This window comes from Cupriavidus sp. 01L45 (assembly GCF_056399885.1).
This window is the reverse complement of sequence record NZ_JBFTSG010000055.1, coordinates 1-57,671: the sequence shown is the minus strand read 5'-3', so window position 1 is coordinate 57,671 and position 57,671 is coordinate 1. Positions and strand designations below refer to the sequence as shown.

Genomic DNA, 57,671 nt, shown 5'->3' with positions numbered 1-57,671 from the left:
CGGCGGCCTCGCGCTGGAAGAACCGCCGGTTGAACACCCCGGTCAGCGCGTCGCGGTACAGGTCGGCCTCGATGCGCGAGAGCTTTTCCTCGGTTTCGCCCAGCCGCACCGCCAGCGTGGAGTTTTCCGAAGTCAGTGCCTGTTCGCGCGAGCGGAAACGGGTGACGTCGCGGAGGAACACAATGCGCCCTACCGGCTGCCGGTTGAGGTTGCGTACCGGGTCCACGGTGAGCTCGTAGTCGACCCGCTCCTCCGAAATCAGGTGGGATGCGCCGCTACCGGGCATCCCCGAGCGGCTGGCGGCGATTGCGTCATTCCAGGCTGCCGGGTATGGGCTGCCGCGTTCCACGGCTTCCAGCAGCCGGCGGGCGGCGGGATTGAAATCGACAATGATGTCGTCCGCATTCACGATTACGCAACCCTCTTGCAAGGCATCGAACACCCGCAGCCTGGCATAGTGCCCGACGTCATCCAGGTGCCCGCGCAGCGCGCATATCCACACCAGCACCGTCATCACGGAGAGGGTGGCCGGGGTCAGGTCGCCCCCGAGCGGCCCTGTCCATCCACGCAGGTATGCGATATTGGCCACCAGCGGCAGCGCCAGTCCGCCCGCCAGCACGGCGCGCCCGCCCCGCGTCAGGCTGCTGCTGGGCACGCGGGCCGTCAGCAGGAAGTAAAGGCTGATCAGTAACAGCAGGTAGGAATAGGCAGCCACCACCGCGTACGCCGGACCATGGGTGAAGACCGCGCCGGGTGGCCGGCCACCAGGTACCATCGCGATCGAATCCCAGATCAGGTGGTGCCGTTCGTTGGTGAAGACGAGGCCCAGCGTCACGATATTGATCACGATGGGCATAGAGAGCAATGACCAGGGAATGACGAACCTGGGCCGGCTGAGCTGGATCATGGCGCAGAGCCAGGCGATCGGTACCGCGACGATGCCGAAGTACTGCAGCCTGGCCCACATCACGCGGGTTTCCAGGTCGAAGGAACTCAGTTCCAGCAGGCGGCCGCCGCTCCATATCACGCAGCCGAAGGCCAGCATCAGGAAGGCCTTGACGGTGGGGTCGTCCCGCCTGGTCCACGCGGCCACGGCAACCGTGAGGCTGCCAACGACGGCAAAGGTGAGACAAAGGATGAGGGGGTACGAAGGCATTCGGCCGGTTCCAGGACGCGCTCGCCCGCCGGCGGGGCCCGGCGGCTGATTTTCCGGACGGATTATAAGGCGGGTCTGCGGGCGGCATGGAAGCCGATGCCACCCGGGCCCCTCCCCTCAAAAGCCCAGCTGCCGCGCGGCCAGGTCTTTCATGATTTCCTCGGATCCACCACCGATCATCATGACCTTGACCTCCCGGTATACACGTTCGCTCAGCGTGCCGCGCATGAAACCCATCCCGCCCAGGATCTGCACGGCCTGGTCGGCGCAGAACTGCATCGCCTGCGTGGCCTGGATCTTGGCCATGCAGGTGCGCGCCACCAGTTGCGCGGGGTCTCCCGCCTGGTGCTGGACGCGGTAAGCCAGGTCATAGACGAGATTGCGCGCTGCCTCGATGCGCAGCGCCATGTCGACCAGCTTGTGGCGGATCACCTGCCGCTCCACCAGCGGCTGGCCGAATGTGTTGCGCTGGCGCGCCCAGTCCAGCGCTTCCTGCAGGCAGGCCTCGGCATAGCCATAGGCGCTTGCGCTCATCCCCAGCCGCTCGGAATTGAAGTTGCGCATGATGATCTGGAATCCGCGGTTTTCCTCGCCGATCAGGTTGGCGGCGGGGATGCGGCAGTTGTCGAAATGCAGGTGGGCGGTGTCGGAGGCGAGCCAACCCATCTTCTTCAGTCCGGTGCGGGTCAGGCCGGGCGGGTTGCCTTCGATCAGCAGCAGGGAGATGCCGCCCGCGCCCTTGTTGGCAGGGTCGGTGCGCACCGCCGTGGTGATGAAATCGGCGCGCATGCCGGAGGTAATGAAGGTCTTCTCGCCGTTGACGACGTAGTGGTCGCCGTCGCGCACGGCCGTGGTCCTGAGGCTCGCCACATCGGAGCCGCCGCCCGGTTCCGTGATGGCCAGCGCGGCGATCTTGTCGCCGGCGATGACCGCGGGCAGCACGCGCTGCTGCAGCGCCTCGCTGCCTGCCGCGACGATCGGCGGCACACCGATGGAGTGGGAGTGGAGCGACGCATTGACGCCGCCCGAGCCGCTGCGGGCGAATTCCTCGGCCTGGATCAGGTGGTAGAAGATGTCGCCGGGCGTGCCGCCGAAGCGCTCCGGGTACCCCAGCCCGAGCAAGCCGATCTCGGCAGCGCGCCGGTACAGCGAGCGGGGAAAGGTCCCGGCTTCATCCCATTCGTTCACAAACGGCGAGATCTCGCGGGCGACGAATTCGCGCAGGGTGYTGCGAAACTGTTCGTGCTCGGCCGTGAAATAGTGTGCGAGCGGCGGCAGGGTCTGGAGGCTCATCGTGGGTCCTGTCAGTCGGCAGGCAGCCGGCGTGGCTGCCGTTTGGGGTCGGGGGCATGTGGCATGGGAACCGGCCACAAACCGGCAGGCGATTCCATGCGGCACTGCCGGCATGCCTCGACCATAGGCTGCGCCGCGCACTTCGTCTTGCGCAAAGTGGTCGGCGCGCCGGTGCCCGGCCCCGCCGCTATCCAGGTGGCATTGCCTCGAGCTGTCTGGCGGAAGCTTCCAGCCCCTGGAGGATGCTGTCCGCCACCTTCTGCGGGAAACCAGCCGGCAAGGCCGCGCCGACCTTTCCGATGACCGCCGGCGTTTGCGCGATGAGCCGCTGGATCATGCCCTCGGCATCCGGGCCGTGGAAACACTTGGGCGCCATCGCGTTGAAATGCCGGCGCTGCACGTCCTTGAACAGGTAGTGCCGGTTCTTGCCGGCCACCGCCATGGCCAGCTTGGCCTTGTGCCACGACCACTGGTTCGCCCCGTTGCCGACCACCGGCCAGATCGACATCACGTCATAGAGCGGTGTCATCCGGTAACGCCCCCCGGGCAGCAACCGGATGCTGAAATTCTTGGCATGCCCGTCGGGTGCCGCCAGCATCCAGAACAGGATCTGCGTGGCGAGGAAGGACTCGAGGTCTTCGTCGGCGTGGGTCGATTGCCGCAGGATCTGCGCGATATCGCGCATGCCCGGGCCGCCGTCCGCTTCGTATTTCAGGTGAGGAGCGACACCCAGCGCCTGGCAGAAGTCCTCCTGCGGCAGCCGCAGGATCCAGTTGCCCGACGAGTGCGGTTGCCGGTCGAAGCGTTGCACGCTCAGGACCTTCTGGCTGGCGAAGGTCTTGATTTCACTGTGCGCGACCGGCAGGCCATAGGCGGCGAGGATGGTCAGGCAGAGCCACTCGTTCTCGACCGAGGTGCTGAGGTCGGCCCGCTTGTTGCCCACCAGCCCGAGCGGCAGCTTGAGGATGTGGGTGGTGGGCGTGGCGCCGTGGGGCTTCATCCACTGGTTGCCGTGCCACAGCAGCGCAGTCTTCTCCTGCGCGCCGGCCAGGGAGATGCGGAAGTCGTCGTCATCGCCCTGTGCGCCCAGGGCGGCCGAGCCGACCATTTGCCGCAGCAGTCTTTCGATATCGGCATCAGACTGCGGCGTGCCGTCGATGCGGTCATGGCCCACCGGCTGCTCGCTTTCGCCGAGCAACTGCACCGCGCCGACGCAGTCGCGGCCGATGGCTTCCAGCAGATCGAAGGCCTCCGTGGTCGCTGTCTTGAAGCGGGTGGCGAGGCGCTTGCGGATGGCGTCGCTGTCGGGCAGCAGGTTATCGAAGTAGTTGCGCACCCTGTCGCCCTTCAGCGGTGAAGCATCGACGCCGAAGGGGAGCGACAGGGACAAGGGCCGGCCGGCGGGCGAGGCGATCCAGCCGGGGTCGTACTGCAATTCCATATCGCCCCGCGTGGGGATGCGCCACGTCCCTACCCGCTCGCCATTGGCCCACACCGAAAGCGCCCGCGCATGCGATTTGCGGCCCATGCCTACCACTCCACCGTCGGGGAATCGGCGCCGGCCGGGCGCTTGTCCTGGACGACCAGCTCAAGGCCCAGGCTGCCGACCAGCGCCAGCAACTGATCCGCGCTGATGCTGCCGGGGTTCAGCTCCATATGGGAGACGCGGCTTTGGCTGATGCCCAGGCGCGAGGCGAGGTCCGTCTGGGACAGCTTCGCCGCACGCCGTGCGGATTGCAGCACTTGCCCTAGCTGGCCGGCGGTGGAGAGCAGTTGTTTCATCTTGGTGGTCCGGGCGTACCCGTTATGTGCGTAAAATCATTTTATGAGTAGTGTGGGTATTCTGCAAATACCAATTTAATGGGTATTTGCATTTTACCAATTTAGTGGGTAGGAAGGGGCGAGATCGACCGCTGTCAAGCCGTGCCAAAGCCCGGTTGCCAGGTGTTACGGAGCAGGAAATCCGAGCTTGTTGCGGGAGCAGCCTAGCCAGGCATACCCCCGCCCACCGCCACCCGCTCGCCGATCAGCGCGAGCTTGCGCGAGCCGGCAAAGATGTCGCTGGGCTTGAGCCCGTAGACCTGGCGGATGGAGTGGCTGAAGTGCGTGGAGTCGGGATAGCCGGTATCCAGCGCCACATGCGCCAGATTGGAGTCCTGGGTGACATAGTGCAGCAGGCTGCGGGCGCGTTTCCAGGTACGAAAGCTGCGGAACGGCGTGCCGACCTCTTCCTTGAACAAATGCAGGAAGCGCGAAAACGAAAGATGGGCCGATGCGGCGCAGGACCCGGCCGTGGCGGTGGCCGAGGGCGCGTTGCGGATGCGCTGCACCACGGCTTCGATGCGTGGGTCCAGCCGGCGTGGCGCCAGCGCATGGCCGAAGAAGATCTGGTCGAAGCTGTCCGCCTGCAGGTCCAGTTCCCGTCCGCGCTCGCTCAGGTAGGCGTGGGCCTGGCGCACGTGGCGCACGAATGCCGCATCGTCCACCGGCCCCACCCGGCCGCGGATCACAGACGGCAGGCGGGCGAGGTCGATGCTCTCGGCCTCTAGCCCGAGGTCGCAGATCATGCGGTCATCGCAGGCCACCGAGTGCGGCATATAGGCTGGCACCACCGCCAGTTCCGTGGACGCCCAGGGCCCGCCGTCGAAACGGATGCGAATGGGTGCGCGCAAAGCCACATAAATCAGCAAGCCGCCCATGGTGCGGACCGAGGGCGAGCCCAGCAGGCCGGCGTAGAAGAGCCGCTCCGGCGTGAGCCACATTACCCTGCCGGTCCCTGCCCTGGCGCCGGGCGCCAAGGTCATGGCTGGCGGGCACGCAATGCCTTGTGCTTGCATCTGCATGTCCTTTGTCTCCTGCCGGGCGCTGTCCGCGCGCCGGTTGGTGCGTCGTCAGGCCTGCTGGTTGTGCGGTCTGGGTGCTTCGGACGACGCTGGCCGGGCGGTGCTGCCGTGCCGCGGCGCAAAAAGCAGCGTAGCCGGAGCAGCCGGCTGCGTCTTGCGTCAGGTGGCTATGACCAGGCGTTCCGGCCCGGTGGCGCCAGGGGCCGGACCGTGCGCTGGTCAGCCCGGCGCTCCCGCCACATCGTAGTGTTCCCGATAACGCTGGCGCAACTCGAACTTCTGGATCTTTCCCGTGGAAGTCGCCGGCAGCGCGGCCAGCAGCACCACGTCCTTGGGCACCTCGAAGCCGCCGAGATGCGCCTTGCAGTGGGCGCCCAGCTCTTCCTGCTCCACCGCCGCGCCTGGCTTGAGCGTGACGAACGCCGTCACCGCCTCGCCCCAGCGTGCATGCGGCAGGCCTACCACCGCCGCGTTGGCTACGGCGGCATGGCGCAGCAGCACTTCTTCGACCTTGATCGAAGGTACGTTTTCCCCACCGGTCTTGATCATGTCCTTGATGCGGTCGAGGAACAGCAGTTGCCCGTCCTCGTCCAGCACGCCCAGGTCGCCGGAGTGATGCCAGCCAAAGCGCTGCACGCGGGCGGTGGCCTCCTGGTCCTTGTAATAGCCCAGCATCACGTTGGGCCCGCGAAACACGATCTCACCCGGCTCGCCGGGGCCGAGCAGCCTGCCGTCGTCGGCCATCACCGCCACCTCGTTGACCACCGTGCCGACGCCCCAGTACGCGCCGAAGCGCTTGCGCTGTTCCTCCGCCTCGAAGATGGTGGCCGCCGGGTACATCTCGGTCTGGCCCGAGCACAGGACGAAGTTGGGGCAGAACGCATCCAGCAGGCGCAGCAGCAGGTTCTTGGGCAACGGCGCCATGCCGTAGATGCACAGCCGCACGCTGGAAAGATCGGTGTTGGCGAACTGCGGGTGCTCCAGCATGGCCCGGTACATCATCGGCAGCGCCACCACGACGCTGACGCGGTGCCGGGCCAGGTCGGCCAGCACGCGGGCGGGATCGAAGCCGCGACCCACCACCACGGTGTGCCCGCCTAGCAGCGCACTCATGGTATTGCCGTGCTGGGCACAGTGGAACATCGGCAGCAGGCAGGTAAAGACCTCCCGCGCCGTGCCGCAGCCCGTATCGACCAGGTTGGCGGACAGCACCGAGTGCACCGAGGCGTGGGAATGCATCACGCCCTTCTGCGGGCCGGTGGTGCCGCTGGTGTACATGATCTGCGCCAGCTGGCCGCTGGCGATATCCACGTCGGGCAGCGCCTCCGGCTGGCCGGCCAGCGCGTCGGAGTACTTCGTCGCGGCCAAGCCCGCCAGGTCGCCTGCCACCTCGCCTGCGGGCTCCAGGAGCACAACGGGAATGCCCAGCGCCGCCACCAGTTCCGCGATGCCGGGCCGCGCCAGCACTGACGCGTCCGCCACCAGCCGCGTGACCTCGGCGTGTTCCAGGATGTATTGGATCGCGTCCGGCGCCAGGGCCGTATTGATCGGCACCCACACCATGCCCGCCTTCTGGATTCCCAGCAGCGCCACGATCATGCCGATGGAGTTGTTGCACAGCATGCCGACACGCTCGGCGCTGCGCATTCCCTGCGCCAGCAGGTAGTGGGCGAACTGGTTGGTGGCGGCGTTCAACGCCGCATAGCTCAGGCTATGGTCGCCCTCGATCAGCGCCGTCCGGGCGCCGAAGCGCCGGGCGGAGCGGTGGACCACATCGCCCAGGGCGATGCGGCCGATGCGCTCGCGCGCCTGTTCCGTTGCTGTGCTCATGTCTGTCTCCAATTGTCCGTTGCTCCAGACCCGCCGCCTGTCATGGCGGCGGGGATCGCCATCCCGTTGTGGCTCGCCGCGCTCAGTTCATCTTGGGCGGCGGCAGCAGATCGCTGGCGGGAATCCACTTGTCGCCAGCCACCTTCATGATGCGGATGCGGTCGTTGCTCAGGCGGTTGCTGGCGGAGACATTGAAGCCCGGGTTGCCCAGCGTGTCTTGCGGCAGCTTGGTCGACTCCATGGCGGCGTTGAAGGACTCGGCGGTCAGGTTGCGCCCGGCCTTGTCGGCGATGGTGGCGAAGGTGGTGTAGGCGTAGTAGCTGAACATCGAGTACACGCCCGGGTCTTCATTGAAGCGCTTCTTGTAGGCGGCAGCCCATTGCCGCACCGCCGGGTTTGCATCATCCGCATAGGGCAGCATGATGAAGGCCGCCGCATGCAGGCCTTCCATGGCCTTGCCGCCCAGCAATGGCACCTGGTGCGCGTAATTGGCCGAGGTGCCGGCGAAAACCGGGTTGAAGCCGATCTTGCGCGCTTCCTGGACCGAGGCGATGTACTCGCGCATCGTGGAGGCGTTGAACACCAGGTCGCAGTTGGCCGCCTTGAGCCGCGCCATCTGCGAGGAAAAATCGGTGGCGCCGCGCTTGTACGACACCTTCTCCACCAGGGTCATGTTCCTGGCCTTGAGATAGGCCTGCACGCCTTCCACCGACTCCCGCCCGTAGTCGTCGTCCTGGTACAGCGCGCCCACCCGCTGGTAGGGCTTCTGCTTGAAGAAGTAATCCATGATGGTGGTGGACATCAGGAAATTGGACGGCCCCAGCGCGATCTTGTACGGGCTGGCGGGCTCATACATGTCGCGCGCGGCGCTCTGCGGCATGAAGTTGAAGACCTTGCTTTGCACCAGGATCGGCAGCGTGGCCATATTGGGCGCGGTGCCCAGGTGGCCGATGATGGCGAACACGCCGTCCTGCGTGACCAGCTTCTGCGCCGCCAGCACGGCACGCTTGGGTTCGTAGCCGTTGTCTTCCACCACCACCCGCAGCTTGCGGCCCTGCACGCCGCCGCGGGCGTTGATTTCTTCCACGGCCATGGTCATGCCGTTGCGGGATTCCTTGCCGTAGTTGACGATCGGGCCGGACATATCGGTGATCAGGCCGAGCACGATTTCCTTGTCGGTGACGCCGCGGGTCTGCGCGCCCGCCCCGGCGCTTAGCGCCAGGGCAAGTGCGGCGATGGTGGTCTTCAGGATCATGGTTGTCTCCTTGTTTTATGGCGCTATGGATATAGGAACTGACGGACTGCCTTGGTCAATGCACGCTCTGCGGCGGCTTGGGTCCAGACTGGATCCGGCTTTGCCCGGCCAGCGGATCCGGCGATAACGAGATGGGCATGGCGGGACGGCCCTGCTCCGCCGTTGCAGGCGTATCGGCCGCGGCCGGCGGTGCCGACCAGCCGGACAAGTGCTGCCCGCCCCGCGCCAGTGCCGCCAGCAACGGCGAGATGTCCCAGTAGTCGTAAGGATTGCCGCGCAGCCGCGCATAGCGCTCCAGTCCCGCCACGATGCGCGGCAGGCCAATGCTGTCGGCCTGCCAGACCGGGCCGCCGAGGTAATCCGGAAAGCCATAGCCGGCGGTCCACACCATGTCGATGTCGCCGGGCCGGCACGCTACGCCCTCTTCCAGCAGCTTGGCGGCCTCGTTGATCAGGGGATAGAGCAGGCGCTCGACGATCTCGGCATCGGCGATATCCATGCGGCGGGCGATGCCGTGCGCGCGCCCCAGCGCGGCGCAGATGCGTTCCGCTTCGGGGTCGGGCACCGGTTGCCCATCCAGATACCGGTAATAGCCCGCGCCGCTCTTGCAGCCGAGCCGCCCCAGCATGAACAGCGTGCGCACCACCGCGCGGTAGGCGGGATCGGGCGGCAGCCCGCCGGCCTTGCCGTACTCCAGCACGATCTTGGCGCCCACGTCGATCCCGGCCAGGTCCAGCATGCGGCATGGGCCCATCGCCATGCCGTAGGCTTGCATCACGGCGTCGAGCCGCGCCGGGCTTACCCCTTCCATCAGCAGGAACTCGCTCTCGCGCAGGTAGGCTTCGGCCATGCGGTTGCCGATAAAGCCGAAGCACACGCCCGACACCACCGCCACCTTGCCGAGCCGCCGGGCCAGCTGCATGGCCGTCACCAGCACATCCGGCGCGGTGGCGCTGCCGCGCACCACCTCGATCAGCCGCCCGCCATTGGCCGGATTGCGGAAATGCACGCCGGCGAAATCGGCGGGCCGGCCGCTGGACTCGGCCAGCACTTCCACATCCAGCGTCGAGGTGTTGGTGGCGATGATCGCGCCGGGCTTGCAGATGCGCCCGAGCCGGGCGCACACATGCTGCTTGAGCGCCATGTCCTCGTCCACCGCCTCGATCACCAACTCGCAGCCGGCCAGCGCTGCATAGTCCAGGGTTCCCGCGATCAGGCCCATGCGCCTGGCGACCTGCTCCGGCTGTATCCGCCCCGCCGCCGCGCTGGCTTCGTACTGGGCGCGGACCGAGGCCAGGCCCCTCGCCAGCGCTGTGCCGCTGGCTTCCACCAGCGTCACCGGCAAGCCGGCATCCGCCAGGCTCATGGCGATGCGGCTGCCCATGGTGCCGGCGCCGACCACGCCTGCCGTGTGCAGCGCGCGCGGCGCCGCTCCCGCGGGCATGCCGGGCACGCGTGCCGCCTGCCGTTCGGCAAAGAACAGGTGCCGCAGCGCCCGCGATTCGGGCGAGGCCACGCAGGCGGTGAGCAAGGCTGCCTCCATCGCCTCGCCCTGCGCGAATGGCAGCGTCGCTGCCGCTTCCACCGCTTGCACGATGGCCGCGGCGGCGGGATAGTGCGCGCGCTGCTGCGTGGCATGTTGCATGGCTTGCGGGAAGAAGTCCTTGGACAGGCCAGCCACGGGTACGGATAGTGTGGACAGGCGTCGCGGCGGCGCCAGACGCTCAAGCAGGTCTTCCAGGAAGTTGAGGCCCGCGGCCAGCGGCTCCCCCTGCACCAGCGCGTCGACGATGCCGGCGGCCAGCGCCGCCTCGGCGTCGAGCAGGCGCCCGCTCAGCATCAGGTCCAGTGCCAGCGCTGCCCCGCAGGCGCGCGGCAGCCGCTGGGTACCGAGCGAGCCCGGCAGCAGCCCCAGCTTGATCTCCGGCAGCCCGATCCGCGTGCAGGGCAAGGCCACCCGGTAATGGCAGGCCAGCGCCAGTTCCAGCCCGCCGCCGAGCGCGGTGCCGTGCAGGGCCGCCACCACCAGCCGTTCGCTGGCTTCAATCCGCGCCAGGATGCGGTTGTAAGGCGCGGCGGAGAAATCCGGCGCGTCGAACTGGGCAATGTCGCCACCGGCCACGAAGGTCCGGCCCGCGCACCAGATCAGCAAGCCATCGAGGGAGGGATCGGCCTCGAAGGCGGCCACCCTGGCATCCAGCGCCGCTACCGTGGCCACCGAGAGCGCATTCACCGGCGGATGGTCGATGCACAGCAGGCCGATGCGGCCGTGCCGCACCAGGCTGACGGGAACCGCTTTGTCTGCATCGCTCATGGCGCCTCCTGTTGGGGCCGCTTGCGTTCAGGCCACCTTGGCCAGGTACATCGACTCGATCAGCGCGCTGTACTTGTCGTTGACCAGCTTGCGCTTGAGCTTCATGGTCGGGGTCAGTTCCTCGTCCTCGGCGCCGAGGCGGGTCTCGATGAGCCGGAACGCCTTGATCTGCTCGACCCGCGCAAACTGCTTGTTGACCTTGTCGATTTCCTGCCCCACCAGCGCGATCACTTCCTTGCTGCGGCACAGCGAGCCGTAGTCGGAGAAGTGCACGTCGTGCTCCTGCGCCCACTGTTCCACGTTGTCCTGGTCGATCATCACCAGGCAGCTCAGGTAGGGCCGGCGATCGCCGATGACGACGGCGTCGGTTACGTAAGGGCTGAACTTGAGCTGGTTCTCCCACTCGGACGGCGTGACGTTCTTGCCGCCGGCGGTGATGATCAGGTCCTTCATGCGGTCGGTGATATAGAAATAGCCCTGCCCGTCCACCCGGCCCACGTCGCCCGTGCGCAGCCAGCCGTCCACCATCGTTTCGGCGGTCTTGCCGGGCAGGTTCAGGTAGCCCATGAACACCTGCGGCCCGCGCACCAGCAACTCGCCCTCGTGGGAGATCTTCACCTCGGTATGCGGCAAGGCGATGCCGATGCTGCCCGGCCGCGTCCGTCCCGGCGGGTTGCAGGTGGCCGCGCCGGTGATCTCGGTCATGCCCCATAGCTCGTGCAGCACGATGCCCAGCGCCATATACCAGCGGATCAGGTCCGGCGAGATCGGCGCCGCGCCGGTCACGGCCAGTTGCACGCGGTTCAGCCCCATCATGCGGCGCACGTTACCCAGTACCAGCGTATCGGCGAGCCAGAGCTTCAGGCGCGCGCCGGGCGGCAGTGGCTTTGCCTGGCCGTCTTCGTGCACGCGGGCCCGTCCGGCGGCAATGGCCCAGTCATAGGCCCAGCGCTGCAGGCGGGTGGCCTCGCGTACCGCGATGGTGACGCTGGAATAGAGTTTCTCCCACACGCGCGGCACCGCCAGGAAAGCATCGGGCTGGATCTCGCGGATATTGTCGAAGATGGTGTCCGGGTTCTCGACGAAGTTGATGACGGCGCCGGACAGGATCGAGTAATACTCGCCGAAGATCCGCTCCGAGACGTGGCACAGCGGCAGGAAGGCCATGCGCTCGCCGATGGTGGTGGCGGGCAGGAACTCGCGCAGCGTCAGGCAGCTGCGCAGCGCATTGCGGTGCGACAGCATCGCGCCCTTGGGCCGTCCCGTGGTGCCCGATGTGTACACGAGCACCGCCAGCGCATCGGCACTGCCGGCGGACAGCCGTTGCGCCACCAGATCCGGCTCTCGCGCCCGCACCTGCCTGCCGAGTGCCAGCAGCGCGTCGAAGCTGAGCACGTCCGGGTCGTCGTAGCCGGCCAGCCCTTCCATGTCGTAGACCACCGCCTTGCGCAGCCGTGGCAGCCGCTCGCGCACTTCCAGGTATTTGTCGAGCTGCTCCTCGTTCTCCACGAAGAGCATCACGCTGCCGGAGTCGTGGCACAGGTATTCCACCTGCGCAGGCGAATCGGTGGGGTAGATGCCGCTTACCACGGCGCCGGCCGTCAAGGCGCCCAGGTCGCTCCACACCCATTCCCGGTTGGTGTTGGACAGCACCGACACCACCTCGCCCGGCTGCAGGCCCAGCTCGGCCAGGCCGGCGGCGACATCGGCCACGATCTCGCCCACTTCGCGCCAGCGGTAGCTGCGCCAGACGCCCAGATCCTTCTGCCGCATCATGACCGCGTCGCCGCGCTCGGCCACGCCATGCCAGAACATTTTCGGCAGGGTGTCGAATGCCGCTTCGGAAAGGGGCTTCATGGTGTGCGCTCTCGCCATTGCCATTGGTTGCTCTCGGAAAAACGGGTGATCGGTTTCGGTTGCAGAGGCCCTTGCCGCGTGCTAGCGCCAGGTCTTGCGCTTCTTCCAGCGGCGCTCGCCGCGCACGCCGCTGTCCTTCATGCCGAGGTAGAACTCCTTGATATCGTCCTTCTCGCGCAGCACGGCGCAGGTGTCCTCGGCCACGATACGGCCGTTCTCCAGCACGTAGCCGTAGTCCGCCGCGTTGAGCGCCATGTTGGCGTTCTGCTCCACCAGCAGAATGGTGGTGCCGCGCTCGCGGTTGATGCGCACCACGATGTCGAAGATGTCCTTGGTCAGCTTGGGCGACAGGCCAAGGCTCGGCTCGTCGAGCAGGATCAATTCGGGCGCCGCCATCAGCGCTCGCGAGATCGCCAGCATCTGCTGCTGGCCGCCCGACAGCAGGCCTGCGTCCTGGCCGGCGCGCTCGCGCAGCACCGGGAAGTAGCCGTAGACCGCCTCCATGTCGCGCGCCACGCCGTCGCGGTCGCGCCGCGTATAGGCGCCCATCAGCAGGTTGTCCCGTACCGACAGCAGCGGGAATACCTCGCGCCCCTCGGGCACATGGCTCAGACCGCGCCGCACGATCTGCGCCGGGTCCATCGCGGCAATGCTCTCGCCCTTGAAGGCGATGCTGCCGCGGGTCGGGTCGAGCACGCCGGAAATGGTCTTGAGGATGGTGGTCTTGCCGGCGCCGTTGGCGCCCAGCACGGTGGCGATGCTGCCGCGCTGCACCGCCAGGCTTACGCCGCGGATCGCCTTGACCGGCCCGTATGCGCTTTCCACGTTGGCCAGCGCCAGCACGGGGGCATCCTGGATCTTGCGCATCTTGTCCGWGCCTTCCATCAGGTTCATGCCGCCCTCCGCAGTGAGGCCACGTCGTCCACCGTGCCCAGGTAAGCCTCGATCACGCCGGGATGCGCCTGCACCTCGGCCGGCGTGCCCTGCGCCAGCACCTGGCCCTGGTTCATCGCCAGCACCCGGTCCGACACGCGTGATACCAGGCTCATGTCGTGCTCCACCATCAGCACGGTGATGCCCAGTTCGCTCTGGATGTCGCGGATCCACCAGGCCATGTCCTCGGTCTCTTCCACATTCAGTCCGGAGGACGGCTCGTCGAGCAGCAACAGGCGCGGGCCGCTGCACAGGGCGCGCGCCAGTTCCACCACCTTGCGCACGCCGTAAGGCAGGCCCGCCACCAGTGCATCGCGGTGTGCCTGCAGGTCCAGCAGCTCGATCATTTCTTCAGCCTTGTGGCGCGCGGCCAGTTCCGAACGGCGCGCTGCGGGCGTGAACAGCAGGTCGGCCCAGAACCCGGCGGCGCGATGCGTGTGATGGCCGATCAGCAGGTTCTGCAGCACCGTGGCGTGCTCGAACAGCTCGATATTCTGGAAAGTGCGCGCGATGCCCTGCGYGGCGATCGCGTGCGGCGGCAACTGTGTCAGCACCTCGCCTTGCCACAGGATCTCGCCGCTGGTGGGCGGATAGATGCGGCTGATCAGGTTGAACACCGTGGTCTTGCCGGCCCCGTTGGGGCCGATCAGTGTGAAGACCTCACCGCGCCGGACATCGAAGCTCACGCCGTTGAGCGCCAGCACGCCGCCAAAGCGGACCGACAGGTCGCGCACGCTGAGAAGAGTGTCTGTCATGGTGCCGGCCTCCTTATTTCAGGCGCTCGGAGCGCTGGAACGCCTTCTGGCGCCGGAACATGCCCTGGCGATAGAAGGGGAACAGTTCCAGGTAAGTACGGATCTTGCACCAGCGCCCATACAGCCCTAGCGGCTCGAACAGGACAAATGCCATCAGCACCGTCCCGTACACCAGCGCCTGCAGCCCGCTGGCCTGCGCGATGGCCGGCGGCAGGAAATCCTTGGCCAGCACGATCGTCTGCGGCATGACGATCAGGAAGATCGCACCGAGGAAGGCGCCGTGCACCGAGCCCAGGCCGCCCACCACCACCAGCAGCAACAGGTCGATCGACTGGGCGATGCCGAACTGCTCGGGCGAGATATAGCGCAGCTTGTGTGCGTAGAGCGCTCCCGCGATGCCGACCAGCGCGGCGGACAGCGCAAATGACAATGTCTTGTAGCGCGCCAGGTGAATACCCATGCTCTGCGCGGAGATCTCGGAATCGCGGATGGCGATGAACGCCCGCCCGGTGGCGCTGCGCAGCAGGTTGAGCACCGCCAGCGTAGCCAGCAGGCAAACCGCCAGCGCCAGGTAGTAGAACGCCACCGGCCCCTCCAGCACGTAGCTGAACAGTTGCGGCGCGGCCACCGGCAGCCCCGCATTGCCGCCGGTCACGCTGTCCCAGCGCGCCAGGACTTCCTCGACGATCAGCCCGAAGGCCAGCGTCGCGATGGCCAGGTAGATGCCCTTGACCCGCAGCGCCGGCAGCCCCACCACCACGCCCGCCAGCGCCGACAGCGCCCCCGCCGCCAGCAAGGCCGGCACGAAGGGCACGCCGTGGCTGGTCAGCCAGGCCTGCGCATATGCGCCAACGCCCAGGAATGCCGCATGCCCGATCGACAGCAGCCCGGTGTACCCGGACAGTACCATCAGGCCCAGCCCCGCAATGGCGTAGATCAGCACGAAGCCAAGCTGCGCGATCCAGTAGCTGCTGGCCCAGCCCGGCGCGATCAGCAGGCAAACCAGCAGCAAGCCATACCAGAACACGTGGCCGGAGTGCCTTGCCAGGCTGAGGTCCTGGCGATAGTCGGTCTTGAACAGGAATCGCATCGCGTTTCTACACCTTTTTACGCAGGTTCTCGCCGAACAGGCCGTTGGGCTTGATCACCAGCATGACCAGCACCACCACATAGGCCGCCACATCCTTGAAGCCTTCCGGCAGGTAGAAGCCCGCCAGCGACTCCACCACCCCAATCACCAGCCCACCCACGATCGCGCCCGGCAGGCTGCCGAAGCCACCAACCACCGCGGCGGGGAATGCCTTGAGGCCGAGCATGCCCATGCTGGCGTGGACAAAGGTGATGGGCGCCAGCAGCAGGCCGGCGATGGCCGCCACCGAAGCCGACAGCCCCCACACCAGCCCATTCAGCCGCCGTACCGGAATGCCCATGTAATAGGCGGCCAGCTGGTTCTGCGAGCTGGCCTGCATGGCCACGCCGATGCGGCTGTAGCGGAACACCAGGTACAGCACCACGCAGAGCGCGGCGGTGACGCCGATGACCGCCACCTGCTCCACGCTGAGCACCAGCCCGCCGGTGCGCCATACCATGCCCTGGTAAGGCACCGGCAGGGTATGCGTGCCGGCGCCGATGCCCGGCACCATGGTGATCAGGCCGCGCATCACGTAGCCCATGCCGATGGTGAGCATCACTACCGTGAACTGCGGCTGGCCGAGGATGGGGCGAATCGCCAGGCGTTCCACCAGCATGCCGAAGCCGGCCATGCCCGCCACCGTCAGCGGCACCGCCAGCAGCAGGGGCAGGCCGAGCATGGTCAGCACCACGCCGGCGAAGGCGCCGAGCATCATGAACTCGCCCTGGGCAAAGTTCACGGTCTCGGTGGCCTTGTAGATCAGCACAAAGCCCAGGGCGATCAGCGCGTAGATGCAGCCCAGCGCGATGCCCGAGATCGTCAATTGCAGGATCTCCAATCTTGTCTCCTGTGCCGGCCGCCCCTTGCCGCGCGCGGTGTGCGGGTGGCCGGGGTCGATCTCGGAATTGGGTGGGTCACGCGCGCCCGATGGCATCGGGCGCGGCACGTGCCGTCTTGCGCTTCGCCGTGTTGCGACTGATGCGACTGGTGCCACCGTAACAAAACTACCGGTGTGGCTCTTGTGTGGACTGGCTGTATATGGATTGGGGATTACCCATGGATAACGCGGCTGGCGCTGTGCGCCAGTTGCGGGCTGGCGGCTTCGCGTTCCCAAGGGGTTTGCCTGGATTCAAAGCGGGCTTGCCAGAAGTCGATGGTTGGTCCTGCCATTGGGTGCTCCTCTTCCTTTTGCGAGATATTCTCTCTGCGAAATTTCCTAGCCGAGTTCAGATGGTTCTGGTCTGGTGGGGCGAATGGGCCTTGTGCTTTGCGGGTTGGTCGTTGGTCGTTGATTCTTTGAGCGGCGTTGGTTTTTGGACCCAAGTGCGTACGACATCCCCCTGCGGGGGACGCCGGTCACTCTTCTTTGCTTCGGCAAAGAAGACTAACGAGAAGAAAGCCGACCCTGCCGGGGGCAGAGCAATCAGGCTATTGGGCGTCGGTGGTTTCGTCGTCAGGCCCAAGGTGCTGGCTGGCGGATCCCACCGGCCCAAAGGACGTCGCTTCTGCATGACCCATGGGTTACGTGGTACAGCCCCTGACCTCGTGTGCGGTGAGCGTTCGACCATCTGCCGTTACCGGTGCGCGCCATCACGACACATCGCCCGTCAATGGTTTCGTGGTGGGGCGGGCGCGGTGGTCACGGTCTTGGGCATATCAATCCGGTGCCACCGCGCCCACGACGGAACCGGTGCGCCTGCAACTTCGTGGCCGGCCACTACGCGAGCGACAGACGGCTTGAAGCAAGTGATGTCTGCTACCGGGGGCCGCACCACGAATCCCGGAAGCTGGCAGGATCGTGGCCAGTCAAGCCGGTACCGGCAGAAGCCCGCCGGCACTCCGGGCCGTACGACGAAATCATTGATATTCGAGAGCCTGATTGTTCTGCTCCCGGCAGGGTCGGCTTTCTTCTCGTTAGTCTTCTTTGCCGAAGCAAAGAAGAGTGACCGGCGTCCCCCGCAGGGGGATGTCGTACGCACTTGGGTCCAAAAACCAACGCCGCACAAAGAATCAGCGAAAGAAGCAGCAGACCCCCCCCACCATGGGCCACCCCCCCTACTCCAATCCCATCTCCCTCAACCGCACCTTCAACACCTTCCCCGTTGGATTACGCGGCAACGCCGCCACCACCCTCAACGCACGCGGCAGCTTGTAGCGCGCCAGCCGCGGCTCCGCGAAGGCCTGCAGTTCATCCAGCGTCAGGCTGGCCCCCGGCTTGAGCGCCGCCACGGCGACCACGTGCTCGCCCCAGCGCGGATCGGGCGCACCGATCACGGCGACTTCCGCAATGGCGGGATGCTCGTACAGCACGCTCTCCACCTCAGCCGGGTAGACGTTCTCGCCGCCGGTGATGACCATGTCCTTGAGGCGGTCGCAGACATAGTAGAAGCCTTCTTCGTCGGCATAGCCAACGTCGCCGGTACGGAACCAGCCGCCTTCGTAGAACGCTGCGGCGCTGGCGTCCGGGCGGTTCCAGTAGCCCTTCATGATATTGCCGCCACGCGCGCAGATCTCGCCGCGCGCGTGGGGTTCGGTCAACAGCCTGCCCTCGAAATCGCGGATGCTGACTTCAGTCAGCATGGCCGGCGTGCCACAGGAGCCGAGCTTGTCCTGCGCGCGCCCGGGGTCCAGGAAGGTGGTCGCGGCGGCGGTCTCGGTCAGCCCGTAGCCCTGGTTGACGGGGATGCCGCGCGCAACGAACAGCCGCAACAACGGCTCGGGCATGGGCGCGCCGCCCACCGAGATGCCCCGCAGGCTGGACAGATCGGCCCGTTCGAAATCCGGGTGCTGGCTGACAAACAGCAGCATGGCGGGCACGGCGAAGCTCACCGTCACGCGATGCTCGGCCACCGCCTGCATCACGCCGGCCGGATCGAAGCTGCGCTGCAGCACAAGGTGGCCGCCCGCCATCAGGATGGGCAAGCTCACGCAGCACATGCCGCCAACGTGAAACAGCGGAGCGAAGTTGAGCGCGACATCGCTGCTGGCGAGGTCGCTCATCATCATCACGTTCAGGTTATTGGCCCAGAAGTTGCCGTGCGTCAGCATGGCGCCCTTGGGATGGCCGGTGGTGCCCGAGGTGTACATCACCGCGGCCACTTCATCGGGGTGGGTGGAAGCCGGCGGCGGTGCGGCGTTGGCCTGCGTCATCAGCGGCACCAGTGCCTCCCAGCCCGGCGCCATGGTGCGCCGCAGGTAGCGCCGGCATTCCAGGCCCGCGCGCACCTCGTCGATCAGGCCGGCATGGTCTTCGTCGGCAAACAGCGTATGCACGCCGGCATCGTTGAGGATATACGCCAGTTCCGGGCCGGTCAGCCGGAAATTGAGCGGCACGAAGATGGCGCCCAGCCAGCCGCAGGCGAACTGCGTCACCAGGAACAGCGGATCGTTCAGGCCGAGGTAGCCCACGCGCTGGCCACGGCCTATGCCGCCGGCCGCCAGCACGGCAGCCATCCGTTCCACGTCCGCCACCAGTCCGGCGTAAGTCCAGGTCCGTCCCGCGCAGGTCAGCGCCGGGCGGTCCGGACTGCGCGCGGCGCGGCGGCGCAGCCATTCCGCCATGCCGGGCGCCAGCATGGCCGCGCTGTCGCTGTTGTCATGGATTGCGCCGGCAAGGGCCGGATGCAAGGACGATGCTGCGTTCATATTCGGCTCCCGTTCCTCAAATACCTGGCAACCGGCGCGCCCTTCCCTGCCCGGCGCCCGGATTACCCGTCGATTTGCCCGATCTGCTTCGCGGTCTACTTCCCCGTCCAGACCGGCTTGCGCTTCTCGTTGAAGGCGGCCAGCCCTTCGCGGGCATCTTCGGTCATGGCCAGCAGCGCGATCTGGCTTTCGGTATAGGCGATGCCCTCCGCGAAGCTCATCGACGCCATCGCCTGCATGGCGTACTTGCCGCGCCGTATCGCAGTGGGCGACTTGTCGGCCACGCGGGCGATCAGCCATTCGGTCCGGGCGTCCAGCTCGCCCGGCGCGGCCAGGTGGTTGACCAGCCCGGCGGCCTTGGCCTCGGCGGCGGAAAACGGCTCGCCGCTGATGCACCATTCGCGCACCAGCCGGGGTGGCGCCAGCGTCTGCAGCAGGCTCAGCACCTGCATCGGGAACACCCCTACCTTGACTTCGGGCAGGCCAAACAGCACGTTGTCGGCGGCCACCGCCATGTCCGTCATGCACAGCAGTCCCATGCCGCCTGCCATGCAGGTGCCGTTGATCCGCGCGATGCTGGGCAGCGTGGCCTGCTGCGCCTCGCGCAGCATGTCGGCGTAGTCCACATTAGGCCGCGACAGGTCGAAGGCAAAGCCCTTGCCCGGTTGCAGGTCGCCACCGGCGCAAAAGGCCTTGTCGCCGGCGCCGGTGAGTACGATGGCGCGGATGGCCGGATCGGCGTGAGCCGCCCGGTAGCCGGCGCGGATGCCATCCACCACTTCCTTGTTGATGGCGTTGCGCTTGTCGGGCCGGTTGATGGTGATCCAGAACGCGGCGCCGCGTTTTTCATGCAGGACGGCTGGGGTTTCCGATTCGCTCATGGTGCTCCGCCGGATAGGCTGTGTCTGTGTTCGGGAAAAGGAGAAGGAAGAGGCAGAGGCGGTTCAAGCGGCTGCCTTCACCGGCTCAGCCGGCGTCGCCGCGAACTCGATCTCCGCGATCACGCGCATGGCCGCGGCCTGGTCGCCGATCTGCACATGCACGGCGCCGACCCGCCCGGCAGCGGGCGCCACGTGGATATGCTCCATCTTCATGGCTTCCAGCGTCACCATGGGCTGGCCGGCTTCGACCTGGTCGCCGGCGGCAACCATGACATTGACCACCCGGCCGTTCATCGAGGCGCGCAGCTTGCCATCGCCGGCGGCTTCGCCGGCCCGCGCGGCCGCCGCCCGCGTATGGTCCTCGACGCGCAGCGGCGCGCCCTGGTATTGCAGCAGCAGCGTGTTGCCGTCGCGATGGAAGTCCGCGCTCTCGACCACGCCGTCGCAGCGGAACCGCACGGCATGCTCGCCCAGCGCAAGGGTCTCGAAGGCGAAACGTGTTTCGCCCATGGCGACTTCAAAGCGATTGCCGCCGCCGAACGCCAGCGTGGCCTGATGCTCCGCCCCGTCGAGCCGGTAGCGCAGGCCGATCGGCAGCGTCGGCGCCAGGCTGGCGGCGGGCGCTCCGGGCTGACGCTCGGGGGAAGTCTCGTACAGCAGCAGCGCGGCCAGCGCGGCCGCACGCCGGCGCAGCGGCGCGTCGGGCCGCAACAGCGCATCCTGGTGCTGGCCGATGAAGGCCGTGGTGGCTTCGCCCGCGGCAAAGGCCGGATGCGCCAGGCAGCGGCCCAGGAATACCTGGTTGGTGGTCACGCCGAGCGCCACCAGGTCTTCCAGTCCGCGGGACAGCTTGCGGCAGGCTTCGTCGCGCGTGCCGCCGTGGCTGACCAGCTTGGCGATCATGGAGTCGTAGTAAGGCGGAATCGCCGCGCCACTGCCCAGCGCATGCTCCACCCGCAAGGCGGCCGGCGCCTGCCACAACGCAATGGCGCCGCTTTGCGGCATGAAGCCCCGGTCGGCGTCTTCGGCGCACAGCCGCACTTCGATGGCGTGGCCGGAGAAGGTGACGTCTTCCTGCGCCAGCGGCAGCGGCTCGCCGGCGGCGATCCGCAATTGCAGCGCCACCAGGTCCAGGCCGGTGATCGCCTCCGTCACGGGATGCTCCACCTGCAGCCGCGTGTTCATTTCCATGAAGTAGTAATTACCGTCGCGGTCCAGCAGGAACTCCAGCGTGCCGGCGCCTTCATAGCCGATCGCCTTGACGGCGGCCACGGCGGTGGCGCCCATGCGGGCCCGCAACTCGGGGCTCACCGCCGGCGATGGCGCTTCCTCGATCAGCTTCTGGTGGCGCCGCTGCACCGAGCAGTCGCGCTCGCCCAGGTGGATGGCGTTGCCATAACGGTCGGCCAGGATCTGGATCTCGATATGGCGTGGTTCGATCACGGCCCGCTCCAGAATCACCTCCGGATCGCCGAAGGCGCCCTGCGCCTCCGAGCGCGCGCTACGCAGCAGTTCGGGGAACGACCGCGCATCGGGCACCAGCCGCATGCCGCGCCCGCCTCCGCCCGCCGTGGCCTTGATCATCACCGGAAAGCCGATGCGTCCGGCTTCGGCGCACAGGCGCGCTTCATCCTGGTCTTCGCCCTGGTAGCCGGGGATGCAGGGCACGCCGGCCGCCATCATCAGGCGCTTGGCGCCGGCCTTGTTGCCCATCGCCACGATGGACTCGGCGGACGGGCCGATAAACACCAGCCCCGCCTCGCGGCAGGCCCGCGCGAAGGCGGCGTTCTCGGCCAGGAAGCCGTAGCCGGGATGCACCGCATCGGCGCCGCAACGCCTGGCGGCCTCGATGATGGCGTCGATGCGCAGGTAGGATTGCGCCGGCTGCGCCTCGCCGATATGCACCGCCTGGCCGGCCTCGTGGACATGCCGCGCATCGGCGTCGGCGCTGGAGTAGACCGCCACCGTGCGGTAGCCCAGCGCGGTGGCGCTGCGCATCACGCGCAGGGCGATTTCGCCGCGATTGGCGATCAGGATCTTGTGGAATGGCGTGGGCTGCTTCATGGTGGCCTGTTCTGGTCTTTAGCTTTGAACGCTTACTTCGCCTGGGGAAACGTCCCCATGAACTTGCACAGGATCTGCATCATGACCTCGTCGGCGCCGCCGCCGATGGAGGTGAGCCGCCCGTCCCGGAAGATGCGCGAGATCGGGCTTTCCAGCACATAGCCCATGCCGCCCCAGAACTGCAGGCAGCGATCCGCTACCTCGCGCGACAGCCGGCCCGCCTTGAGCTTGGCCATGGTGGCCAGGCGCGTGGCATCCTCGCCCCGCACCATCATCTCCACGGCGCGCCAGCACAGCGCGTGCAGCGCTTCCACCTCGGTCTGCAGTTCGGCCAGGGTGTAGTGCACCCACTGGTTGTCCAGGATGGAGCGGCCAAAGGCCTTGCGCTCGCGGGTGTACTCGATGGTGAGGTCGATGGCCTTGGCGCACCGGCTGCATGAGCTCAGGGCACCCCACAGCCGCTCCACCTGGAACTGCTCCATCTGGTAGGTAAAGCCCATGCCTTCCTGGCCGATGCGGTAGCGCTGCGGCACGCGCACATCGTCGAAGTAAAGCTGCGCGGTATCGGACGAGTCCATGCCGATCTTGCGGATCTTCTTGGCCACCGAGACGCCCCGGGTCTTCATTGGCACCACGATCAGCGTCTTGTTGCGGTGCGGGGCCCCGTCCGACGTATTGGCCAGCACGCAGCAGAAATCCGCCTGGGTGCCGTTGGTGGTCCACATCTTGCCGCCGTTGATGATATAGTCGTCGCCGTCGCGCCGCGCCGTGGTCTTGATCGAGGCCACGTCGGAGCCGCTGCCCACCTCCGAGACGCCCAGGCAGGCCACGTACTCGCCGCGGATCGCGGGTGCCAGGAATTCGCGGCGCAACTCCGCGCTGCCGTGGTGGGCCAGGGCCGGCGTGGCCATGTCGGTCTGCACGCCGATGGCCATCGGCACGCCGCCGCAGTTGATATCGGACAGCGTCTCAGCCAGCACCGCGCTGTAGGAGTAATCGAGGCCCATGCCGCCATCCTCCTCCGGCTTGGACAGGCCCAGCAGGCCAAGCTCGCCCATCTTGCGGAAGACTTCATGCGCCGGGAAGATCTCGGCCTCTTCCCAGGCATCCACGTACGGATTGATCTGCTCGGCGATAAAGCGCTTGATGGTGGCGCGCAGCGCCTCGTGTTCGGGGGTGAGTTGCATGTCTCGGGTCTCCGTTCTCTGTTCTCTGTGTTCTTGTCTTATGTTCCGGATGGGGCCGTGGCCTTCAGGTCAGGGCCGCGCCACGGCGAATTGCATGGGTTGCGGTGTCCTGGCGTCGCCCTCGCGGCAGACGGCCAGCACATTGGCCAGCACCGCACGCGTATTGCGCGGGTCGATCACGCCATCGTCCAGCACATGGGCGCTGGTGACGAACACGCTCATCTGGCGGTCGAAGCGCTCCACGATGCCCTTCTGCAACGCCTCAAGCTGGTCGGAGTCAGCCTCCCCGCCTTTGCGCTTCATGGCGGCCTCCGTGACGATGGCCATGGTGCGGGCCGCCTGTTCGCCGCCCATCACCGCGGTCTTGGCATTGGGCCAGGAGAAGCAGAAGCGCGGATGGAAGCCCCGCCCGCACATGCCATAGTTGCCCGCGCCGAACGAGGCGCCGCAGTAGATGGTGATCTGCGGCACGGTGGCGTTGCTCACCGCCTGGATCATCTTGGAGCCGTGCTTGATCATGCCGGCTTCCTCGTAGCTGCGGCCCACCATGAAGCCGGTGGTGTTGTTCAGGTAGAGGATGGGCGTGCGCGACTGGCAGCAGGCCTGGATAAAGTGGGTGGCCTTGGTCGCGCCGGCGGGATCGATGGGGCCGTTGTTGGTGATGATGCCCAGCGGCCAGCCTTCGATCTTGATATGGCCGCACACGGTGGCGCCGCCATAGTTCTCGCCGAATTCAAGGAAGTCGGAATCGTCCGCAATGCGCGCGATCACCTCCTTCATGTCGACGGGGCGCTTGTGGTCCATCGGCATCACGCCGAGCAGTTCCTCGGCGTCGTAGCGCGGCGGCTTGAACGCGCGCGGCGCGGCGGCGGGCTGGTCGCGGTTCCAGTCGATCTTGCCCAGGATCTCGCGCGCAATCCGCAGCGCATCGCGATCGTCTTCGGCCAGGTAGTCGCCCAGGCCGGAAACCGAGGTATGCATCACCGCGCCGCCCAGCTCCTCCTCGGTGGCTACCTCGCCGGTGGCCGCCATCAGCAGCGGCGGCCCGGCCAGGAACGCGCGCGAACGGCCCCGCACCATGATGATGTAGTCCGACAAACCGGTCTGGTAGGCCCCGCCGGCGGTGGAGGAGCCATGCGTCACGGTCACCACCGGCAGGCCGGCCGCCGACAGGCGCGCCAGATTGCGGAACAGGTTGCCGCCGCGCACGAAATCCTCGACCTTGTAGGTCATCAGGTTGGCGCCGGCGCTCTCTACCAGTTGCACGTACGGCAGCTTGTTTTCGAGCGCGAGTTCTTGCGCGCGCAGTTGCTTGTCCAGCCCCTTGGGCTGCAAGGCGCCGGCGTTGATGCCGGCGTCCGAGGCGCTGATCATGCAGCGCAGGCCCGATACAAAGCCGATGCCGGCGATCAGGCCGCCGCCGGGTACGCTCTTGTCCAGGTCGGGGTTGTCCAGCCCCAGCCCGGCCAGCGACGACAGTTCGATGAACGGTGCGCCCGGGTCAAGCAGCAGCGCCAGGCGCTCGCGCGGCAGCAACTGCCCGCGCTTCTCGAAGCGCGCGCGCGATGCGGCTGACGTATTGGCGGCACGCTGTTCGAAGGCGCGGATACGTTCCAGCAGGGCTAGCATGCCGGCGCGGTTGGCCTGGAATGCTTCGCTGCCGGCGGAGAGTCTGGATTCGATATTTGCCATGTGGGTTTCACGTTGCTCGAGGCGGCAGTGCGCCGGTGTGAAGTCATGGTAGGGGTGGGAGGCGGTACGGTCTTGCGAGAACTGGCTGTGCTGCTTCGGGCCTTTGGGGGTGCGGTTTCAGAACCAGCGCAAACCGGCCAGCGGCCGCCATTCAGTCCGCGCGCAGCCGCACCCGGTACTTCGGCAGCAAGGCGCCGGGCGCATACGAAAGCTTGGTCTGCCGGAAGTTTTCCAACCCCAAGTCCTGCTCGAAATTCAGCCATGCCACCGGGCGGGCGAAGGCCGTGCAGAAATGGTGGAACATGTACTGGTAGATGCCCTTGAAAGCCACCAGGCCCTTGGCAAAGCGCATGGCGAAGACCGCCGGGCGGATCTCCTGCGCCAGCAAGAAGCCCACCGGTTGCCCGGCCACTTCGTACAAGAAGCCTTCCAGCCCCAGCGCACCGGCGTGCAGCAAAGCCTCGCCGCACGGCGCGTCATCGGCCTCGCCCTGGGCCTTGTGCCTGGCGTGCATCCATCCTTCGTGCACGGAGAGGGCTTTCCGGGCGAGTCCGGCGTGGTAGGGCCGCGCGGTGACGGCATGCGCGGCCAGCAGTTGCTTCATGAGGTTGCGCTTCTTGGCCAGGGTGGTACCGCGATAGCCCGCAAAGTTGGCGGCCGGATAGAGATAGTCGGCGTCGGCACGCGCTTCGTTCCCGGTGAAGACGGCGGGATCGAGGCGCGCCATCTGGGCCGAGGAAAGCGGATAGAAACAATGGTGCTCGCAAAGCAGCGCCTGCAGGACGTGGCGCGGCGCCGTGGCGAGATCGAACAGCGGCAGCGCGTGGCGCGCGCCGTCATAGGTCAGGCCGCTGATATGCGGATAGCGGCCGCCAAAGTACCGGTAGGCGTGGGCTTGCCGGAACAGATACAGGTTGGCGAAGGCGTGTTCGGACAGGCAGGTTTCGGCCGGGTCCACGCTGAGGGCACGCAGGGCCGAATCGATCCCGGCGGCCAGTGCCAGCGTGAGCGGTTCGCCGGCCGCCACGCACTGCGGTAGTGCGAACCCGTTCACTCCGCGGGCGCCGTGCGCAATACACGCGTGCCGGCGGCCGGTCCGGTGGCGGGTGGCCCCGCGAAGCACTGTGCCTGCGCCAGCCATCGTTGCGCCGGGCCCGGGCTGTACCGCAGCCGGGTGTCGTCCAGGTGGCGGCGCTGAGTGACCAGCAGGCAGAAATCCTCCGCGCTGCCGCGTACGAAATTGTCCGGCTGGGGTTCGTTCCAGGTCCATTGCCCGCCATCGGGCGCGCTGAGTTCCACGTACGGCGCCGGCCCCGGCACCGGCTCGCCGCGATTGACGAAGGTCCACCCATAGGTGGTGGCGCCGATATGCGCGATATGCTTCAGGCGGGCCGTGGGCGCGCGCGCCCGGCCCGCCGTGTCCCAGACATCCTGGCCATGCGCCCAGGTCTCCATCAGCCGCGCAGTGGCAAAGCTGCGTGCGCTCATGGGCGGCCCGTACCAGGGCAGGCGCGCTTTGGGATCGAGCGCGGCAAGGGTCTGCACCAGCCGCTCGTACACGGGCTGCCAATACGCCAGAAGTGCCGGCCCGTCGAGGTGGCCGTAGACTTCCCGCGCCACAGCGCTGATATGCCCGCCCGCCGCCATCAGCGTGTTGAGCGCCTGCGCGTCACGCAGGAAGGCTTCCGGATCGGTGGCGGACTGCAGCGCGGTCTGGTCGAAATAGCACAGGTGGGCAATCTCGTCCCACGCGCTCCAGTCATGGAAGGCGCTGGGCTGGCGCCATTGCGCGGGGCTGAGCGAGGCGGCAAGCGCGTGCAACTCGTTGTATTCGGCCAGCAGGTCCTGGCAGGTCTCTTTCATGGGGTGGTATCCCGCTGCCCTTGACGGGCTGATTGTCGTTGGCCGCCATTGTGACGCAAGGCGCCCCGGCGATCTTGCGCCAACTGGTCGCCGCCGGCCTACAGCGGGCGGCAGGCTGTCAGCGGCGGCAGCCCATGCAGCGCCAGCTTGCGCGAACCGGCAAAGATGTCCCGCGGCTTGAGGCCGTAGACACGGCGGATGGAATGGCTGAAATGGGTGGAATCCGGATAGCCCGTATCCAGCGCGACTTCCGCCAGGTTGGCCTCCTGCGTGACGTAGTGCAGCAGGCTGCGGGCGCGTTTCCAGGTACGGAAGGTGCGGAACGGCGTACCGACTTCCTCCTTGAACAGGTGCAGGAAACGCGAGAACGACAGGTTGGCATCGCGCGCATGATCGGTGGCCGCGCTGCGGCTCCCCGGATCGCTCTTGATTTGCCGCACCGCCGCATCGATACGGGGGTCGAGTGCGCGCGGCGGCAGCGGCTCCCCCAGCAACAGCGTATCCAGCAGGCGGGGATCCAGTTCCGGCCGGTGCATGCCGCGCAACTGGGCGATCAGGTCGCGCGCATGCTGGGCCAGGCGGGGCGCGGCCAGCGCGCCGCCGGGGCCGCGCAGCAGCGCGGGCAAGCCTGACATATCGACGGTCTCGGGCTCGATCAGGAAGCCGCAGAGAGTGCGGCTGTCCGACGCGATGCGGTGCGGCACATAGGGCGGCACGAATGCAATTTCGGCCGTCTCCCACCCACCCTGCGCAACGCTCAGGCGAAACGGCGCGTCCAGCGCCACATACAGCAGGATGGCGCCGATGGAGCGCACCGACGGCGCGCCAAGCAGGCCGACGTAGAGCACGCGGTCGGGGTCGATCCACATGAAACTTCCGCTCGGCCGGTCGCAGGACCGGGCCGGGGTATCCCGCTTGCATTCCAAGACTGGCGGCATCTGGTCTCACTGTTCGCGGCGCCGCGAGTGACTGACGGCTGGCACCTGGTTCGGCAAGAAGGCGCGGGCTCCGGCAGCCGCACCGCGGCTTCCCGCACCTCCAGCATCATGCCAGCGAAGCCGGCCGAACAGCGCTCCGATGGGGTTTATCCCGATGCCCGCATGGCCCGCGGACTGGCTCATGCTCCCAGTGCCCTGGCCAGCCCGGGCGGGACCCGCACCGGCATCGCCAGCAAGACCTGCCCCATCCCCTTGCCCAGCGGGTCGTTGCGCAGCGAGGCCATGCCGCCCCCGCCGAGCGCCTGCTCGCAGAGGAAGTTGAAGGCGCCGATGCCGGGCAGGAAATAGCGCGTCACCCTGCCCTTCACGTTATGGGCGAGGAACGCGGCCACCGCGGCCTCGCTGAGTTGCCCCGCGATCAGCGGCAGATAGGCGGCATCGCGCGCGATGATGCCGATGTTGGAGAAATCGCCCTTGTCGCCGCTGCGGCCATAGGCCAGCCTGATCAACGGGACTTCGACCCAGTCTCCGCCGGGCTCCGCCGGGGCGAACGCGGAGGATGCGGTGGCAGCCCCGTTTCCGGAGGCCGGGCTGGCCTGGGCTTCGTCTCCGGGGACGAACGCCGCCGGCAACGGCAGCGGCTGTTCGTCCAGCCAGACGGCGGGCCGGACCATCGTCTTTGGCACCAGGAAGGGAAACTGCTTGATGGCCAGGCTGACGGAAGGCCGCCCGCCCACCCCGGTGGTGCCGGGCGACCACGACGTGCCAGCCGGCGCGATCTCGCGGGCGAACAGTTCCAGCGCGCGCTTGTCCGGGTGGGCCACCGCCAGCCACATCACGGCCTCGAACAACGGCGGCTGCGGCACGTGCGGGCCAAAGGACGCGGCGGTGCCCAGCACGTCCAGCCGGGTCTCGGTGAAGTCCGGCAGCCCGGCCCGGGCCAGCAAGGCGCGGCTGCGCTCCAGGAAAGCCTCGCCGCTGCGCCGCGCCTTGCGCACGGCGTCGAAGCCGACGATGGTCAGTTGCGCCGAACAGCGGTAGCCGTCCGCATATGTGGCCGACACCTTGTAGCTGGCGGTAGGCGCGCGGCCCCTGGCGCCTTGCACCTCCACCAGGTCCGGGCCGGCCTGGCGCAGCGTGACGCCCGTGAAGTCGCAGATCACGTCGGGCAACAGGTAGGCGGCCGGATCGCCGATCTCGTACAGCATCTGCTCGCCGACCGTGGCGGGATTCACCAACCCTCCGGTGCCGGGCGGCTTGCCGACCAGGAAGGTGCCGTCGGAACGGCAGGTCACCACCGGATAACCGATGTTGGCCCAGTCCGGCACCTGCTCCCAGTCGGTGTGCAGGCCGCCGGTGGCCTGGCAGCCGCACTCGATGATGTGTCCAGCCAGGCTGCCCGCCGCCATCAGGTCGTACGCCCCCGGCTCCCAGCCGAACTCATGCATCAGCACGCCGAGCGTCACCGCGCTGTCCACGCAGCGCCCCGTGATCACGATATCGGCGCCGGCATCCAGCGCGGCCCGGATCGGCACGGCGCCCAGGTAGGCGTTGGCGGTCAGGATGCGCGCGGGCATGGCGGCGCCGGTCTGCATATCCCGCACGCCGGACTCCCGCAGCGCATCCAGCTGCGGCAGGAGGTCGTCGCCATCGACCACGGCCACCCGCACCGGCACGCCCAGTTCCTCGGCCAGCTTGCGCACCGCTGCCGCGCACGCGCGCGGGTTCACGCCGCCGGCATTGCCGACGATACGGATGCCCTGCGCGAGGGCAGGCTTGAGTACAGCGCGCAAGGCGCCGGTGACGAAGTCCAGCGCATAGCCGGCTTCCGGGTTCTTCAGCCGCGCGGCGGCCAGCAGCGACATGGTGAGTTCGGCCAGATAGTCGAACACCAGGTAATCGACCTCGCCCTTCTCCACCAACTGCACCGGTCCGATCCCGCTGTCGCCCCAGAAGCCCGAGGCGCCGCCGATACTTACGGTTTCCTTGCCCTGCCGATTTTGCTTGTTCATGGACGTGCTTTCCTCTTCCTTCCGCTAGCGATTGGCGTGTCGCCGATGCGTCGGCCTGTCATGTCGCATCGACCCTCGCCGGCACGATAGCCAGACGCTGCCGGCACGTCTTGCGTCAATTGGCTCCTGCCTGGCGGGCAACGCACGGCGCTCACCCCGCCGGATTCATATATGCACAGTGCTAATCGTTATTTCCAGAAAAGCGGCGCGGACTTTATATTCGACGGTTTTCGCCGGTCGGCGTGGCCGCTGGCGTCTCCTCATCCTCGCTGCCGGAGCATTGCCTTGAGTCACGTCCTTACGCTGGGCGACACCCTTTCCTGGCCCGCGCGCTACCTGCCGCGCAAGACCGCGCTGGTTGCCGGCATGGGCGCCAGCCGCCGCACCTGGACCTATGCCGAACTGGACGCGGAGGTGAACCGCCACGCCCACGCCCTGCTGTCGATCGGCGTCGGCCGCGGCGATGTGGTCGCGGCCTTCCTCTACAACACGCCGGCCTTCGTTTTCAGCATGCTGGCGGCGGCCCGGGTGGGCGCGATCTTCAACCCGGTCAACTACCGGCTGGCGGCGCAGGAACTGGCGTTCATCCTGGAAGACGGCAAGGCCAAAGCCCTGCTGTTCGAGCGGGAAGGTGCGGAGGTGGTGGAAAAAGCGGCCGGGCTGGCGCCCGGCACGACGCGCTGGATCTATGCCGATCCCGAACCCGCGCCGGCCTTCGCCACGCATCACCTGGACACGCTTGCCACAGGCCAGCCGCATGAGGCGCCGGGGATTGCCGTCGGGGAGAACGATCCCTGCATCCTGATGTACACCAGCGGCACCACCGGCCGGCCCAAGGGGGTTCTGCACACCCACCGCAGCAAGCTCGCACACAACGCGATGATGCATCAGGCGATGACGCTCTCCCGCGAGGACGTCGGCCTGTCGATCGCCCCGCTCAACCACACGGCGGAACTGCACACCAGCTTCCTGCCGCGCCTGCACCTGGGCGCCACGCAGGTGCTGCAGCGGCGCTTCGATGCGGGCGAAGCCTGGCAATTGGTGGAAGCGGAAAAAGTCACGCACTTTTTCGCCGCGCCGACGATGGTCGGCATGATGCTCAACCACCCGGAGGCCCACACGCGCGATTTGTCGTCGCTGCGGCTGGTCGAGTATGGCGGCGCATCGATGGCGCCGCACCTGATCCGCGAGTGGGACCGTACCGTCGGCGCCGGGCTGGTGCAGGTCTACGGCACCACCGAGATGGGACCCTGCATGTCGGTGCTGTATCCGCACGAGCAACTCAGCCACGCCGGCTCGGCCGGCCTGCCCTCGCTCAACCATGATCTGGTGGTAGCGGCCTTGCGCGAAGACGGCGCGCCTACCGATCCGGCCGAGCGTTGCGCGCCCGGCGAAGTCGGCGAGATCCTGGTGCGCGGGCCGTGCATGATGGCCGGCTACCTGAACCGTCCGGACGCCAACGCGCGCGCACTTGCTCACGGCTGGTACCACACCGGCGACCTCGGCAGCCTGGATGAAGACGGCTACCTGTGGGTGCGCGACCGTATCGACTACATGATCAACTCAGGGGCCGAGAATGTGTATCCGCGCGAGGTGGAGGATGCGCTGATCGAGCATCCGGCCGTGCTGGAAGTCGCCGTCATCGGCGAGGCCGACGCCACCTGGGGGCAGTTGGTCTGCGCCTACGTGGTGGCCAAGGCGGGGGCGCAAGCCAGCGCGGAAGTGCTCGACGGTTTCCTGGTGCACGGGGACCGGCTGGCCGCCTATAAGCGGYCGCGCCGGTATTACTTTGTGGATGCGCTGCCCAAGACCACGAGCGGGAAGATCCAGAAACACTTGCTGCGGGTGAAATGAAGATGGCGGGCCGCGGGCCCGCCACCTGTTTATCTCGCCGCCCCCGCGCCCACAGCCGCTTCGATCATGCCGATCAGCAGTTCCGCCGCGCCGGACAGGCTTCGGCCTCCCGGATAGACCAGCATCAGGGGCAGTGGCGCGGGAGACAGATAGTCCAGCGCCAGCGGCAGCAGGCTGCCTGCCGCCAACTCCGCGTGGACGGCCTCGTGCGTCGCGAACAGGACGGTATCGGTAGACATCGCCACTTCGCACAGCACCTCGACGTTGTCGCACTCCAGCCGCACTGGCAGCGCTTCGGGTCCATCCAGCCTGAATAGCGCCGCCACTTCCTCACGGGCGCGGGGCGGCAGCTTGGTCGTCGCCAGTCCGTATCCGGCCATCCTGCCCCGTATCTCATCGCCCGCCAGCGCGGCCAGGGGGTGGCCAGGATTGACGAAGAAGCCCATGCGCTGAGCCCGCAACGCGCGCACCTGGAAATCAGCCGGCGGCGGCAGGCTGTGCGTTACCGCGACCACGAAGTCGAGTTCGTCGCGCTGCAGCTTTTCCAGCAAGCGGCGCCAGCTCTCCGTCTCTACCCGTACCGAAAGCCCGGGATACTCGCGCGCCAGGCGGGTCAGCACCGGGCCCAGGAAAGCCGCCGCGGGGAACGAGCCCACGCCAAATTCAATAACGCCGCTTTCAAAGCCGCGCATGCGCTCGGCCTCGCGCTGCAGGGCGCGAAGGTCGCCGAGCATGCGCTGTGAGCGCGCCAGTACCATGCGGCCCGATTCGGTGGGCAGCAACCCGCTGGCGGCGCGGTCCACCAGCTGCAGGCCGAGGGTTTCTTCCAGCGTCTGGATGCTGCGCGTCAGCGCTGGCTGCGTCAGGTTCAGCCGGCGCGCCGCCCGCGAAAAACTCCGTTCTTCCACCAGCACGGCAAAGTGCTCCAGGCGTCGCAGGCTAAGCATATGCATTTAATTTATCGAAACGGCGATAAATATGCATTTGATTTGGCGGCAACGCAATACCTATACTCAGCACGCAGACCGGCCAGGGCGTCACTCGCGCCAACATCCAGAGCACAACGGCTGCGCCATCCAGACATGGAGAAGGAGACAAAATGAACCGCCCCAATCCCAGGCGACGCGCCCTGTCGCGCCTGTCAATCCCGGCGCTCGCCATCGCCGCGGGCATGCTGGGCAGCCCGATCGCAAGGGCGGCCGCAGCGACTGACTGGCCGCAGCCCGGCAAGCCCGTGCGCGTGGTCGTGCCATTTACTGCGGGCTCCGGCGGCGACGCCCTGCTGCGACTGATCGCCAAGCGTGCCTCGGAGCAGTCGGGCGCCAATATCATCATCGACAACAAGCCCGGTGCCGGCACCTTCATCGGCGCGCAGGATGTGGCGCGGGCCCCGGCGGACGGGCACACCCTGCTCTACACCATCGTCGTCACGCATACGCAGAATCCGCACCTGTACAGCAAGCTCCCGTACGACCCGTTCAAGGACTTCACCCCCGTGGTCCAGCTGGTGCGATCCGCTACCGTGCTGGTGGCCAACCGCAACGCGCCGTTTGGCAATGTGCGTGAGCTGGTCGCCTACGCGAAGCAGCATCCCGGCGAACTGAACTTCGCCTCGTACAGCCTCGGTTCCACCTCGCATCTGAATGGCGAGATCCTGCAGCAGCGCGCTGGCATCCAGATGGTCCACGTGCCATACAAGGGCACGGCCGACGCCACCCGCGCGGTGCTGGCCGGCGACGTGCAGGTCTACTTCGACGGCACCGCCACCGCCGTGGAGAACGCCCGCGCCGGCAAGGTCAAGCTGCTTGGCGTGGCCGCCGACAAGCGCCTGGCGGTGCTGCCCGAGCTGCCCACCATGGCGGAGCAAGGCGTGGAGGGACTCGACATCGTCGGCTGGCAAGGCCTGTTCGGCCCAGGCAACCTGCCCGCGCCAGTCGCGCAGAAGATCGCCGATACGTTCCGCGCCGCGGCGCAGGCGCCGGATATCGCCGAGATGATCCGCGCGCAGGGCAACGATCTCAGCGGCGCCGGGCCGGACGCCTTCAGGAAGATCGTTGCGCAGGACTACGACCGCTGGGGCGCGGTGATCAAACGGATCGGCTTGAAGCTCGATTAGCCGGCCATCCGCGCCCGTCCCCGGGGCCGCAATTTACTGCACTCTCATCAAGACAGAAGGAACAGATTCCATGCATGACTTAGTCATCCGCAGCGGCACCATCRTCGACGGCACCGGCCGCGAGAGCTTTCAGGGCGACCTCGCGATCGACGGCGGCATGATCAGCCAGGTTGGCGGCAAGGCGGGCTCCGCGCGGCGCGAGCTGGACGCAGCAGGCGCTCTCGTCACGCCCGGCTGGATTGACATCCACACGCACTACGACGGGCAAGCCACCTGGGATCCCTACCTTTCTCCGTCCACCGGCCACGGCGTCACCACGGCCGTGATGGGCAACTGCGGGGTCGGCTTCGCGCCGGTGCGCCCCGCCGACCGCGCCTGGCTGATCAAGGTCATGGAGGGCGTCGAAGATATTCCCGGTTCGGTGCTGTCCGAGGGCATCCAGTGGGACTGGGAGACCTTCCCGGAATATCTCGATGCGCTGGACCGTCGCCCCAAGGCGCTGGATATCGGCGCCCAGATTCCGCATGCCGCGCTGCGCGCCTACGTGATGGGCGATCGCGGCATTGATCACGACGAAGCCACGCCCGACGATCTCGACCAGATGTGCGAACTGGTACGCCAGGGCATGGACGCTGGCGCGTTGGGTTTCTCCACCTCGCGGACCTTCCTGCATAAGTACGATGAACGCAAGTACCCGCCCGGCACCTTCGTCACCGGAGAAGAAATCACCCGGCTCGGCCGCGTGCTGGGCGAGGCCGGGCACGGGGTCTTCCAGATGACGGCCAATCACGTGTCGATGGATAACGAGCTGCCCTGGCTGGAACGGCTGGCGCGCCACACTGGCCTGCCGGTGCTGTTCAACCTGCAGCAGACTGATCCGGCTCCGGACCTGTGGCGCGACCTGATGACCACGCTCGACCGCGCGCATGCCGAGGGGGTGCCATTGTATGGGGGCATCAGCGGCCGGCCGTTGGGCCTGCTGTTCTCCTGGCAAAGCAGCCTGCATCCCTTTATCGCCAGCCCGGCCTTTATCGAGCTCGCCGCCCTGTCCTTCGAGGCGCGCATTGCCCGCTTGCGCGACCCTGCGGTGCGTGCACGCATCCTGTCCGAGCCGCGCGCACGCATGGACCGCGGCATCGAATCCATGTTCGCCAACTACCCGCGCATTTTTCCGCTGGGCGAATCGCCGGACTACGAACCGGCGCCCGAGAAGAGCGTCGCCGCCATCGCCGCCAGCCGCGGCCAGGAGCCGCTTGCCATCATCTATGACCTGATGCTGGCCAACGACGGCAAGGCCATCCTCTACTACCCCAGCTTCAACTACTCCTACGGCACGCTCTCCCACCTGCACGAGATGCTTCAGCATCCGGCCACCGTCAACAGCCTGTCCGATGGTGGCGCGCATTGCGGCTATATCTGCGATGTCAGCATGCCAACCTTCATGCTGACCCACTGGGCCCGCGAGCGCAGCCGGGGCCCGCGGCTCGCGCTCGAAGCCATGGTCAAGCGCCAGTCTGCCGACACCGCGCGGCTTTACGGGATGACCGATCGCGGCACGCTGCTGCCCGGCATGAAGGCGGATGTGAACGTTATCGACTACGCGCGCCTGCGCCTGCATGCGCCGCGTATGGCTTTCGACCTGCCGGCCGGCGGGCGGCGGCTGGTGCAGGAAGCCGATGGCTATGTCGCTACGGTGGTGGCGGGCGTGCCGATTTTTGAGAACAAGGTGGCGACGGGGGCGTTGCCGGGGCGGCTGCTGCGGGGGCGGTGCGAGAGATGAGTCCATGCCGTCAGTCGCGGCGAAGATGACCAGATCGCCGGATTGATCTTGATTTGCTTCGTCATGCTATTTGCGTTCTGGCGGCTTCCCTTGTTCTGTAAATTTTCTGAATAAAATCAATTTTTTATAGCGATAACTTGATGTTTTACATTCTATCTGTCGGCCCTTCCGGCTTGTGATGGCCGTGCGGAGCTTGCCGCCAACAACCCGCCCCGCGATCCGTGGAAGATGCCAGCTCATGATTCATTTTTTATGTAATAAAATCAAATGCTTGAGGCTGTAAGCTCAAGTATTTTCCCGATTCTTCAGCCACGTCGGATCGCCTGATCGGGCGCATATTCCGCTAAACCTTGAAGCGCGGCCGCCGAACGGGCCTGAGCGGCCTTGCCCGGGCCGGACTCTGCCGGCCGGGCGCGCTAGCGGACCGCACCCCATCCGCCTCCGCCTCGGCGCGGGTCTCCAGCAACTGCCGATATTCCGCCAGCAGCCCATCCTGCTGCCTGACCCGCTCGTCCCTCATGGCCAGCGCATTGCCGAGTTGTGTGATTTCCTCGGCTTGCCGCCCCGCGCTGTCGGCGGCTTCAATCAGCTTCTGTTGCGCGGCCTTCCGCTGGCTCTCCAGCAACCGCTGCCCTTCCCTTGCCGCAACGCGCGCCGCGTCCAGTTCCAGCGCCATGCGCCGTTCATTGGCGCCAGAACGCTCTGCCATGGTTTCGCGTTCCTTGTCCCAGGCGGTGCGCTGGGCTGCGGTGTCGCGCAGCATCGCGTCCTTTTCTTCCTGTAAGCGCGCCAGCGTGGCCCGCAGCGTCTCGTTGTCGGCCTGCTGCGCCAGCAGCCTTGCTTCGGCGTGGGCAGCGCGTTCGCTGGCCTCGTCGCGCGCGCGGCCGAGTTCCGCCAGCGCGTTGTCCGCGGCTTCCAGCCTGGCTTGCAGGATGGCGCGTTCCTGGGCCAACGCTGCCTGCTCCGCTTCGAGTGCTTCCCGTGCTTGCGCCAGGGCGGCTTCCCGCGATGCGTAGCTTGCCGCCACTGCCGCCCTGGCCTCCGCCTGCGCGGCGTCCCACAGATAGCGGGCGGCCTGGTTGACCGGTTCCGGCAGGCCGGCCGGGGCTGCAAAGGCTTGCGGATCCTGCAATCGCGCGCCTAGCCCGGCGAACCATGCATCCAGGTGTGGACTGACGGTATTGGGCGAGCCTCGTCCCAGATGCAGCCGGATGCGTTCGATGGTGGGCCGCTGGCCAGCCAGCAGCAAGGCATCGGCGGCCTGCCAGACGTCTTGCTGGGTGATGGAGCGGGAGCGCGTTGCGGCGGGCATGTTGGCAATTTGCATGGTTGGGCAAGTTTTTCGGCGCCTCTTGGTCGCGCCACTTGGATAAGGCTCGATAAGGAATAGTTATCGCGCCTTATCCGTTCTTGGTGTATAATTTAATACAGCATACATCATATTTATTATGATTACTCGCAAATCGCAGCCGCTTCCGGGCAGTCCCGCCGAAAGCCAGCCCAAACGCCCCGAATCCTCCAGCCTGACGCCCGTTCATGCCGATTTTCCTGCGCCGCTTCACCCGTCCGAACTCGATCCGCTTGGCCGCCAGGCCGCCGAGGCGCTGTACCGCGAGGGAGAATCCGCCAACACCGTGGCCAGTTATCGTTCCGCCCTACGGTATTGGGCGGGCTGGTTCGCTCTGCGCTACGGCCAGCCGATCGCCCTTCCCTTGCTGCCGGCGGTCGTTATCCAGTTCGTGGTAGACCACGCCACCCGGTCCACGCCGCAGGGGCCGGCGAGTGCGTTGCCGCCGGCGATCGATGCCGCGCTGGTGGCGCGCGGGCTCAAGGCGCGCACCGGCCCGCCCGCGCTGGCTACGCTGATGCACCGGCTGGCGGTCATCGCCAAGGCGCACCGGCTGGAGAATGCGGATAACCCTTGCGCGGACCCTGCCGTGCGTGAACTGATGTCGCGCACGCGGCGCGCTTACGCGAAGCGTGGCGAACGCCCGGCGCGCAAGGCGGCGCTCACGCGCGAACCCCTGTCCCGCCTGCTGGCAACCTGCGACGATTCGCTGATCGGCCTGCGCGACCGTGCCCTGCTGCTGTTTGCCTGGTCAAGCGGCGGCCGGCGGCGTTCGGAGGTGGCGGGCGCTACGCTGGCCAACCTCACACGCATCGCACCCGGGGAGTTCGTCTATCAACTGGGCTGGTCGAAGACCAACCAGACCGGCGCGGATCTGCCGGACAACGACAAGCCGGTCATTGGCGCCGCGGGCGCGGCGCTGGAGGCGTGGCTGCAGGCGGCGGCGCTTGGCGAGGGCGCCATCTTCCGGCGTGTTCGCCGGGGGGGCCATGTTGGCGAGGCACTATCGGACGCCGCCGTGCGCAAAATCGTCAGGCAGCGTTGCGAGGCGGCAGGCCTGAGGGGTGACTTCTCGGCGCACTCGCTACGCTCAGGCTTTGTCACCGAGGCGGCTGCACGCCAGGTGCCGCTGGCAGAGACCATGGCCATGACCGGGCATACCAGCGTGGCTACGCTGGTGCGGTATTTCCGGGCGGCCGACGCGCGGCGCTCGATGGCGGCGGACCTGATCGGCGTGCCGGAACCCGGCCAGGAAGCGGGTCAAACCCAGGATGAAGGCGACAAGGACGCGCCGCGCTGAATTGCCGCCGGCCCGCTCCATGCGGAGGCAATGCCGCTGCTGGACAAGCCGGGCCAGCCGCATAAGAATATGGGCCGGATCGCGCACATCGCCAGATCCCTGAATGTCCTCGGCGGACCAAGCGCGTTTGATCACCCGCCGGCCTTTCGATGCGTTCAAGACGGCCGCGGTTTACAGCGGCATCTACGGGGGAATGCCATGCGGCAATGGTTTGTCCTGCTAGCGTTGGGCCTTTTCATGGGTACCGCCCATGCCGGCAAATGCGTAAGCGGCAACAAGACGCTTTATACCGATATAGCCTGCCCGCCGGGCTGRCAAGGCACCGTGCTGGGCGGCAACCTCTCACGCATCAGCCCGGAGCCGGCTACGGAAGCAGCCAACCAGCAGTTCCTGCAAAAGCGCCAGGCGGAGGAAAACGAATATCAGGCACGCATCGCACGCGAGCAGGCTGAGTCGGTGCGGACCGAGCTCAACCAGTGCCATTGGCTGGGCAACCAGATTCGCCAGCTGGACTACGACTACAGCGTCCGGCGCAACGCGCGTCTGCCCGAGCAGGAGGATTACCGCAGGCGCTATCGCGCGCTGCGCGACCAGCAGGCTCGGTTGCGGTGCTGATGCCCGTCTGATGCCCGCCTGAATTTGGATGCGGATCCGGACGAACCCGGCGATTCATTACAATCCGCGCCGAGCATGCCGTTATCCATCCAAGCGGCGTGCGTGCCGGAATGCGGCTTCCAACCTCCGGTACGCCTCTTGTCCCTTGCATCGGGGCCCAGGGCACCGTTCGGATTGCCGTCACCGGCGGAAGGACTCACGCTGTCGCACCTTTTCCCTTGCCAGACGCTGAACCCTTATGAAGTATCCCGCCATACCTGCCGACGAACCGCTTCGCCTGGAAACGCTCCGCTGCCTGAGTATCCTCGACACGGCCCCGGAGGAGCGCTTCGACCGCCTGACTCGCCTGGCCCGGCGCCTCTTCGGCGTTCCCATTGCGCTGGTCAGCCTGGTCGACGCCAACCGGCAGTGGTTCAAATCGTGTGCCGGCTTGTCCGAGACCGAATCGCCGCGGGAAATCTCCTTTTGCGGGCACGCGATCCTCGACGACGGCATCCTGATGGTGCCGGACGCGCTGCTGGACGAACGTTTTCACGATAACCCGATGGTGACCGGCCAACCGGGCATTCGCTTCTATGCGGGTTGCCCGCTGTCGGTCGCCAACGGCAGCAAGCTGGGCACACTGTGCCTGATCGACGTGCAGCCGCGAGAGTTCGGCGAAGAGGACCGCGCCTTGCTGCGCGACCTGGCACGGATGGCCGAACAGGAGCTTGCCGCGCTCCAGCTTGCCAATATGGACGAACTCACGCTGCTGTCCAACCGCCGTGGATTCTGCGCGCTGGCGCAACACGCGCTCAGCGTTTGCAGGCGGCTGGAAAAGTCTGCCACGCTGCTGTTCTTCGACCTGGATGGATTCAAGGCCATCAATGACCGCTTCGGTCACGCGGAGGGCGACCGTGCCCTGTCGGCATTCGCGGCGCAACTGCGCCACGCCCTGCGCGACTCGGACGTGGTTGGCCGGCTGGGCGGCGATGAGTTCGTGGCATTGCTCACCGGCGCCGATGCCACCGTGTGCGGCGCCACGCTGGCACGCCTGGAGGCTGAGATGGCGGCGTTCAACCGGCACGCCGCCCGTGGCTATGCCATCGAGTTCAGCGTGGGGGCCATCCAGTTCGAGCCGGCACGCCACGATGGCATCGCCGCGCTGCTTGCCGAGGCCGATGCCTCCATGTACGAAAACAAGGCTTTCCGGAAGGCAGGCCATCACCCGCAACCCATGGCGGAAGCCGCCCGGTTTCAGTGATTTCGCAAACAATCCATCAGGGATGCCCCCGAGTGTGCAGGGCTGCCGCCAGCCTTGCACACCTGCCTATACTGACTAGCGGGCCGCAAGGCGGCCCCCGCGCTCCAGGCCGTGAAGAACAGGAACGCGAATAGAAATGGGAATAGGAGAAGGGATATGCCACACGAACAGTTCCTCGCCAAGCAGGAAGATCGCCGCAGTGGACTGCGTGCGTTGCGTGCCGCTCTGTTGAAAGTGCACAAGGAAGTGATCGCACTGAATCGCACGGAGTACGAGCGCTTGCATGGCCCGATCCCGGCTGGACTGTTCGTGCAGGTTGTGACCGAGGAGACCTATTTTCGCTGGCTCGATCCGCTGTCACGCCTGATTATCGAGATCGACGAAGAGCTGGATGCGCCCGAGCACCACGATGAAACCTGCCGCGCGGTCGCCGCGGCCACCGAGAAGCTGTTCGGCCCCAACAGCGACCCGGCGTTTCGCGATCGCTACCAGCAAGCCCTGCAGGACGAGTCCGGCGTGATCGTCGCGCACGGGCAACTGATGAAGGTCGTCGCGCAGTTGCGGCAACTGGTCTAGGCACACCCGGCCCGGGCGGCGCGGCGCGCCGGTTATTTGCGAGGCCGGGCCGGGCTCCCATGGTCCACCGAAATCGGGTCGCTCGCGGGAAAGGTTTCCCTGAGCGCTTCGTCCAACTCGTCTTCCACATGGTCGTCCTTGCTGGCGGGCTCAGGTGCAACTTTGGGCGCTGGTGATGCCGGCGGAGCCGGGGCGGCGGGCTTGCTCATCGTCTGGTCCTGGATGGGGTGGACTTTGATCTTAGAAGGCTTTCGGGGGGGATGCCAATCCAGGGTGAGCACCGTGCCGGCCGACCTGGCCGGGCGCCAGGCCTCAGGTCGTGCGATAACGGTTGCGCACGTCGCTGATCAGGTCGCGGTTGCGCGGTGCGCCTTGGTACTGGCGCTCCACCGGTGCGCGGATATCGAAGCTCTGTTCCTGTTCCTGCAGCGCACCCGCGTGCTTTCTCCTGGCCACATCCTCACCCTTGCCGGTTTCCTCCAAGATGGCAAGGTCGTTGCGATCGGCCACGCTGTACCTTGGCCATGCATCGGTCCCCGCCAAGCCCTGCAGTGAAGTGGCTTATTAAGCGCTTTATCTACTGAGTGGCGCCAGCCACGGCAGCACCACTGGCTTCCCGGCGCTGTTCCGCCGGGCGCCGGGACCCGCCCTGGAGAAATATCTTCCGCTGAATCTTTGTCCCTCCCACCCCGCGGATACAGCCGCCTCGGCCCTCGCGTGACCGCAAGCGTGGTTTTGCCACGCCAGTCGTGCGCGAGTGAACGAGGCGAACTCCCCGACACACGGCAGAATAGCTTGTCGGCGCAGCACGAAACTCGAATTTCGAAAGACGTAACAGGCACCTTGCCCGCCCCGGAAATACATTGCAAACAAAGGGCGCGGGCAGCGCCTGCGTTGCCACGACCAGTCTTCGGCCATCCGGCCGACTTTTTTGTCGGAGTACCTCCTAGGGGAATGTAATGATCAATATGGACTCGGGTTGCCTGCAAACTAACCGTACCTCCCACGCTGCCTCGGTGGCCGCCTGGCCTGAATTCGTCACCCAGCGGGTCGCGGGCCACGAGGTCGAGCGGGTACAAAAGCGCTGGGGCGGCAGCCATTTGCTGCACGGCCGGCAACCCGGACCGGATGCCGTCCATTTTTCCAGCAATGACTACCTTTGCCTGCTTGGCGAAGAGAAGCTGGTCAGGGCCCAGACGGCCGCGATGCGCGGGCCGGAGAGCGAACTGCTGATGTCGGCGGTCTTCCAGTACGGCGACAATCCCACCAGCCGGCTCGAGCGCAAGCTGGCGGCATTCAGCGGCGCGGAGGACAGCATCCTGTGCCAGTCAGGCTGGGCGGCCAATGTAGGGCTGCTGCAAAGCATCGCCAATGAACGCACGCCGGTCTATCTCGACATGCTGGCCCATATGTCGCTATGGGAAGGCGTCCACGCGGCACGTGCGCGTGCCGTGCCGTTCATGCACAACGATGCCGAGCACGCCGAGCGCCAGATCCGCAAGGATGGCCCGGGCATCATCGTGGTGGATTCGGTTTACAGCACCAATGGCAGCCTTTGCCCGCTGGCAGATTTCGTGGAGGTGGCCGAGCGCACGGGCAGCRTGATCGTGGTCGACGAATCGCACTCGCTGGGCACCCATGGCCCGGCCGGCGCCGGGCTGGTAGCGCAGCTCGGCCTCTCGCGCCGGGTTCACTTCCAGACCGCCAGCCTGGCCAAGGCCTTCGGCGGCCGTGCCGGGCTGGTCACATGCCCGTCGTCGTTCAAGGGTTATTTCGCCGCGGAATCGCGCCCGGCCATTTTCAGCTCGGGCCTGCTGCAACATGAACTGGCCTGGTTCGACGCCGCCGCGGATTTCATTGCCGAGGCGGATGAACGCCGCACACAGTTGCACGTGGTCTCGACGCAGGTGCGCAATGCCTTGTCCGGGCTGGGCTACAACGTCTCGGCAGGTTCCGAGCAGATCATTGCGCTGGAATCCGGCACCGAGGAGCAAACCCTGGTGCTGCGCAATGCCCTGCAATCGCGCGGCATCTTTGGCGCCGTGTTCTGCGCGCCGGCCACGGCGCGCGACCGCGCCCTGATGCGTCTGACCATGCACGCCTGCCTGACCGCCGTGGAAATCGAGCGGCTGATCCAGGTGTGCGCGGAAATCCGCGATGAGGTGAACCTGGCGGGCTGGCGTTCCTCCCAGCGCAAGCCGCGCGCGGCCGTGGCACGGCCGCCGATGGCCAGGCAGTCCGTGCTGCACGAGACGCTGGAAGCGCTGCACGGCACGGCCTGAGCGCCGGCGAGAGGCCGCGGCCTTCAGCCAGCCGCGCCTTCGCCTTCGCGGCGCGGCGTGGCTGGCGGGAATTCGAGGACGAACTCCGTATATTCGTGCTCGACCGAACTGCAGTGGATACGGCCATCCCAGGCTTCAAGCGTCTCCCTGCAGAACGCCAGACCGATGCCCGTGCCCTCGTTGCGTGGATAGGTATGGAAGCGCTTGAAGATGGACGACAGTTCGCGCTCCGGCACGCCTGTGCCGGTGTCGCGGAAGATCAGGCGGTTGCGCCGGGTGCCTAGCTCCAGGCTCAGCCGGATCTCGCCGTGCCCTGCCCGCGCCAATGCATGCAGGGCATTCTTGAGCAGGTTGAACAGCACCATCACCATCAGCTTCTGGTCGGCGTGGATAGGGAAATCCGTCGTCAGGTCGGCATGCACAAGGTCGCGCTGGCCAGGTTCGAAGGGATAGCGCGCCAGCGCCTCTTCGATCGCCTGGCCCAGCGGGAAATGCTCGCTGGGCCCTTGTTGCGCCTTGACCCGCGCGTTGACCAGCAGCACGTCGATGCCGTGGTTCATGCGGTCGACTTCCATCTGGATGCGTGGCAAGGCATCCTTGAGCAAGCCGAAATGCGCACGCGGCAGGTTCAGCGAGTTCTCCGGCGTCTCATTTTCCTCGTAAAAGCGGATCAGGCCTGGCAGGTAGCGGCCCATGCCTAGCGCGGTCGAGCCGATGCTGCGGATTGGCGTGCGCAGTTCGTGGGCAACGGTGCCTAGCGCAATCGCCATGCCGTCGAGTTTTTCCTGGATCAGGATGCGCTGGTCTATCTTGAGCACGGCGATGGTGCAGATGGTGAAGCCGATGATCGGCAGTTCCATCGGCCAGTTCACCGCCAGCAGCGCCGCGGGGGGAGGGGTGACGTAGTTATAGACCAGCCAGGCCGCCGCCGTACCCAGCACCAGCGAGGTGGCGCCGCCCAGCCAGCCGCTGAAGTTGAACAGGATGATGACGGCAATCACGAGCGACTGGGACCAGACCAGGTTGCCGTGATTCATCAAATACATGTAGACGAAGAAGAACGACAACGCGTATGTCAACGTCAACCAAAAATGCACTGGCAGCCACTTCTTATCCCTCAAGTCGCGGCTTACGATCAGTGGCAGGCACATCACCATCGCCACCAGCCGCAGGGTCAGGCTTTCATACGGCTGGGGGAAGACGAATTTCCAGACCACGTAGAAGGTCGGAAACCCGATGAAGGCGAGCCAGCCCAGCAGACGGATGCGCTTGACCTGCGCCGGCTGGCGGATGTCTAGATGAACTTCCCTGGCAAGCACCCGGCGCAGGCGCATCGCGCTTTCACCGCAACTGCGTTGAATCTGGGCAAGCATGTTGAGAACCGGCTAATGGCTGTGGATGGTGGCGCTGAGACGAAAGTGTAGCCGGATAAATCGGTTAGCTTGCCGATTTTGTGCGCTTTTAGTTGCTCAGGCCCTTCTTCGCAGTCGGCCTGGCACCGGGGCTGGTCCAGCCTCAGCCTGCCGCGATCAGTCCAGCAGGTGCCCCATGCGCTCGCGCTTGGTCTCCAGGTATTTTTGGTTCTCGGCGTTGGACGGCACGATGTGGCGCATCTGTTCCACCACCGTGATGCCGGCGGCTTCCAGGGCCTGCTTCTTCTTGGGATTGTTGCTCATCAGCCGGATCGACTTGACGCCCCACTGATGCAGCAGGTCGGCGGCGAAGGCGTAGTTGCGGCTATCGATTTCCTGGCCCAGCGCCAGATTGGCGTCGACCGTGTCGAGCCCGCCGTCCTGCAGCGCATAGGCGCGGATCTTGTGGCCCAGGCCGATCCCGCGCCCTTCCTGTCCGCGCAGGTAGAGCAGGATGCCGCGCCCTTCTTCGGCGATTTTCTTCATCGCCAGGTCGAGTTGCTCGCCGCAGTCGCAGCGGCACGAGCCGAACACGTCGCCGGTCAGGCATTCGGAATGCAGGCGGGTCAACACGGCTTCGCCGGTGATATCGCCGACGCTCAGCGCCAGGTGTTCGGTGCCCGAAACGGCACCCTTGAAGGCGTGGGCGGTAAATTCGCCAAAGCGGGTCGGCAGGCGGGCGGAGCCGATCAGCTGGATCTCTGTGTCAGTCATGTCAGTCGGAGTTTGGCGCCGGCCTTGGTGGCACGGCATCGGGGCGCTTTGCAGCGTCTAGCCCGCTACGGTAGCACGAGCGGGGCCGGACCGCAGGCGGCGCGTGATTCGGCACTTGATCCGGTGCTCGAAGCAGCCATGCCTGTCCGCCTGGAAGTCCGCCTTGAACCTCCCGGCCGGCAAGCCGGCTCCACGCTGCGCGCCGGGCAGGAAACAAGCATAACGCTGCCGAGGCCAGGCTGCCGCGAGCGGCCTCAGCCAAGCTCGATTGGCTGCCCGTGCGGGGTGCGCCGGGCTGCGGCGATCCAGGCGTCGCGCCGGTCCAGCAGCGCGGCCTGGTCGACCAGGCCCTTGGCGGCGCTGATCTGTTCCAGCGCGGTCAGCCAGAACAGGTAGTAATGCTGGCCGGTGTCCGGGTCCCCGTTGGCCTGGGCATCACGGATGACCTGGGAGAGGCTGGCTGCCCATTCGGTCCAGGTGAAGGCGCCGCGTTCATGCAGCGCCAGCGTCATGGCGAAGGCCTGGGCTTCCCATGGCTCGCGGAAGACCGGGCCGGTGCTGTCGCACGGCAAGGCCGGCAACGCGGCGCGCATGGCTTGCAAGGTGGCCGGCGGCGCCGGCGGGGCGGCAATGGGCTCAGCCATGGGCAGCCTCCGCCGGATCCAGGTAAGGCTCCCAGCAATCCACGCTGACCGAAGCCGCGGTGGTATCGGCGCCCCACAGTTCGCTGGCGGTAAAGCGCACCGTATACAACCATTGCGGCTGGTCCCCGGCGCCGGCCGCGCTGGCATCGGGGAAGACATGGGCGCCATGCACCGCCACGATCTCGCCTTGCCGGCCACGGCAATAGCGCGGCAGCCGGGTATGGCCGGCGGGATGCATCTGACGGGTACGGACCCGCTCTCCAAGGTGGAAGCGCGCCTCCGCCGTGGCCGGCCGGGCACTGGGCGAGCCGCGTGCCAGGGCGGGCGCTACCTGCTCCGCTTCCAGGACGCGCGCCAGGGGGACCGGCGCCGCGCTGGAATGCCCGCTGGCGATCTCCCCGGCGTCGGCCAGGCCCGTCTTGAGCAGCAAGGCCTTGAGCCCTTCAAACCAGATCTCGAAGTAGCTGCTGCCCAGGTACCGCGCCGGCGGGAGGCTTTCGCGGGCCGCGCGCGAGGTATCGATGTTCCACTTGCCGACCGCGCCCATGGCCAGTGTCAGCGCCAGTACCCGGCGCTCCCATTCGGCGTGGAACGGCGGTTCGCCGGGTTCGGGGCGGACCGGGCCGAAGCCCTGCATGCCGCCAAGGTCTTGCGCGCCGTTCATGCCGGTTCCTTTGCCGTTGCCGGCGCCACCATGTCGGGTAGCAGCCCGGTGCCAATCATCGAATCGCGCGTGACCAGCGCGGCCAGCGCTTCCTCGCTCCAGCCATCCGTGCCCGCCGGACGCATGGGCAGCACCAGGTAGCGCAGTTCGGCTGTGGAGTCCCACACCTGTAGCTGCACCGCATCCGGCAGCGTGAAGCCGAAATCGCGCAGCACGCCGCGCGGATCGATCACCGCCCGGGCGCGGTACGGCGCCGACTTGTACCAGACCGGCGGCAGTCCAAGCACGGGCCAGGGATAGCAGGAGCACAAGGTGCACACCACCATATTGTGGGTCGCCGGCGTGTTCTCCAGCACGATCATGTGCTCGCCCTGGCGCCCGCTGAAGCCCAGCGAGGCGATCGCCGCAGTGGCGTCCGCCAGCAGCCAGGCCTTGTAGGCCGGGTCGCTCCAGGCCTTGGCTACCACCCGCGCGCCATTGCGCGGGCCAATCTGCTGCTCGTAGGTCTCGATCAAGATGTCCAGCGCGGCGGGGTCGACGTAACCCTTCTCCACCAGCAGCGATTCCAGCGCGCGCACACGCAGGTCCATCTCGGACAGCGTGCTGCCGCCGTGTTTATGGTCATGGTCATGCGCAGCGGTCGGTCTTTCCTGCGGGGAGTTCGGCGGGTGGGGAGGATCCTGGCGCATCGGCGTTGGGCTCGTTCTGGCTCTGACACTGCGGAACGGCCAGTATGGTCGCGCCTGCTGCACTTGGCAATCCGGCCGCTTATGGCTGCGCGGCGCCGGCCTCACGGGTGGCACGGCACCCTGTGACGCCGTCCCTTGCCGCCGCCTTGCGGGCGTCCCCCTGGTGTCCTGGTGTCTACACGCGGGCACGGCTTTTGCACGATTTTTGCGATCCCGCCCGCCACATGAGCCGTAGCGGACTGGCTTGGTTGCACGGCTCGCCCGCCAACATTGGCCAGCAAAAGGAACGACAGGCATTGCGCTCAGCAAGGGGAAAATCGTGGCGCGAACACTACATGCAGAATCTACCGATGAGAGCCCGGACTTCCTTGTAGTTCTTACAAGCTCTTGCAGGCGAACCTGCCATCATCAATATCACCGGCGCGTCTCCCGTGGATGCGCCGATGATCCCCGCCCATGACCCCGCGCGCACGCGTCCGGCCGTCTCGTTCGATACCCAATATCGCTGAGCTTGCCATGAACATTCTGCCCTCTCCAGAAGCCGCCAGGCGGCCCCTGATCCTCAATGTCGACGACAGCGACGGGCCTCGCTACGTCAAGGGCCGCATCCTGCAACGCGCGGGCTTCTCCGTGCTGGAGGCTGCGAGCGGGCAGGCCGCGCTGTCGCTGATCCGCCAGCACGCCCCGGACCTGGTGCTGCTGGATGTGAATCTGCCCGACATCAACGGGCTGGAAGTGTGCAGGCTGATCAAGAACGATCCCGAAACCGCCAGTACGCTGGTGCTGCAGACCTCCGCCGCGCTAACCGAGTCGCGCCACCGCGTGCAGGCGCTCGATGGTGGCGCCGACAGTTACCTGATCGAGCCGGTGGAAGCGGAGGAATTGGTGTCGAGCATCAAGGCCCTGCTGCGCATGCGCAAGGCCGAGGAAGCTTTCCGCCAGTCCTCGCAAGCCTTGCGCGAGAACGAGGAATTGTTCCGCCAGCTGGCCGAGAACCTTTCCGATGCGCTGTGGATCCTCGATCCGGCGGAGAGCCAGTTCCTGTACATGAGCCCGTCGTTTGCGCGGTTGTGGGGCCGTCCGATGGAGGAACTGAAGCACAACCCGCGCACCTGGCTGGACTGCGTGCAGGCCGAGGACCGCGAGCGCATGGAAGTGGCCTTCGGCGCGATGATGGCGGACGGCCGTATGGATGCCGAGTTCCGGCTGGTGCGGGGCGATGGCGAGGTGCGCGAAGTCCGCGCGCGCGCGTTCCCGGTCTCCAATACGGCGGGCGTCTTCTATCGCGTGGCCGGCATTTGCCAGGACATCACGCCGCAAAAGCGCGCCGAGCGCATGCTGCTGGAAGAAGACCACCGCAAGGACCATTTCCTGGCCATGCTGGCCCACGAACTGCGGAACCCGCTCGCGCCGATGCGCAGCGCGGTCGACCTGCTGATGCGGTGCGCGCCCACGCGCGAGGAGACCTTCAAGGCCCGCGACATCATCGCCCGCCAGCTGCATCACCTGACGCGGCTGGTCGACGACCTGCTCGATATCTCGCGCCTCACCCAGGGCCGCATTGTGCTGCGCAACGATATTGTCGAGTTGCGCACGGCGCTGAGCACCGCTGTGGAAGCCGTGCGGCCGCTGATCGACACGCGTGGCCACTCGCTGCGGCTGAGCGTACCGGAAGGACCGATGCCCGTGCGCGGAGACCTCGTGCGGCTGACCCAGATCTTCAGCAACCTGCTGCACAACGCCGCGCGCTATACGCAGCCGGACGGCCAGCTCGCGCTTGAGGTTACGTGCGACGGCAGCCTGCTTACCATCAAGGTGCGGGACAATGGACCCGGGCTGTCGCCGCAAGCGCTGCAGGCCATCTTCGATCCGGCCACGGCGCATCACGGCGACAAGCGTCCTGCCGCCGCCGGACAGGAAGGCATGGGTATCGGGCTCTCGCTGGTACAAAAGCTTGTCAATCTGCATGGCGGCAATGTCCATGCCGAGAGCGCCGGCCCTGGCCTTGGCTGCGCCTTCGTGGTGGAACTGCCCGCCCAGCCCTGGCAGAGCTGGCGGCCAGAAGTCGGCAAGCTCAGGTCCCGGCCGGGCACGCCGCGCACGGTGATGGTGGTGGACGACAACATCGACGCGCTGGAGGCCATAGCCCTTACGCTCGAAGCCATGGGGCACACGGTGGTGACCGCCATCGACGGTCCCGCCGCCATCGCGCGCGCGGCCAAGACCCGGCCCGACGTCATCTTGCTCGACCTCGGCATACCGGCCATGGACGGCTTCGAGATCGCCCGGCGCCTGCGGGCCATCCCGGAATTGCAGCATGTACGCCTGGTGGCGCTGACCGGCTACAGCCAGCCGGCGGACCGGCAGCGTACAACGCAGGCGGGTTTCGATCGCCACCTGGTCAAGCCGGTGGACCTGGAGGCGCTGTCGCGTATCCTGGATGAACCGGGGGAAGCCGGCTGAGCCCGAGCCTGAGCCAGGCGCTTGCCCCGCCCTTGCCTATCGACCGCGGCCCGGTTTACGCCGCTACCGGCCGTGCTACAGACCCCGGAGAGACCTATGCGGATTCAGTTCCACATCACGCCCGAACCCGATCAGGCGCCACCCGACCCCGACGTTCCACAACCGGCAGTGCCCGATCCCGATCCGCCGGCGCCGGTCAGCGACCCGCCTCCAGGGGATTTGCCAGCGCCCCCGCCGCAGCGCGCCTGAGTGGACGCAGAACACCGGGGCCCCGCCTGTGGCGGCCGTGGCTGCCTCTGCTGGAATCAGCGAATGACGGCCTGCGGGAGCCACCGGTTCGCCACGCAAGGCACAACGGCATGCAAATAAGACGATGCCCGCGCATGCGGGCACCATGCACTTTATGCCGAAGCCGGTAAAAACTGCGGGGTCCCGGCTAGATCAGCCCCGCTCCGCATGGACCGGGAAACTCACTGCGACGCATATGGATCTACCGTCCGTGGAGCACCCCTGTCCTTCCGCCACGATGTGCGCGCCCTGGGTTTCCACGAGCCGCCTTGCCAGCAGCAACGCGGTACCCTGGCGCGGCGCCGATGCGCCGCCTTCGGCGGGGCGCCTGCTGAAGAAGTCGGATAGCACGGCGATGCGCTCGTCCCTGCGGGCGTCGCTGGGAGCCCGGCTCTCGGTGATCCGCAGGCGGATGCGGCCGGCTTCCGGCTTCAGGTGTGCTTCGACGGTATCCGCGCTGCGCGCGTGGCGGATGCAATGCAGCAGCAGATATCGCAACAGCGGTTCGAGGCGGCGCGGGTCGGCATCGATCACAAATGCGTGGTTCGATGAGGTGCCATCCGGGCTGTCCACATCTACCGCCGCGAGGTTCACGGCACGCGCTTGCGCCATGGAGCGTGCCGCGTCCATGGCCGCTTCCAGCGCCGCCAGCAGATCCACGCGTTGCCATTGCGGCGGGCTGTCGTTCGTGAGCAGCGCGACGGCCTCTTCCATGTGTTCGATCAGGCCCAGCTGCTGCAGCATGCCGGTGCGGATACCGGCCAGCGCGCGCTGCGCCGGGGTGGGTGGCATGTCCAGCGAGTGGTCCAGCACATAGGCCCAACTCTGCACCCCGTTGAGCGCGGAGCGCAGGTCATGTGCGATCTGGCCGATCAGCGTGGCGACTTCGGCGCTGCTCTGGACCGGTTCCGGTGGCTCGCATGCATCATGCGTTTCATGCGCGTCGCGGGATGCGGGCTGGCCGGGTGCGCCGGGGTCTTCGGAGGAGTTGGGTTGCTGCGACATCGGTACCTTGTGCGGGCGGTGTGCTCACCCGGTTGCCATGCAATTAGCATACCGCGCGGTGAAACCGCCGCATGCGCGCGGACCAAAGCCGCAATCAGGCGCTTGTCCGGCAGGCTTGACGCGTGCCGGGCCAGGCCACGCACACCGCACGCTAGTTCGGCGCCGTGGTTCCGTTCTGCGCGGCGCCCGCGCCATTGGCTCGCAGCCACTCGGGTAGCTCGCCTTTCGAGGCATATTCTTCCAGGCGGTTATACAAGGTTTTCAGGCTGATGCCGAGGATCTCGGCGGCATGCTTCTTTACGCCGGAGCATTGCTCCAGCGTGGCAAAGATCAACTGGCGATCGGCGTCCGCCAGGGATATGCCCACCGGCACCGACACCATGGCGGTGGCGGCCGGGTTCGCCGCCGCCACCTGCAGCGGCACATGGGCATCGGCAATCAAGTCCCGGTCGGCCATGATGTAGGTCCGCTGCACGAAGTTGCGCAGCTCGCGCACATTGCCCGGCCACGCATGCAGCAACAGGCTGTCCAACAGTTCCGGGGCGAAGCGGCGCTGGGTGCCGTGCTCGCCGTTCATCTGTTCCAGCAGCGTATTGGCGATCTGCACCACATCGTCGCCACGCGCGCGCAGCGGCGGCAATTCGATCGGGAACACATTGAGCCGGTGATAGAGGTCGGCGCGCAGCTTGCCGTCGGCCACGGCTTCTTCCGGATTGCGGTTAGTGGCGGCCACCACGCGCACGTCGGCTTGCAGCTCGCGGTTGGTGCCGACCCGCATGAAGGCGCCGGATTCCAGCACGCGCAGCAGCTTGACCTGCAGTTCGATAGGCATCTCGGTGATTTCATCGAGAAAAAGCGTGCCGCCGTCGGCTCGCTCGAAGTAGCCCTTGTGCTGGCGCTCGGCGCCAGTGAAGCTGCCGCGCTCGTGGCCGAACATCTCGGATTCGATCAGCGCGGGAGAAATGGCGCCGCAGTTGACCGCCAGGAAAGGCTGACGCCGGCGGGCCGATAGCTCGTGGAGCGTCTGCGCGGCGAGTTCCTTGCCGGTGCCGCTCTCTCCCACCAGCAGCACGGTGGCCTCGGTAGGTGCAACCTTGCCAAGCTGGTCATAGACCACCTGCATGGCCTCCGAGCTGCCGAGCAGCCGGCCGAAACGGCCGTAGCGGCGCAACTCGCCGCGCAGCGAGTGGATCTCTGCCTTGAGGTCGCCCGTGGTGGCGATGCGTTTCAGGATGGTGCGCAGCCGTGTCACGTTGATCGGCTTGACCAGGTAGTCGGTTGCACCCCGGCGCAAGGCGTCGACAGCGGATTCCACGCTGGCGTAGCCTGTCATGAGGATCATTTCGACGCCTGCGGTGCCGACCTCGTTGAACAGGTCCATGCCGTTGCCGTCGGGCAGCTTCAGGTCGGCCAGCACGGCATCGGGCATCTGCCAGCCGATTTGCAGGCAGGCCTCGCGCAGATCGCCGGCAGTGGCCGATGTAAAGCCTTCAGTCGCCACGATCTCCGACAGTGCAGCACAGGTATTTTCATCGTCATCGACGATCAGAATGTGAGGCATATATTCCGTATCGGCAGCGTACAACGCCACCGGTGCGCCGCGGGGACCGCGCGCAATCCGGGTGCGTCGTTCCGGCATGTTCCATGCGGGCGACGGCAAACACAACGCGGGCCCTATGTCTGAACATACGGCTAGCATGCGTCTCGGGGCCAAGGGTGAATCCGGGGATACGTCTTATTCTAGGCAGGCTTCACCGGCAGCGGTACCCGTGTCTGTCTGACAACTTCACGCGCGGATCGGACCAAATGCACGAAAGCGTGCCAGCCGATCAAAACAGTGGCTTCAGGTCAACGCAGGCGATAGGATTAGCCTGAACCCTCCCTTGGTTGCCGATGACAAGCTGCGACCCCCCTGCCCCTTCCCCTCGTCCTGCCGCGCCGGCCAGCGGTGCGCCGCGCCGTGGCGCTATCCCGGGCGGGCCCACGGCGTTGCTGTGGCAGAGTTCTTCGCCCGTGATGCGGCAACTCCTGGCGCAGATCGACCGCGTGGCCGCTACCGAGGTCACGATGCTGGCGGTTGGCGAGAGCGGCACCGGCAAGGAACTGGTGGCGCGTGCCGTGCACGAGCGCGGCGCCCGCCGGGCCGGGCCGTTCGTCGCGGTCAATTGCGGCGCGATTCCCGCCACGCTGATCGAGTCGGAATTGTTCGGCCACGAGAAAGGCGGTTTTACCGGCGCCATCCAGCAAAAGGCCGGGTACTTCGAGCAGGCCCGCGGCGGCACGCTGTTCCTCGACGAAGTCACGGAGATGGCGCCCGACATGCAGATCAAGCTGCTGCGGGTGCTGGAGACGCGCACCTTCCACCGCGTGGGCGGCGACGCGCAGATCGTGTGCGACGTGAGGATTCTCGCCGCCACCAACCGCGACCCGGTCGAAGCCGTGCGCGCCGGCCAGTTGCGCGAAGACCTGCTTTACCGGCTCGCCGTGTTTCCCTTGCACATTCCGCCGCTGCGCGAGCGCGGCGAGGACATCGCGCAACTGGCCAGGCACTTCCTTGCGGAATTCAATGCCATGGAGGGGACGGAAAAGACCTTCTCTTCCACCGCCCTGGAACGCCTGCGGCATTACGGCTGGCCCGGCAACGTGCGCGAACTGAAGAACACCATCTACCGTGCCTTTATCCTGGCCGACCGTGTCGTCGATATCGCCAACCCCAATCTCTCTACCCAGCCGCCCCGCCCCGCGACGCTGAACGGTTTCGTCAACGTGCGCATCGGGACGTCGCTGGCCGACGCCCAGCGCGAAATCATCCTCGCCACGCTGGCGCGCTTCGACGGCGACAAGCGGCAGGCAGCCCAATCGCTGGGCATCAGTCTCAAGACGCTGTACAACCGGCTCGACGCGTACCGCGCGGGTTGATTCGCCTGCCTGCCTGTGGCACGGCTGTTGTCTGCACCGTGAGAAGCACTCACCTCGCGTCTGGCGATCCCCCCGGAAGAGGGGCAGCCGCGCGGCACTGGACTGCGCACACTTGTTCGCAATGTCCGGCATGGTCTCGACGATAGAATCAGCCTATGAAGGAAAAACAAGAAACCTGTCCTCTTTGCGGCACTGAGGCCAAAGCCCAGCCCCGTCGCGGCAGCTACGGGCAGTGGGTGCGGTTCGAGTGCCATAACCCGGAGTGCGGCCCCGCCGAAATCAGCACCGGTGCCCGCCGCATGCTGCGCGAGCCCACCCGCAAGGCCGAGCTCCGCGCTCTCGCCCGCTCCAGCCGCGAGCACGGCAAGTTGCCACGCCTGGGTTACGACGGCCCGCGCGGCGAGATCTACGTAGAGTTTGATTGAGCCGGCCTGCCCAGGCTGCTTTGATTCTGCTGGTGCGCCGTCCGGCGTGCCGGGCCAGGCTTTCGATGTCTGGGACGTCCACTTCATCCTGGAGGGCAAGGTTCCAGGTGCACGGCAGTTCGCACTCTCGTCTCTATGATGCCGAATACGGTACTTTTCACCGGATCTACCGGGCTGCAGCCGAGGAACCGTGGCAAAAATTTCCCTTGCCCGGTCCCATGGTGGCCTGGTCGCGCCGCCGCTTTCCGTTTGGCCGCGCATCGTCCGCGGGCTGGCTTTCCTTGTGATCCCCCATTACATTCCAAACAGTTTGTGAGCGTGCCGCGACCGACGGCAACGTTCCCGGCCTGACGAGGGAAGCCTATGGGAATCACCACCGACGACCTGCTGGCCCTGGCTTGCGCCAGCGTCCTGACAGTGACCGTCGTCGCCATGCATTACGAGGCCCTGCGCTTGTTGTCGGGGATGAATCCCCGCCGCTGGACCGGGCGCGTCAATGTGGGCGTGCTGATCGTATGCATCATCGTTGCCCATATCCTGGAGGCCCTGGTGTTCGCGGTAGGGTACTGGTTGTCGGGCTCTGCGCTCGGACTGGGCGGGCTGTCCGGCCCGGGCCCGATCGCGCCCATCGTGTACTTTTATTTCTCGCTGGAAACCTTCACCACGCAGAGCCTCGGAGACATCTCGCCGGTCGGGGCCACGCGCCTGATCGCCAGTATCGAGCCGCTGGTGGGCCTGATCCTGATCGGCTGGTCGACCTCATTCACGTACATCATCATGCGGCGAGACTGGCAGACTGGCACCTCGAAACAGGCCGCACAGGCCGAGGTATAGCCGCCGGACACTAGAGAATCGGCGCGAACAGGGATGCCACATGCATCGCCACCCTGCGCAGCCTGGGCCCGCCGATGTACTCGTTGCGGTCGATCCGCCGCGCCAGCGCGAAATCCTGTTCCAGCATTTGCGCCACGCTGGCGGCGAAACCGCGGTCTGCGGTCATCACCATCAACTCGAAATTCAGCCGGAACGAGCGATTGTCGAGATTGGCGCTGCCCACCGCCGCGGCCTCGTCGTCGATCAGGATGACCTTCTGGTGCAGGAAACCCGGCTGGTAGCGATAGATCTTGACGCCGGCGCAGATGGCCTGGTAGGCGTACAGCGTCGAGGCGGCGAAGACCACCAGATGGTCGCGCCGCGCCGGCAACAGGATGCGGACATCCACCCCGCGCAGCACCGCCAGCCGCAGTACGGCGAATACCGCCTCGTCCGGCACGAAGTACGGGCTGGTGATCCACACCCGCCAGCGCGCCGCCTGGATCGCCTCGACGAAGAACAGGGAGCAAGTTTCCTGCGCGTCGGCCGGGCCTGACGGAACCACCTGGCAGGTCATGGCGCCGGCGGCGGCGGCCGGCGGCGGCAGCAGCACCGGAACTTCGCGCGCGGCCCAGTACCAGTCCTCGGCAAACACCATCTGGATATCGAGCACGGCGCTGCCGCGGATCTCGATATGGGTATCGCGCCACGGCGCCAGCGGCGGTTGCAGGCCCATGTACTCGTCGCCGACGTTATGCCCGCCGGTAAACGCGCATTCGCCGTCCACCACCACGACTTTGCGATGGTTGCGGAAGTTCAGCTGGAAACGATTGACGAAGCCCTTGCGCGTGGCAAAGGCGCGCGCCTCGACCCCCGCCGCCAGCAGGCGCTTGACATAGCTGCCCGGCAGCGCATGCGAGCCGATGCTGTCGTAAAGGAAATACACCTTGACACCCGCGGCGGCCCGCTCGCACAGCAAGCGCTGCAACGCCTGGCCCAGGTCATCGTCATGGACGATAAAAAACTGCACGATGACTACCTTCTTCGCGGCGGCAATGGCAGCGAAGATCGCRGCGAAGGTTGCCTCGCCGTTGACCAGCAGCCGCACGGCGTTGTTGGCCAGGCATGGCATGCCGGTCAGCCGGGGCAAGGCGCGCAGGCAAGCCTGGGACGGCGAATGCACCACGCAGGCATCGCGCGCCTCGCGCTCGCCGGCATCCATGTCGTGCGTCACCTCGCGCAGCCGGTCGTTGTTGAAGCGGCGCGCATTGACGTAGCCGGCAAAGTTGCTGCTGCCCAGGATCAGGTACGGAATCAGGGTGAAGTACGGCATCATCACCAGCGAGCCCGCCCACGCAATGGCGCCGGGGGCGGTGCGCACCGTCATCACCGCATGCAGGGCGGCGATGACGCCGAGGATATGAAACACCAGCACGATCGCCGCGATTAGGGATGGGCTGAGCATGGTCGTCGGATTTAGATTTCGCCCGGCGGCGCCGGATCACGATGGCTAGCATTCTGGCATAGGCACGGCCCGAGGGCATTGCCTGCTGGTGCGGCAGGCAGGATTTCTTCGCAAGGGGTAAGCTCTCAGGCTTTCGCACCCGGCCTCCCCTCGCCGCATCAAGGAAGAATGCAATGTCAGAGTTCAAGATGGAATACCGGCGCCTGGGCGCCAGCAACCTGAAGGTATCGGCGCTGTGCCTGGGCACCATGATGTTCGCCGACCAGACCGACGAAGCCGAGGCTGGCCGCATCGTGGACAGCGCCCGCGCGCACGGCGTCAACTTCATCGACACCGCGGATGTCTACAGCAAGGGGGGCTCCGAGCGCATGGTGGGCAAGCTGCTGGCCGCCGACCGCCATGACTGGATCCTGGCCAGCAAGCTCGGCAACCCGATGCAGGCCGCGCCCAATCATTCGCATTACTCGCGCGTGTGGATCCTGCGCGAGGCGGAGGAAAGCCTGCGCCGCCTGGGGACCGATTACCTCGACATCCTCTACCTCCATCGCGACTACGCGGGTGAAAACCTCGAGGAACCCGTGCGCGCGATGGGAGATCTGGTTCGCGCGGGGAAGATCCGGTACTGGGCGGTGTCGAACTTCCGCGGCTGGCGTATCGCCGAGATCGCGCGGCTGTGCGACCAGTTGGGCGTGCCGCGTCCGGTTGTCTGCCAGCCCTATTACAACCTGCTCAATCGCATGCCCGAGGTGGAAATCCTGCCGGCCTGCCAGCATTTCGGACTCGGCGTGGTGCCTTACAGCCCGATTGCGCGTGGCGTGCTGACCGGCAAGTACCTGCCGGGCCAGCAACCGCCGCAGGATTCGCGCGCGGGCCGCGCCGATCGCCGCATGATGGAGACTGAATTCCGCGAGGAATCGCTGGTGATCGCGCAGACACTGAAGACGCACGCCGAGGCGCGCGGACTGAAGCTGGGGCAGTTCGCTACGGCGTGGGTGCTGGCTAATCCTATTGTCAGTTCGGTGATTGCGGGGCCGAGGACGCTGGCGCAGTTCGAGGATTATTTTGGGGCGGTGGGGGTGGGGGTTTCGGGGGAGGAGGAGGTGTTGGTGGATGGGTTGGTCAGGCCGGGGCATGCTTCTACGCATGGGTATAACGATCCGAATTATCCGTTGGTTGGGCGGCCGGTTAGGTAGGTGGGTTTAACTTTGGGTTTAATGTTGGCTGCTTGACGTCAAGGGCCTTGGCGTCCAAGTCCAAATCAAGGTCTTCAAAGTCAAAGTCAAAGTCAAAGGCAGTTTCACCTCCCCTGCGGGGAGGCGACCTACTTTCTTGTCTTGCCAAGAAAGTAGGCAAAGAAGGCGCGCCGGATGGGGCGACACCCCCTCGGGATCCGGCGAAAAGAGCGG

Annotated in this window: 46 protein-coding genes (1 of these 46 running past the window's edge); 13 read left to right on the top strand and 33 right to left on the bottom strand. The window is 66.6% G+C overall.

Annotation, left to right across the window (positions count from 1 at the left end):
- The 22 genes from AC1DT6_RS30750 to AC1DT6_RS30645 form a co-directional block, all read right to left on the bottom strand.
- On the bottom strand, positions 1-1,156 hold the 5' portion of the coding sequence (locus AC1DT6_RS30750; RefSeq protein WP_441629615.1) for a histidine kinase N-terminal 7TM domain-containing protein. The gene continues 470 nt to the left of window position 1, outside the view; 1,156 of the gene's 1,626 nt are visible here — the first part of the coding sequence; it begins with the start codon at positions 1,154-1,156; its stop codon lies beyond the left edge, outside the window.
- Positions 1,157-1,273: 117 nt separating this feature from the next.
- A complete protein-coding gene (locus tag AC1DT6_RS30745; RefSeq protein WP_477115183.1) occupies positions 1,274-2,449 on the bottom strand; it encodes an acyl-CoA dehydrogenase family protein in 1,176 nt (391 codons plus the stop codon).
- A gap of 187 nt (positions 2,450-2,636) precedes the next feature.
- Positions 2,637-3,977, bottom strand: coding sequence for a type II toxin-antitoxin system HipA family toxin (locus tag AC1DT6_RS30740; RefSeq protein ID WP_441629613.1), 1,341 nt, complete (start codon positions 3,975-3,977; stop codon positions 2,637-2,639).
- Positions 3,978-3,979: 2 nt separating this feature from the next.
- Entirely contained in the window at positions 3,980-4,231 is a 252-nt protein-coding gene (locus AC1DT6_RS30735) for a helix-turn-helix domain-containing protein (protein WP_441629612.1), read from the bottom strand.
- Between the two features lie 203 nt (positions 4,232-4,434).
- Complete coding sequence (locus tag AC1DT6_RS30730) at positions 4,435-5,292, bottom strand: AraC family transcriptional regulator (RefSeq protein WP_441629611.1); 858 nt, start codon at positions 5,290-5,292, stop codon at positions 4,435-4,437.
- A gap of 219 nt (positions 5,293-5,511) precedes the next feature.
- On the bottom strand, positions 5,512-7,122 hold the full coding sequence (locus tag AC1DT6_RS30725; protein ID WP_441629610.1) for a class I adenylate-forming enzyme family protein: 1,611 nt from the start codon (positions 7,120-7,122) through the stop codon (positions 5,512-5,514).
- 82 nt (positions 7,123-7,204) lie between these two features.
- Entirely contained in the window at positions 7,205-8,377 is a 1,173-nt protein-coding gene (locus tag AC1DT6_RS30720; protein WP_441629609.1) for an ABC transporter substrate-binding protein, read from the bottom strand.
- A 55-nt stretch (positions 8,378-8,432) separates the two neighbouring features.
- A complete protein-coding gene (locus AC1DT6_RS30715) occupies positions 8,433-10,691 on the bottom strand; it encodes a 3-hydroxyacyl-CoA dehydrogenase NAD-binding domain-containing protein (RefSeq protein ID WP_441629608.1) in 2,259 nt (752 codons plus the stop codon).
- A 27-nt stretch (positions 10,692-10,718) separates the two neighbouring features.
- The gene (locus AC1DT6_RS30710; protein WP_441629607.1) at positions 10,719-12,548 is read right to left on the bottom strand and encodes an AMP-dependent synthetase/ligase; all 1,830 of its coding nucleotides are present in this window, start codon (positions 12,546-12,548) and stop codon (positions 10,719-10,721) included.
- A gap of 81 nt (positions 12,549-12,629) precedes the next feature.
- Positions 12,630-13,442, bottom strand: coding sequence for an ABC transporter ATP-binding protein (locus tag AC1DT6_RS30705; RefSeq protein ID WP_477115182.1), 813 nt, complete (start codon positions 13,440-13,442; stop codon positions 12,630-12,632).
- Complete coding sequence (locus AC1DT6_RS30700; protein ID WP_477115181.1) at positions 13,439-14,236, bottom strand: ABC transporter ATP-binding protein; 798 nt, start codon at positions 14,234-14,236, stop codon at positions 13,439-13,441. Before AC1DT6_RS30700 ends, AC1DT6_RS30705 begins: the two co-directional genes overlap by 4 nt.
- 13 nt (positions 14,237-14,249) lie before the next feature.
- Complete coding sequence (locus tag AC1DT6_RS30695; protein WP_441629605.1) at positions 14,250-15,326, bottom strand: branched-chain amino acid ABC transporter permease; 1,077 nt, start codon at positions 15,324-15,326, stop codon at positions 14,250-14,252.
- 7 nt (positions 15,327-15,333) lie between these two features.
- Positions 15,334-16,206, bottom strand: coding sequence for a branched-chain amino acid ABC transporter permease (locus tag AC1DT6_RS30690; RefSeq protein WP_428180351.1), 873 nt, complete (start codon positions 16,204-16,206; stop codon positions 15,334-15,336).
- A gap of 1,217 nt (positions 16,207-17,423) precedes the next feature.
- Positions 17,424-19,013, bottom strand: a complete 1,590-nt coding sequence (locus AC1DT6_RS30685) for an acyl-CoA synthetase (protein ID WP_441629604.1) — start codon at positions 19,011-19,013, stop codon at positions 17,424-17,426.
- Between the two features lie 95 nt (positions 19,014-19,108).
- On the bottom strand, positions 19,109-19,894 hold the full coding sequence (locus tag AC1DT6_RS30680) for an enoyl-CoA hydratase/isomerase family protein (protein WP_441629603.1): 786 nt from the start codon (positions 19,892-19,894) through the stop codon (positions 19,109-19,111).
- Positions 19,895-19,957: 63 nt separating this feature from the next.
- Positions 19,958-21,958, bottom strand: coding sequence for an acetyl/propionyl/methylcrotonyl-CoA carboxylase subunit alpha (locus AC1DT6_RS30675; RefSeq protein ID WP_441629602.1), 2,001 nt, complete (start codon positions 21,956-21,958; stop codon positions 19,958-19,960).
- Between the two features lie 32 nt (positions 21,959-21,990).
- Complete coding sequence (locus AC1DT6_RS30670) at positions 21,991-23,145, bottom strand: acyl-CoA dehydrogenase family protein (protein WP_276285953.1); 1,155 nt, start codon at positions 23,143-23,145, stop codon at positions 21,991-21,993.
- 69 nt (positions 23,146-23,214) lie between these two features.
- Complete coding sequence (locus tag AC1DT6_RS30665; RefSeq protein WP_276285952.1) at positions 23,215-24,837, bottom strand: acyl-CoA carboxylase subunit beta; 1,623 nt, start codon at positions 24,835-24,837, stop codon at positions 23,215-23,217.
- Positions 24,838-24,988: 151 nt separating this feature from the next.
- The gene (locus AC1DT6_RS30660; RefSeq protein ID WP_441629601.1) at positions 24,989-25,891 is read right to left on the bottom strand and encodes a phosphatidylglycerol lysyltransferase domain-containing protein; all 903 of its coding nucleotides are present in this window, start codon (positions 25,889-25,891) and stop codon (positions 24,989-24,991) included.
- Complete coding sequence (locus AC1DT6_RS30655) at positions 25,888-26,700, bottom strand: TIGR03084 family metal-binding protein (RefSeq protein ID WP_441629600.1); 813 nt, start codon at positions 26,698-26,700, stop codon at positions 25,888-25,890. The genes AC1DT6_RS30660 and AC1DT6_RS30655 overlap by 4 nt, the downstream gene beginning before the upstream one ends.
- A gap of 98 nt (positions 26,701-26,798) precedes the next feature.
- On the bottom strand, positions 26,799-27,569 hold the full coding sequence (locus AC1DT6_RS30650; protein WP_441629599.1) for an AraC family transcriptional regulator: 771 nt from the start codon (positions 27,567-27,569) through the stop codon (positions 26,799-26,801).
- A gap of 248 nt (positions 27,570-27,817) precedes the next feature.
- On the bottom strand, positions 27,818-29,650 hold the full coding sequence (locus AC1DT6_RS30645) for an acyclic terpene utilization AtuA family protein (RefSeq protein ID WP_441629598.1): 1,833 nt from the start codon (positions 29,648-29,650) through the stop codon (positions 27,818-27,820).
- A gap of 285 nt (positions 29,651-29,935) precedes the next feature.
- Here AC1DT6_RS30645 and AC1DT6_RS30640 point away from each other — a divergent pair, with 285 nt between their 5' ends.
- Positions 29,936-31,504 carry a fatty acid--CoA ligase gene (locus AC1DT6_RS30640; RefSeq protein WP_477115180.1) on the top strand — a complete coding sequence of 523 codons (1,569 nt, stop codon included), beginning with the start codon at positions 29,936-29,938 and terminating at the stop codon, positions 31,502-31,504.
- Between the two features lie 29 nt (positions 31,505-31,533).
- Here AC1DT6_RS30640 and AC1DT6_RS30635 read toward each other — a convergent pair whose 3' ends face one another.
- The gene (locus AC1DT6_RS30635; RefSeq protein ID WP_441629596.1) at positions 31,534-32,457 is read right to left on the bottom strand and encodes a LysR family transcriptional regulator; all 924 of its coding nucleotides are present in this window, start codon (positions 32,455-32,457) and stop codon (positions 31,534-31,536) included.
- Between the two features lie 146 nt (positions 32,458-32,603).
- Here AC1DT6_RS30635 and AC1DT6_RS30630 point away from each other — a divergent pair, with 146 nt between their 5' ends.
- Together AC1DT6_RS30630 and AC1DT6_RS30625 are read left to right on the top strand one after the other, a co-directional pair.
- Positions 32,604-33,620 carry a Bug family tripartite tricarboxylate transporter substrate binding protein gene (locus AC1DT6_RS30630; RefSeq protein WP_276285945.1) on the top strand — a complete coding sequence of 339 codons (1,017 nt, stop codon included), beginning with the start codon at positions 32,604-32,606 and terminating at the stop codon, positions 33,618-33,620.
- A 70-nt stretch (positions 33,621-33,690) separates the two neighbouring features.
- Complete coding sequence (locus tag AC1DT6_RS30625; protein WP_477115179.1) at positions 33,691-35,400, top strand: N-acyl-D-amino-acid deacylase family protein; 1,710 nt, start codon at positions 33,691-33,693, stop codon at positions 35,398-35,400.
- 343 nt (positions 35,401-35,743) lie between these two features.
- Here AC1DT6_RS30625 and AC1DT6_RS30620 read toward each other — a convergent pair whose 3' ends face one another.
- Complete coding sequence (locus tag AC1DT6_RS30620; protein ID WP_477115178.1) at positions 35,744-36,712, bottom strand: DNA-binding protein; 969 nt, start codon at positions 36,710-36,712, stop codon at positions 35,744-35,746.
- A gap of 136 nt (positions 36,713-36,848) precedes the next feature.
- Between AC1DT6_RS30620 and AC1DT6_RS30615 the strand changes: the two genes are divergently transcribed.
- The 4 genes from AC1DT6_RS30615 to AC1DT6_RS30600 all read left to right on the top strand — a co-directional run bounded on the left by AC1DT6_RS30615 (position 36,849) and on the right by AC1DT6_RS30600 (position 40,482).
- Positions 36,849-38,048, top strand: a complete 1,200-nt coding sequence (locus AC1DT6_RS30615) for a site-specific integrase (RefSeq protein WP_441629593.1) — start codon at positions 36,849-36,851, stop codon at positions 38,046-38,048.
- Positions 38,049-38,078: 30 nt separating this feature from the next.
- A complete protein-coding gene (locus tag AC1DT6_RS30610; RefSeq protein WP_477115177.1) occupies positions 38,079-38,663 on the top strand; it encodes a hypothetical protein in 585 nt (194 codons plus the stop codon).
- Between the two features lie 238 nt (positions 38,664-38,901).
- Positions 38,902-39,906: a GGDEF domain-containing protein gene (locus AC1DT6_RS30605; protein WP_441629591.1), complete on the top strand. Its 1,005-nt coding sequence runs from the start codon at positions 38,902-38,904 to the stop codon at positions 39,904-39,906.
- 156 nt (positions 39,907-40,062) lie between these two features.
- The gene (locus tag AC1DT6_RS30600; RefSeq protein WP_045238726.1) at positions 40,063-40,482 is read left to right on the top strand and encodes a hypothetical protein; all 420 of its coding nucleotides are present in this window, start codon (positions 40,063-40,065) and stop codon (positions 40,480-40,482) included.
- A 312-nt stretch (positions 40,483-40,794) separates the two neighbouring features.
- Here AC1DT6_RS30600 and AC1DT6_RS30595 read toward each other — a convergent pair whose 3' ends face one another.
- Positions 40,795-40,992, bottom strand: coding sequence for a ferritin family protein (locus AC1DT6_RS30595; protein WP_441629590.1), 198 nt, complete (start codon positions 40,990-40,992; stop codon positions 40,795-40,797).
- Between the two features lie 449 nt (positions 40,993-41,441).
- Between AC1DT6_RS30595 and cqsA the strand changes: the two genes are divergently transcribed.
- The gene (cqsA, locus tag AC1DT6_RS30590) at positions 41,442-42,764 is read left to right on the top strand and encodes an alpha-hydroxyketone-type quorum-sensing autoinducer synthase (RefSeq protein WP_477115176.1); all 1,323 of its coding nucleotides are present in this window, start codon (positions 41,442-41,444) and stop codon (positions 42,762-42,764) included.
- A 23-nt stretch (positions 42,765-42,787) separates the two neighbouring features.
- Here the strand turns inward: cqsA and AC1DT6_RS30585 are convergent, their stop codons facing one another.
- The 5 genes from AC1DT6_RS30585 to nthA all read right to left on the bottom strand — a co-directional run bounded on the left by AC1DT6_RS30585 (position 42,788) and on the right by nthA (position 46,887).
- A complete protein-coding gene (locus tag AC1DT6_RS30585) occupies positions 42,788-44,137 on the bottom strand; it encodes a sensor histidine kinase (protein WP_441629588.1) in 1,350 nt (449 codons plus the stop codon).
- A gap of 156 nt (positions 44,138-44,293) precedes the next feature.
- Complete coding sequence (gene ribA / locus AC1DT6_RS30580) at positions 44,294-44,890, bottom strand: GTP cyclohydrolase II (RefSeq protein WP_477103958.1); 597 nt, start codon at positions 44,888-44,890, stop codon at positions 44,294-44,296.
- Between the two features lie 254 nt (positions 44,891-45,144).
- On the bottom strand, positions 45,145-45,534 hold the full coding sequence (locus tag AC1DT6_RS30575) for a nitrile hydratase accessory protein (protein ID WP_441629586.1): 390 nt from the start codon (positions 45,532-45,534) through the stop codon (positions 45,145-45,147).
- Positions 45,527-46,198 carry a nitrile hydratase subunit beta gene (nthB, locus tag AC1DT6_RS30570; protein ID WP_441629585.1) on the bottom strand — a complete coding sequence of 224 codons (672 nt, stop codon included), beginning with the start codon at positions 46,196-46,198 and terminating at the stop codon, positions 45,527-45,529. The genes AC1DT6_RS30575 and nthB overlap by 8 nt, the downstream gene beginning before the upstream one ends.
- Entirely contained in the window at positions 46,195-46,887 is a 693-nt protein-coding gene (gene nthA / locus AC1DT6_RS30565; protein WP_441629584.1) for a nitrile hydratase subunit alpha, read from the bottom strand. The genes nthB and nthA overlap by 4 nt, the downstream gene beginning before the upstream one ends.
- A 516-nt stretch (positions 46,888-47,403) precedes the next feature.
- Between nthA and AC1DT6_RS30560 the strand changes: the two genes are divergently transcribed.
- Positions 47,404-49,350, top strand: coding sequence for a hybrid sensor histidine kinase/response regulator (locus AC1DT6_RS30560; RefSeq protein ID WP_441629583.1), 1,947 nt, complete (start codon positions 47,404-47,406; stop codon positions 49,348-49,350).
- Between the two features lie 441 nt (positions 49,351-49,791).
- On the opposite strand, the gene AC1DT6_RS30555 is transcribed toward AC1DT6_RS30560, so the two are convergent.
- Together AC1DT6_RS30555 and AC1DT6_RS30550 are read right to left on the bottom strand one after the other, a co-directional pair.
- A complete protein-coding gene (locus AC1DT6_RS30555; RefSeq protein WP_441629582.1) occupies positions 49,792-50,643 on the bottom strand; it encodes a histidine kinase in 852 nt (283 codons plus the stop codon).
- A gap of 151 nt (positions 50,644-50,794) precedes the next feature.
- Complete coding sequence (locus AC1DT6_RS30550; RefSeq protein WP_441629581.1) at positions 50,795-52,204, bottom strand: sigma-54-dependent transcriptional regulator; 1,410 nt, start codon at positions 52,202-52,204, stop codon at positions 50,795-50,797.
- A gap of 332 nt (positions 52,205-52,536) precedes the next feature.
- Here AC1DT6_RS30550 and AC1DT6_RS30545 point away from each other — a divergent pair, with 332 nt between their 5' ends.
- The 3 genes from AC1DT6_RS30545 (at position 52,537) to AC1DT6_RS30535 (ending at position 54,821) form a co-directional block, all read left to right on the top strand.
- Positions 52,537-53,562 (top strand): sigma-54 interaction domain-containing protein, encoded by a 1,026-nt coding sequence (locus tag AC1DT6_RS30545; protein WP_441629580.1) that lies wholly within the window; start codon positions 52,537-52,539, stop codon positions 53,560-53,562.
- 155 nt (positions 53,563-53,717) lie between these two features.
- On the top strand, positions 53,718-53,987 hold the full coding sequence (locus AC1DT6_RS30540) for a hypothetical protein (RefSeq protein ID WP_441629579.1): 270 nt from the start codon (positions 53,718-53,720) through the stop codon (positions 53,985-53,987).
- A gap of 363 nt (positions 53,988-54,350) precedes the next feature.
- Positions 54,351-54,821: an ion channel gene (locus AC1DT6_RS30535; RefSeq protein WP_045238737.1), complete on the top strand. Its 471-nt coding sequence runs from the start codon at positions 54,351-54,353 to the stop codon at positions 54,819-54,821.
- 10 nt (positions 54,822-54,831) lie between these two features.
- Here AC1DT6_RS30535 and cls read toward each other — a convergent pair whose 3' ends face one another.
- Positions 54,832-56,265, bottom strand: a complete 1,434-nt coding sequence (gene cls / locus AC1DT6_RS30530) for a cardiolipin synthase (RefSeq protein WP_441629578.1) — start codon at positions 56,263-56,265, stop codon at positions 54,832-54,834.
- 173 nt (positions 56,266-56,438) lie between these two features.
- On the opposite strand from cls, the gene AC1DT6_RS30525 reads away from it, so the two are divergent.
- On the top strand, positions 56,439-57,458 hold the full coding sequence (locus tag AC1DT6_RS30525; RefSeq protein WP_428179885.1) for an aldo/keto reductase: 1,020 nt from the start codon (positions 56,439-56,441) through the stop codon (positions 57,456-57,458).
- Positions 57,459-57,671 lie beyond the last annotated feature (213 nt).

Excerpts from the sequence above, each read along its gene's own strand:
- AC1DT6_RS30585 (WP_441629588.1), bottom strand. The coding sequence starts at position 44,137 with ATGCTTGCCCAGATTCAACGCAGTTGCGGTGAAAGCGCGATGCGCCTG.
- AC1DT6_RS30735 (WP_441629612.1), bottom strand. The coding sequence starts at position 4,231 with ATGAAACAACTGCTCTCCACCGCCGGCCAGCTAGGGCAAGTGCTGCAA.
- AC1DT6_RS30560 (WP_441629583.1), top strand. The coding sequence starts at position 47,404 with ATGAACATTCTGCCCTCTCCAGAAGCCGCCAGGCGGCCCCTGATCCTC.
- AC1DT6_RS30555 (WP_441629582.1), bottom strand. The coding sequence starts at position 50,643 with ATGTCGCAGCAACCCAACTCCTCCGAAGACCCCGGCGCACCCGGCCAG.
- AC1DT6_RS30550 (WP_441629581.1), bottom strand. The coding sequence starts at position 52,204 with ATGCCTCACATTCTGATCGTCGATGACGATGAAAATACCTGTGCTGCA.
- AC1DT6_RS30620 (WP_477115178.1), bottom strand. The coding sequence starts at position 36,712 with ATGCCCGCCGCAACGCGCTCCCGCTCCATCACCCAGCAAGACGTCTGG.
- AC1DT6_RS30695 (WP_441629605.1), bottom strand. The coding sequence starts at position 15,326 with ATGCGATTCCTGTTCAAGACCGACTATCGCCAGGACCTCAGCCTGGCA.
- nthB (WP_441629585.1), bottom strand. The coding sequence starts at position 46,198 with ATGAACGGCGCGCAAGACCTTGGCGGCATGCAGGGCTTCGGCCCGGTC.
- AC1DT6_RS30545 (WP_441629580.1), top strand. The coding sequence starts at position 52,537 with ATGACAAGCTGCGACCCCCCTGCCCCTTCCCCTCGTCCTGCCGCGCCG.
- AC1DT6_RS30540 (WP_441629579.1), top strand. The coding sequence starts at position 53,718 with ATGAAGGAAAAACAAGAAACCTGTCCTCTTTGCGGCACTGAGGCCAAA.
- AC1DT6_RS30650 (WP_441629599.1), bottom strand. The coding sequence starts at position 27,569 with ATGTGGATCGACCCCGACCGCGTGCTCTACGTCGGCCTGCTTGGCGCG.
- AC1DT6_RS30725 (WP_441629610.1), bottom strand. The coding sequence starts at position 7,122 with ATGAGCACAGCAACGGAACAGGCGCGCGAGCGCATCGGCCGCATCGCC.
- AC1DT6_RS30675 (WP_441629602.1), bottom strand. The coding sequence starts at position 21,958 with ATGAAGCAGCCCACGCCATTCCACAAGATCCTGATCGCCAATCGCGGC.
- AC1DT6_RS30535 (WP_045238737.1), top strand. The coding sequence starts at position 54,351 with ATGGGAATCACCACCGACGACCTGCTGGCCCTGGCTTGCGCCAGCGTC.
- AC1DT6_RS30715 (WP_441629608.1), bottom strand. The coding sequence starts at position 10,691 with ATGAGCGATGCAGACAAAGCGGTTCCCGTCAGCCTGGTGCGGCACGGC.
- AC1DT6_RS30740 (WP_441629613.1), bottom strand. The coding sequence starts at position 3,977 with ATGGGCCGCAAATCGCATGCGCGGGCGCTTTCGGTGTGGGCCAATGGC.
- ribA (WP_477103958.1), bottom strand. The coding sequence starts at position 44,890 with ATGACTGACACAGAGATCCAGCTGATCGGCTCCGCCCGCCTGCCGACC.
- AC1DT6_RS30630 (WP_276285945.1), top strand. The coding sequence starts at position 32,604 with ATGAACCGCCCCAATCCCAGGCGACGCGCCCTGTCGCGCCTGTCAATC.
- AC1DT6_RS30575 (WP_441629586.1), bottom strand. The coding sequence starts at position 45,534 with ATGGCTGAGCCCATTGCCGCCCCGCCGGCGCCGCCGGCCACCTTGCAA.
- AC1DT6_RS30680 (WP_441629603.1), bottom strand. The coding sequence starts at position 19,894 with ATGAGCGAATCGGAAACCCCAGCCGTCCTGCATGAAAAACGCGGCGCC.
- nthA (WP_441629584.1), bottom strand. The coding sequence starts at position 46,887 with ATGCGCCAGGATCCTCCCCACCCGCCGAACTCCCCGCAGGAAAGACCG.
- AC1DT6_RS30605 (WP_441629591.1), top strand. The coding sequence starts at position 38,902 with ATGAAGTATCCCGCCATACCTGCCGACGAACCGCTTCGCCTGGAAACG.
- AC1DT6_RS30710 (WP_441629607.1), bottom strand. The coding sequence starts at position 12,548 with ATGAAGCCCCTTTCCGAAGCGGCATTCGACACCCTGCCGAAAATGTTC.
- AC1DT6_RS30685 (WP_441629604.1), bottom strand. The coding sequence starts at position 19,013 with ATGAACGCAGCATCGTCCTTGCATCCGGCCCTTGCCGGCGCAATCCAT.
- AC1DT6_RS30730 (WP_441629611.1), bottom strand. The coding sequence starts at position 5,292 with ATGCAGATGCAAGCACAAGGCATTGCGTGCCCGCCAGCCATGACCTTG.
- AC1DT6_RS30600 (WP_045238726.1), top strand. The coding sequence starts at position 40,063 with ATGCCACACGAACAGTTCCTCGCCAAGCAGGAAGATCGCCGCAGTGGA.
- AC1DT6_RS30645 (WP_441629598.1), bottom strand. The coding sequence starts at position 29,650 with ATGAACAAGCAAAATCGGCAGGGCAAGGAAACCGTAAGTATCGGCGGC.
- AC1DT6_RS30720 (WP_441629609.1), bottom strand. The coding sequence starts at position 8,377 with ATGATCCTGAAGACCACCATCGCCGCACTTGCCCTGGCGCTAAGCGCC.
- AC1DT6_RS30615 (WP_441629593.1), top strand. The coding sequence starts at position 36,849 with ATGATTACTCGCAAATCGCAGCCGCTTCCGGGCAGTCCCGCCGAAAGC.
- AC1DT6_RS30525 (WP_428179885.1), top strand. The coding sequence starts at position 56,439 with ATGTCAGAGTTCAAGATGGAATACCGGCGCCTGGGCGCCAGCAACCTG.
- AC1DT6_RS30670 (WP_276285953.1), bottom strand. The coding sequence starts at position 23,145 with ATGCAACTCACCCCCGAACACGAGGCGCTGCGCGCCACCATCAAGCGC.
- AC1DT6_RS30635 (WP_441629596.1), bottom strand. The coding sequence starts at position 32,457 with ATGCATATGCTTAGCCTGCGACGCCTGGAGCACTTTGCCGTGCTGGTG.
- AC1DT6_RS30655 (WP_441629600.1), bottom strand. The coding sequence starts at position 26,700 with ATGAAAGAGACCTGCCAGGACCTGCTGGCCGAATACAACGAGTTGCAC.
- AC1DT6_RS30665 (WP_276285952.1), bottom strand. The coding sequence starts at position 24,837 with ATGGCAAATATCGAATCCAGACTCTCCGCCGGCAGCGAAGCATTCCAG.